General features: G+C 69.6%; 40 protein-coding genes and 5 pseudogenes (2 of these 45 running past the window's edge). 24 read left to right on the forward strand and 21 right to left on the reverse strand.

What is annotated here, in order from left to right:
• On the reverse strand, positions 1-20 hold the beginning of the coding sequence (locus tag ABZV42_RS03000) for a PQQ-binding-like beta-propeller repeat protein (protein ID WP_355982610.1). Its footprint begins 2,020 nt before the window's first position; the window shows 20 of its 2,040 coding nt (coding positions 1-20); the start codon lies at positions 18-20; the stop codon falls past the left edge of the window.
• 403 nt (positions 21-423) lie between these two features.
• Positions 424-2,391, reverse strand: coding sequence for a hypothetical protein (locus ABZV42_RS03005; RefSeq protein WP_355982608.1), 1,968 nt, complete (start codon positions 2,389-2,391; stop codon positions 424-426).
• Positions 2,392-2,888: 497 nt separating this feature from the next.
• Here ABZV42_RS03005 and ABZV42_RS03010 point away from each other — a divergent pair, with 497 nt between their 5' ends.
• From ABZV42_RS03010 to ABZV42_RS03025, 4 genes are all read left to right on the forward strand, one after another.
• Positions 2,889-5,000 (forward strand): hypothetical protein, encoded by a 2,112-nt coding sequence (locus ABZV42_RS03010; protein WP_355982606.1) that lies wholly within the window; start codon positions 2,889-2,891, stop codon positions 4,998-5,000.
• 256 nt (positions 5,001-5,256) lie between these two features.
• Positions 5,257-5,661: a hypothetical protein gene (locus tag ABZV42_RS03015; RefSeq protein WP_355982604.1), complete on the forward strand. Its 405-nt coding sequence runs from the start codon at positions 5,257-5,259 to the stop codon at positions 5,659-5,661.
• Positions 5,662-6,230: 569 nt separating this feature from the next.
• Positions 6,231-6,407, forward strand: a complete 177-nt coding sequence (locus ABZV42_RS03020) for a hydrophobic protein (RefSeq protein ID WP_355982602.1) — start codon at positions 6,231-6,233, stop codon at positions 6,405-6,407.
• A 224-nt stretch (positions 6,408-6,631) separates the two neighbouring features.
• Positions 6,632-6,985: a PRC-barrel domain-containing protein gene (locus ABZV42_RS03025; protein WP_355982600.1), complete on the forward strand. Its 354-nt coding sequence runs from the start codon at positions 6,632-6,634 to the stop codon at positions 6,983-6,985.
• Positions 6,986-7,287: 302 nt separating this feature from the next.
• Here the strand turns inward: ABZV42_RS03025 and ABZV42_RS03030 are convergent, their stop codons facing one another.
• The 6 genes from ABZV42_RS03030 to ABZV42_RS03055 form a co-directional block, all read right to left on the reverse strand.
• On the reverse strand, positions 7,288-8,166 hold the full coding sequence (locus ABZV42_RS03030; RefSeq protein WP_355982598.1) for a ribosome-inactivating family protein: 879 nt from the start codon (positions 8,164-8,166) through the stop codon (positions 7,288-7,290).
• Between the two features lie 60 nt (positions 8,167-8,226).
• The gene (locus ABZV42_RS03035; protein WP_355982596.1) at positions 8,227-9,141 is read right to left on the reverse strand and encodes an aegerolysin family protein; all 915 of its coding nucleotides are present in this window, start codon (positions 9,139-9,141) and stop codon (positions 8,227-8,229) included.
• A gap of 86 nt (positions 9,142-9,227) precedes the next feature.
• On the reverse strand, positions 9,228-9,452 hold the full coding sequence (locus ABZV42_RS03040) for a hypothetical protein (protein ID WP_355982594.1): 225 nt from the start codon (positions 9,450-9,452) through the stop codon (positions 9,228-9,230).
• A 122-nt stretch (positions 9,453-9,574) separates the two neighbouring features.
• A complete protein-coding gene (locus ABZV42_RS03045) occupies positions 9,575-12,559 on the reverse strand; it encodes a BTAD domain-containing putative transcriptional regulator (protein ID WP_356050715.1) in 2,985 nt (994 codons plus the stop codon).
• Between the two features lie 454 nt (positions 12,560-13,013).
• Complete coding sequence (locus tag ABZV42_RS03050; protein ID WP_356050716.1) at positions 13,014-13,157, reverse strand: hypothetical protein; 144 nt, start codon at positions 13,155-13,157, stop codon at positions 13,014-13,016.
• 37 nt (positions 13,158-13,194) lie between these two features.
• Entirely contained in the window at positions 13,195-14,409 is a 1,215-nt protein-coding gene (locus ABZV42_RS03055; RefSeq protein WP_356050717.1) for a transposase, read from the reverse strand.
• 53 nt (positions 14,410-14,462) lie between these two features.
• Between ABZV42_RS03055 and tnpA the strand changes: the two are divergent.
• The 3 genes and pseudogenes from tnpA to ABZV42_RS03070 form a co-directional block, all read left to right on the forward strand.
• Positions 14,463-14,886 (forward strand): annotated as a pseudogene (gene tnpA, locus ABZV42_RS03060) (IS200/IS605 family transposase).
• Between the two features lie 104 nt (positions 14,887-14,990).
• A complete protein-coding gene (locus ABZV42_RS03065; protein ID WP_356050718.1) occupies positions 14,991-15,974 on the forward strand; it encodes an NAD(P)-dependent alcohol dehydrogenase in 984 nt (327 codons plus the stop codon).
• A 274-nt stretch (positions 15,975-16,248) separates the two neighbouring features.
• Positions 16,249-16,457, forward strand: a pseudogene (locus ABZV42_RS03070) (hypothetical protein); the annotation flags it as partial.
• Here ABZV42_RS03070 and ABZV42_RS03075 read toward each other — a convergent pair.
• The 3 genes from ABZV42_RS03075 to ABZV42_RS03085 all read right to left on the reverse strand — a co-directional run bounded on the left by ABZV42_RS03075 (position 16,435) and on the right by ABZV42_RS03085 (position 20,433).
• Positions 16,435-17,844: a glutamate decarboxylase gene (locus ABZV42_RS03075; RefSeq protein ID WP_356050719.1), complete on the reverse strand. Its 1,410-nt coding sequence runs from the start codon at positions 17,842-17,844 to the stop codon at positions 16,435-16,437. The pseudogene ABZV42_RS03070 and the gene ABZV42_RS03075 sit on opposite strands and share 23 nt — an antisense overlap.
• Positions 17,845-18,440: 596 nt before the next feature.
• On the reverse strand, positions 18,441-19,370 hold the full coding sequence (locus tag ABZV42_RS03080) for an ADP-ribosylglycohydrolase family protein (protein WP_356050720.1): 930 nt from the start codon (positions 19,368-19,370) through the stop codon (positions 18,441-18,443).
• Positions 19,371-19,527: 157 nt separating this feature from the next.
• The gene (locus ABZV42_RS03085; RefSeq protein ID WP_356050721.1) at positions 19,528-20,433 is read right to left on the reverse strand and encodes a LysR family transcriptional regulator; all 906 of its coding nucleotides are present in this window, start codon (positions 20,431-20,433) and stop codon (positions 19,528-19,530) included.
• 137 nt (positions 20,434-20,570) lie between these two features.
• Between ABZV42_RS03085 and ABZV42_RS03090 the strand changes: the two genes are divergently transcribed.
• On the forward strand, positions 20,571-21,389 hold the full coding sequence (locus tag ABZV42_RS03090) for a 3'(2'),5'-bisphosphate nucleotidase CysQ (RefSeq protein WP_356050722.1): 819 nt from the start codon (positions 20,571-20,573) through the stop codon (positions 21,387-21,389).
• 42 nt (positions 21,390-21,431) lie between these two features.
• Positions 21,432-22,028 carry an NAD(P)-binding domain-containing protein gene (locus tag ABZV42_RS03095; RefSeq protein ID WP_356050723.1) on the forward strand — a complete coding sequence of 199 codons (597 nt, stop codon included), beginning with the start codon at positions 21,432-21,434 and terminating at the stop codon, positions 22,026-22,028.
• Positions 22,029-22,085: 57 nt separating this feature from the next.
• Here the strand turns inward: ABZV42_RS03095 and ABZV42_RS03100 are convergent, their stop codons facing one another.
• Positions 22,086-22,550, reverse strand: coding sequence for an NPCBM/NEW2 domain-containing protein (locus tag ABZV42_RS03100; protein ID WP_356050907.1), 465 nt, complete (start codon positions 22,548-22,550; stop codon positions 22,086-22,088).
• Positions 22,542-24,242, reverse strand: a pseudogene (locus ABZV42_RS03105) (NPCBM/NEW2 domain-containing protein); the annotation flags it as partial. The gene ABZV42_RS03100 and the pseudogene ABZV42_RS03105, both read right to left, overlap by 9 nt.
• 445 nt (positions 24,243-24,687) lie before the next feature.
• On the opposite strand from ABZV42_RS03105, the gene ABZV42_RS03110 reads away from it, so the two are divergent.
• Entirely contained in the window at positions 24,688-25,263 is a 576-nt protein-coding gene (locus ABZV42_RS03110) for a hypothetical protein (protein ID WP_356050724.1), read from the forward strand.
• Between the two features lie 108 nt (positions 25,264-25,371).
• Here the strand turns inward: ABZV42_RS03110 and ABZV42_RS03115 are convergent, their stop codons facing one another.
• Together ABZV42_RS03115 and ABZV42_RS03120 are read right to left on the reverse strand one after the other, a co-directional pair.
• Positions 25,372-26,865, reverse strand: coding sequence for a tannase/feruloyl esterase family alpha/beta hydrolase (locus tag ABZV42_RS03115; protein WP_356050725.1), 1,494 nt, complete (start codon positions 26,863-26,865; stop codon positions 25,372-25,374).
• Between the two features lie 289 nt (positions 26,866-27,154).
• A complete protein-coding gene (locus ABZV42_RS03120) occupies positions 27,155-28,546 on the reverse strand; it encodes an MFS transporter (protein WP_356050726.1) in 1,392 nt (463 codons plus the stop codon).
• 144 nt (positions 28,547-28,690) lie between these two features.
• On the opposite strand from ABZV42_RS03120, the gene ABZV42_RS03125 reads away from it, so the two are divergent.
• Positions 28,691-30,481 (forward strand): GAF domain-containing protein, encoded by a 1,791-nt coding sequence (locus ABZV42_RS03125; protein WP_356050727.1) that lies wholly within the window; start codon positions 28,691-28,693, stop codon positions 30,479-30,481.
• A 341-nt stretch (positions 30,482-30,822) separates the two neighbouring features.
• Here ABZV42_RS03125 and ABZV42_RS03130 read toward each other — a convergent pair whose 3' ends face one another.
• From ABZV42_RS03130 to ABZV42_RS03140, 3 genes are all read right to left on the reverse strand, one after another.
• On the reverse strand, positions 30,823-32,550 hold the full coding sequence (locus tag ABZV42_RS03130) for a long-chain fatty acid--CoA ligase (protein WP_356050728.1): 1,728 nt from the start codon (positions 32,548-32,550) through the stop codon (positions 30,823-30,825).
• Between the two features lie 216 nt (positions 32,551-32,766).
• Positions 32,767-34,149 carry an SMI1/KNR4 family protein gene (locus ABZV42_RS03135; RefSeq protein WP_356050729.1) on the reverse strand — a complete coding sequence of 461 codons (1,383 nt, stop codon included), beginning with the start codon at positions 34,147-34,149 and terminating at the stop codon, positions 32,767-32,769.
• Between the two features lie 143 nt (positions 34,150-34,292).
• Positions 34,293-35,108, reverse strand: coding sequence for an endo alpha-1,4 polygalactosaminidase (locus ABZV42_RS03140; RefSeq protein ID WP_356050730.1), 816 nt, complete (start codon positions 35,106-35,108; stop codon positions 34,293-34,295).
• Positions 35,109-35,441: 333 nt separating this feature from the next.
• Between ABZV42_RS03140 and ABZV42_RS03145 the strand changes: the two genes are divergently transcribed.
• The 5 genes and pseudogenes from ABZV42_RS03145 to ABZV42_RS03165 all read left to right on the forward strand — a co-directional run.
• Positions 35,442-36,146, forward strand: coding sequence for an SMI1/KNR4 family protein (locus ABZV42_RS03145; protein WP_356050731.1), 705 nt, complete (start codon positions 35,442-35,444; stop codon positions 36,144-36,146).
• Between the two features lie 2 nt (positions 36,147-36,148).
• A pseudogene (locus ABZV42_RS03150) lies at positions 36,149-36,292 on the forward strand (IS5/IS1182 family transposase); the annotation flags it as partial.
• 68 nt (positions 36,293-36,360) lie between these two features.
• Positions 36,361-36,603, forward strand: coding sequence for a DUF2283 domain-containing protein (locus tag ABZV42_RS03155; protein WP_356050732.1), 243 nt, complete (start codon positions 36,361-36,363; stop codon positions 36,601-36,603).
• Between the two features lie 929 nt (positions 36,604-37,532).
• A complete protein-coding gene (locus tag ABZV42_RS03160; protein WP_356050733.1) occupies positions 37,533-38,039 on the forward strand; it encodes a YcxB family protein in 507 nt (168 codons plus the stop codon).
• A 154-nt stretch (positions 38,040-38,193) separates the two neighbouring features.
• Positions 38,194-38,748 (forward strand): annotated as a pseudogene (locus ABZV42_RS03165) (transposase); the annotation flags it as partial.
• 205 nt (positions 38,749-38,953) lie between these two features.
• Here ABZV42_RS03165 and ABZV42_RS03170 read toward each other — a convergent pair.
• On the reverse strand, positions 38,954-40,771 hold the full coding sequence (locus ABZV42_RS03170) for a cellulase family glycosylhydrolase (protein WP_356050734.1): 1,818 nt from the start codon (positions 40,769-40,771) through the stop codon (positions 38,954-38,956).
• A gap of 979 nt (positions 40,772-41,750) precedes the next feature.
• On the opposite strand from ABZV42_RS03170, the gene ABZV42_RS03175 reads away from it, so the two are divergent.
• From ABZV42_RS03175 to ABZV42_RS03185, 3 genes are all read left to right on the forward strand, one after another.
• Positions 41,751-43,880 carry a glycoside hydrolase family 6 protein gene (locus ABZV42_RS03175; RefSeq protein WP_356050735.1) on the forward strand — a complete coding sequence of 710 codons (2,130 nt, stop codon included), beginning with the start codon at positions 41,751-41,753 and terminating at the stop codon, positions 43,878-43,880.
• Between the two features lie 107 nt (positions 43,881-43,987).
• Positions 43,988-44,590, forward strand: a complete 603-nt coding sequence (locus tag ABZV42_RS03180) for a PadR family transcriptional regulator (protein WP_356050736.1) — start codon at positions 43,988-43,990, stop codon at positions 44,588-44,590.
• Positions 44,591-44,656: 66 nt separating this feature from the next.
• The gene (locus tag ABZV42_RS03185) at positions 44,657-46,375 is read left to right on the forward strand and encodes an acyl-CoA dehydrogenase family protein (protein WP_356050737.1); all 1,719 of its coding nucleotides are present in this window, start codon (positions 44,657-44,659) and stop codon (positions 46,373-46,375) included.
• Positions 46,376-46,604: 229 nt separating this feature from the next.
• Here the strand turns inward: ABZV42_RS03185 and gcvH are convergent, their stop codons facing one another.
• Positions 46,605-46,988, reverse strand: a complete 384-nt coding sequence (gcvH, locus tag ABZV42_RS03190) for a glycine cleavage system protein GcvH (protein WP_356050738.1) — start codon at positions 46,986-46,988, stop codon at positions 46,605-46,607.
• 274 nt (positions 46,989-47,262) lie between these two features.
• On the opposite strand from gcvH, the gene ABZV42_RS03195 reads away from it, so the two are divergent.
• From ABZV42_RS03195 to ABZV42_RS03215, 5 genes are all read left to right on the forward strand, one after another.
• A complete protein-coding gene (locus ABZV42_RS03195) occupies positions 47,263-48,486 on the forward strand; it encodes a hypothetical protein (RefSeq protein ID WP_356050739.1) in 1,224 nt (407 codons plus the stop codon).
• Between the two features lie 264 nt (positions 48,487-48,750).
• Positions 48,751-49,227, forward strand: a complete 477-nt coding sequence (locus tag ABZV42_RS03200; protein ID WP_356050740.1) for an Asp23/Gls24 family envelope stress response protein — start codon at positions 48,751-48,753, stop codon at positions 49,225-49,227.
• 183 nt (positions 49,228-49,410) lie between these two features.
• Positions 49,411-49,728, forward strand: coding sequence for a DUF3040 domain-containing protein (locus ABZV42_RS03205; protein WP_355982546.1), 318 nt, complete (start codon positions 49,411-49,413; stop codon positions 49,726-49,728).
• Between the two features lie 134 nt (positions 49,729-49,862).
• Positions 49,863-51,941 carry a DUF4139 domain-containing protein gene (locus ABZV42_RS03210; RefSeq protein WP_356050741.1) on the forward strand — a complete coding sequence of 693 codons (2,079 nt, stop codon included), beginning with the start codon at positions 49,863-49,865 and terminating at the stop codon, positions 51,939-51,941.
• 6 nt (positions 51,942-51,947) lie between these two features.
• On the forward strand, positions 51,948-53,519 hold the full coding sequence (locus tag ABZV42_RS03215; protein ID WP_356050742.1) for a mucoidy inhibitor MuiA family protein: 1,572 nt from the start codon (positions 51,948-51,950) through the stop codon (positions 53,517-53,519).
• Between the two features lie 188 nt (positions 53,520-53,707).
• Here the strand turns inward: ABZV42_RS03215 and ABZV42_RS03220 are convergent, their stop codons facing one another.
• Positions 53,708-57,671, reverse strand: partial view of a discoidin domain-containing protein gene (locus ABZV42_RS03220; RefSeq protein WP_356050743.1) — the 3' portion only. The gene runs 311 nt beyond the window's last position; the window shows 3,964 of its 4,275 coding nt (coding positions 312-4,275); the start codon falls outside the window, past its right edge — the gene reads right to left on this strand; it ends in the stop codon at positions 53,708-53,710.

Consider the following 57,671-nt stretch of genomic DNA (forward strand, 5'->3'; position numbering starts at 1 on the left):
CTCACCTCGATATCGGTCATCGCTTCCCCTCCTTGCACAGCACCGTCCGCCTTCCGGCGTTCCCCTGACGCCGTGCGGGTGACCGCACGTGGAAGCCGACAATGCACCGGACTCTGACATGTCGCTTTTCAGGAGCGCAATCGTGAATTCACCTGACCCCAAACGCCGTTGGCCGCGCTCAGGCTCGTGGCTCTCGGGTCCCGGCAGCGGCCATGACCGGCGCGGACGGTGACTCCTGGCGCCGTGTCGTGGAACGGCGTCCTTGAGTTCGGAGCGGCTTGCCCACCGGCCGCCGGACGGACCGCGCGGGCGCGCGGCTGCGGGGTTCGGGCCACAGGTCGGCCTCTCGGGCACGTCGTGCGGGTTCTCGGCTCCTTCGCGTTGCTCCGCGCGACGAGTGGGACGGGGTTGTGCCGGACGCGTTCACTGTCCCGTGAGCGGGAGGCTGAGGACTCCGCGGTCATGTCCGACGATCAGTTCCGCGCCCGCGGTGGCCAGGCAGGTGAGCGACACGTCCAGGGCGATGTACCGCACCGCGCCGGTCTCCGGTTCCCACACTCGCAGCCGCTGACCGCGACGGGTGCCGGCGACCAGGACCGTGGGGCCCCCGTGCGGGGTGGCGGCGGTGATGAGCGGCGGGCCGGCGGTGCCGGCGGAGCTGGGCAGGCCATCGCCGACCGGGGCGCCGGTGGCCGGATCCCACAGCAGGACGACGCCGACGTCGTCCGCCGTGGCCAGCATGGTTCGCTCGGGTGCCAGGACGGCCTCCACGGCCGCCGCCCGGTGGCCGGTGTCGGCCAGCGCGCGTGCGTTCAGTTGCACGGCCGCGCCGCGCTCCCAGGGGTCGTCGACGGCTGGATCCCACACGTGAACGCGGCCCGCGGTGTCCGAGGCCGCGATCAGCGTATGGTCGGCGGAGATCGGGACGGCGGTGACCGACCGGATCGGACTCCCGTAGGGGTTGAGCCTCCCGACGCACTCACCACTGTCCGGTTCCCACATCCGGACGGCGCCCTTGGGGGTGGCGGTGACGAGCAGGGTGCGGCCTCCAGGGACGACGGCGGTGCACATCGCGGTCACCCCGCCGGGCCAGGCGCCGGAAGGTTCGCGAACCGGCTGCCCGGTGAGGGGGTTCCACACGGCGATCGTCCCGCTGTCGCCTCCACTTGCCAGCAGGACGCGGCCGTCGGGCAGGGGCAGGGTTGTCATCGAGCGGACGGCGTCGGGATGTGCTGGCAGCGGGTCGCGGACGAGTCGGCCGTGGGTCACGTCCCAAAGGCACACCACGCCCTTGTCCCCGCCGCCGGCCACGAGGGTCGGCAGACCGGGGCGGGAGACCACCGCCAAGGCGTCGACACCCTCGGACGAACCGGGCACGGAATCGGAGAACACCGCTATACGGCCCCAGGGTGTGCCGTCGGCCGCGACCACCGCGTTCTCTTCCCGCCGGAACCGGGTCGCCGCTGGGCCGGTTCGTCCGGCCGCCGTTGATTGCGCCTCGGCAGCCGACCCGTCGGAGTCCGTCCGCACCCGAGCTGGACGGTGTGGGGAGAGCGCACCGTCCGGGTGCTCCACCAGGCCGTCCGCGATCGTCCACGTCCGCTCGCAGTCCCAGCAGCGGAAGTGCCCGGTGAGCGACATCAGTCGGCGGGCCAGTTCCCCCGCGGCCCGCTGCGGGGTGCCCTTGACCGCGACCATCCCGGCGACCAGGCACAGGACGGCCTGTCCCGGTGTTTCGGGGGGCACCCCCCTCGCCGCGACGTCGCGCGCCACCCGCAGGAAGGGTTCCCAGCCGTCCCCCAGTGCCTCCTCCCGCAGTACCTCGGCGGCTTCGCCCCAGGGATGCCCTTCTTGCCGGACGTGGGCGGGGTCGGGCAGCGGTGGAGCCTCGAGGGGCGGACGCGCCGGGTCCGCGAAGAGGCCAGACATCTCCGTGTCGCTTCCGCACTCGGGACACGACAACAGGAGGCCGCTTTCCTGGAGATCCGGGAACTGCCACAGCGCCTCGCCCATGTGGTGGCCGGCCAAGGCCACGCAGGAGAGCGCGAGTTGGGCACAGACCTGGCCGGGAGTGCCAGCCGCGAGGAGGCTTCGGGTGGCCGCCCGCTCGGCCAGCCGCAGTGCGGCGCCGAAGCCCGCTTCGAGACCGGCCGGGACGGGGGGCCGGTAGTCGGCGGTCACCATGAATCCGAGGTCCACCCAGAAGTCCACGGTCCGTCCCGGAGGCAGGACCGCTGCCGCCTCGACGAGATGCGGCAGGGCCGCATAGGTCCCGTCGGCCACGACTCCGTCATCCATCAGACCGCCGGATAGGTCCTTCCAGGTCCGCCGCCACGCGTCGCCGCCCCCGGCGGCAGCCGCGGAGGCCAACTGCTCCAGGAGTACCTGCATCTCCTCGACCTTCACACCGTCAAAACCAGGCCAACGAGGGCTGTCCAAGGGCAGCTTCGGAATCATGGAACGAGTCTCGCAGGCGGCACTGACATCAGGACGCGGCCTTCACGCGGCCTGGTGTCCGGCAGCCTTTCGCTCAGCTCGTCATCCGATCGAGGCCCCTTGGCCCGAACCGAGTCCGCCGGCCCCGCGCGCGGCAGCCTTCGAAGCTCGTCGTGCACGGGTCGATCGGCCCTGGGCACCGGGCACCGGGCACCGGGCACCGGACACCGGGGAAACGGTGTGCCTGGGGTTCTGGTCGCATCGGCCGCGTCGGCGGGGGCGTGCGTGAAACCGCGTATGGTGCCGCGGGACGTTCCTTCGGCGTGTGTACGCGGACCTTCGGCGCCTGCGCTCGGACGGTTGACGAGGGTGACGTGGTTACCATGCCGGTCATGTCTGGTGAACCTCGAAACAGCGGTCCGGACCGTGAAGTTGCGGCGGCAGGTGTCCGGTTGACCGATCCTGGATGGCTGGTGCACGGGGACCCGGAGCTGATCCTCCCGGGCCTGGACGGCGCTGCCGGGCAGGAGGAGATGCTGGCGGCTGCTGTGTACCGGACGTCGGGGCATGTGCACCGCGACGCCGGTGCGGGCGTGCGGCGGCAGGCACTGGCGCTGGACGCCGCGCGGTACGGGAACCGAGAGCTGGCGAGAACCATCGCCCGGGTTGCGGTCCGCCAGGAGATGGATGACCCCTGGGTCGTGCAGTGGGCGACCGGCGGCGACCTGGACTCCCGGCTGCGGTACGCGTTGCCGGTGCCGGCCAGGGTGTGCGGGTTGGCGACCGTGGTCGTGGAGGGCCGTGGTCTGGCTGTCGCCGGTTGTGCGGACGGCGCGCTGCACGCGTGGGATCTGGCCACGGGCAGCCGAGTCGGCAAGGCCGTGTCCGCTCACGCCGGCGCCGTGGGTGCGCTGGCGACGGCTGTGCTGGACGGTCGTGCGGTTGCTGTCACCAGCAGCTCCGACCACACCGTTCGGGTATGGGACTTGGCGCGAGGAGAACTGGTCGGCACGTGCTCCGCCGGCGATGACTCCTGGGTGAAATCGCTGGCCGCGGGACTGGTCGAGGGCCGGCCGGTCGTCGTCGGCGCCTGCGTCGACGACGTGGTGAGAGTGTGGGACCTCGCCACCCTCTCCCAGCACAGCGAGCCGTTGACCATGCGCACCGGCTTTGTGTCCGCTCTGGCGACGGCGGTGCTCGACGGCCGTCCCGTCGCTGTCACCAGCCACTCCTCAGAACTCGCGGCGACGGACCTGATCACGGGGGAGGAAACCGTCCGAGTGTGGGACCTGATCACGGGACGGGAGTCCGGCGCCCCGGGCGACAGTCCCGACGAGCCTGCCGTGTTCGCGGACCAGGCGTACGAACGGACGGTGGAAGACGGCAGTGACAGCGACGGGGAGGCCGGGCACTGCGCCAGTCTGGACGTGAACGCCGCGGCGCACTTTCTGGTGACGGATCCGGCGTCCGAGTGCCCGATGGCCGTCAGCGCCAACGCCTACGAGGTGCACGTCTGGAACCTGGCCACCCGCGAGCAGGTCGGTGAACCCGTTGCTGCCATGTTCGTGGAAACGGCGGCCGTGACGGTGCTCCACGACCGCCCCGCCGTCCTCGCCGCATCCGCCGATGGGCCGGTCGAGGTGTGGGGCCTGCCCACCCTCCGGCAGTTGCGGCCTCCGCTGACGGGCCACGAGGGGGCTGTGCGTGGAGCGGCGACGGCGGTGGTGAACAGTCGCCACCTCGCGGTCACCGGTGGCGACGACAAATCGGTCCGGATCTGGGACCTCGACGGTGAAAGGGAGACGGGTAGCCGGCTCACTGGTCATGCCGGCTCCGTAACAGGGCTCACCACGGCCGTCGTGGACGGCAGTTGCGTCATCGTCACCGGCGGCTCGGACACGAGCGTGCGGATCTGGGACCTCGGCGGCAAGAGACAGCTCGGTGAGCCCCTACCCGGCCCTACCACTGCCGTGGATCTGTTGACGGCGGGGACGGTGGACGGACGGCCCACCCTCCTCACGCGCGGCAACCGGCACAAGACGGTGCGGATCTGGGACCTGACCACCCGGGAAGAGCTCCACGGACGGTCGACCAGCGAATACACCAGCCCCTTCATCGAGTTCTTCGCGGCAGTCGATGGCCGCTTCGTCGGTGTGACCGAGGAAGGCCGCGTCTGGGACCTGACCGCGAGCCGATGGATCGGAGTGCAGCCGCGGCGACGAGGCGCCCTGGCCCTGGAGACGCTCGAAGGCCGCAGCGTCATTCTCACCAGCCTCAAGGCGGAAGGAGTCCACCTCTGGGACCTGGCCACGGGCGAACTTCTGGCACCGCCTTTGACGGGGCACGCCAGTGCGGCGCGTGTGGGGGCGACCGGCACGCTGGACGGTCGCCCCGTCGTCGTCGCCGGCGGCGACCGAACCGTGTGGATGTGGGACGCAAGCACAGGGCAGCAGATCGGTTCGTACGCCTTTCCTTCCCGTATCAGGGGACTGACGGTGGCGCCCGACGGGCGGCTGGTGGTCGGTTTCGGCGCGGACATAGCGGTGCTGACCCATCGCGGCTGAGAAGCTGTTGTCTTTTCGATCTTGAGCGGTGTCCGTCGGAACGGGAGTTTCGATCGGATGATTGCGGCCGGTGCCGGGCATGGGAACAGGCCTCTTGGTGGCTCGGATGGTGCCTACGCCAACTCGGCTGCCAAAGAGGCCTGTTGTTGCCGTTGCACGCCACCGCGGGGACGGAGTCCACTTCGGTCAGTCTCTGGCTCACCGGTTCAAGAGCGCCGCCGACACCCCGACGCGTGAGCGGCGGTATCCGACGGACGTGACGGACGCGGAGTGGGCCCGGGTCCTGCCTCTGCTGCCGATCGGTCTCGACGGGCTGGCCGACACCGTCCTTGAGCCCGGAGAGGAGAGCCGACCCTCTCCCCCACCCTTCTCGGCCGTGCCCGCAGCTTGCGTCGGCGCCGCCCAGCCGTCGCGGGGCCGGTCAGGGTCTGAGGGCTTCGGCGAGAGTGGGATAGCAGGCGATGACCGTGTCGAGGCCGACGATTTCCATGACCCGCCGGACCGGCTCGGTCAGGGCCGCCATCCGGAGCAGGCCGTGGACCCCAGGCGGATCGGACAGTACGGTCTGGAGATCGTCACTGCCCTCACTCGGCACGTCATGACCAAGGCGACACCGGCCGGCAAACGCGACATCGCCACCGTCGCCCTCAACGAGGTATGACACCCTCGCGTTGGGCCCGGACCCACGGATGCGGCCGCCGCGCTTTGCATGGCGCGCCCAGCCGCCGTCTGCGAACGACCACGTCCTCGATGGCGTCGAGTAACACCATGTCGTGCGGTCGGTGCCGCCCTTCCTGATCGCCCGGCGCGGAGCTGGACCGGCAGCTCGCACGCGTGCACTGACCCGGTCTCGATCCCCATGGCCCTCCTGCTCACCGTCGTCCCGCGCACCTCTTTACGCCACCTGCCGGGGATCATGCGTAGGGGCAGCGTCAGACGTGACCACCCGGACCGGCTGTTCGAACCGGTGGCCTGACAGAGCGGTCGAATTCAGGACTGGCGACCCTACTCCAGCCGTGGTCCCGTTACCCCCTACTGGCCTTGTTCTTGGCGTGAGGCTCGTCCGCTGTCACGGCCACTCATGTCCCGCCGGGAAAGGCGGTCGCCCCGTATTCCATTTCCAAAGCGCGACGCTTTGGAATTGGCTTTGCGCGGCGTAACGCTCTTGAGGGAGTAGGTGAAATCCACAGGAGTGGAGGTCGATCCGCGGGGCACACGGTGGCCCGGAGGTTGATACCTATGGTTCTTCTTCTGGTTCTTCTGCTCGCCTTGATCCTCTTCGGTGCCGGTTTCGCGCTGAAGGCTCTGTGGTGGGCCGCCGTCATCGTGCTGATCGTGTGGGCCCTCGGCTTCGTCATCCGTCCCGGGACACGCAGCGGCAATCGAGGTCGTTGGTATCGCTGGTAGGCGCCCTGCGCTTTGTCGGCCCGAAGGGCACCGCGGCGCCGGGAACCCCCGGTACCCGGTACAGCACTTCCAGCCATCCGGACATTTGAACGGGTCAGAATGTGTCGGACTCCAATGCCTGGGAACCCGACTCCGCGAGGAAACGTCATCGAATTCGGTGACACCTCGACAGATACCGTAGTTCAGCTGCGGATTCAACGAATTTCGATGAGGGAGCCTTTCGTATGAGTGACAGCATCTGGGGCTACCAGCCGACCACCGGCTACATCGCGGGCACCGACCTGATCGGATACAAGGTCGAGGCCACCGACGGCAGCATCGGGAAGGTCGACAAGCACTCGGACGAGGTCGACTCCTCCTACCTCGTCGTCGACACCGGCGTATGGATCTTCGGGAAGCACGTCCTGCTTCCGGCCGGCACCGTGCAGTCGGTCGACCAGCAGGAGGAGAAGATCTACGTCTCCCTCACCAAGGACCAGATCAAGCACTCCCCCGAGTTCGTCCAGGACAAGCACCTCGGCGACGCCGATTATCACGAGCACGTCGGCGGCTACTACACCGGCTTGCGCACGATCTGACCTGACAGCACCGGCACGAGGGCGGGTGGCGAACAGACGTCCTCTGTTCGCCACCCGCCCTCGTGCTGCCTGCGGACGACTGGTCTGCCCGGCCGGCACTTGCTGGTCGGCCGGCTCCGGGCATCGGGGACCGGGGCGGATGAAGGCGGGCAGCGAAGACGACGTCCTCGTCGAGGTCCTCTACGAAGGCATCCACCAAGCGGGTGCACAACGCCTCCGGCTCCCCGGGTCCCTCTCCGACCAGCCGGCCGGGGGCGCGGGCGGCGCCGTGCGAGGCCGCCCGCGCCGGGGCCGGGACCTGCTTACGGGCGAGACGAGCTGGACAGCAGCATGACCAGGACGTTGCGGACGTTCTGGATGGTGCGGAAGCGGCGGTTGCCCAGGACCAGCTCGGCAGGGTTCTCGTGGTTCGCGAGCCGGCGGGTGAAGGCGGTCAGACTGCTCCAGTTGTTCTCCAGTATCAGGTCGTCGCCGGACTGGCTGGCGCCGCCTTCTCCCGGTATCGCGTTCAGGACGTCCTGGTACACGGGCTGGAAGCGGGCCCCCTCGGATGTCGCGGCGACGAGGGTGAGAGCGGCGGTGGCGACCTGCTGGTTGTTGACGTTCCCCGACTCGTTCGCGAAGTTGTACAGGTTCTCCAGCGACTCACTGAGAGCGCGACGGCTGAAGCTGATCTGGGCGCGCGTACGGGACGAGTTGGCTTCGAGGTGCCCGTGTTCCGTTCCGTACCTGCCGTTGAACGGCAGGGTGCGCGCGTTGCGGTCCATCTCATGACCCAGGTCGAAGTCGTTGAACTGCACCACGTCTCCCTGACCCACCGAGAAGCCGCGCAGGTAGAGGTTGTCGGTGGTGTAGTGGAGGCTGACCCGGCGATTTCCGGGAAGCAGCACGGTCATCGTCGCGATGTCGGCCTGATCGCTCGTCACCTGGAACGACGTGTCGGCCGCGTACGCGTGACCGGCGGACTGGCGCAGCCGGCTGATGGCCTGGCCGTAGGTGTTGCGGATCACCGAGGCATCGCTGCTCTGGAAGTCCCAGAAGACGGGGTTCAGGACGACCTGGGGTCGTACTGCCACGGCCGTCGCCGCCGTGTGCGGGTGGGCGTCGGCGGCCTGTGCGGCGGGGGCGGCGCCGGTGAGCAGGGCGGCGGCGAGCAGGAGGGCGGGTATTTCCTTGCGCATGGTGCTCCTTATGAGGGTCGGGTGTGCGCCGAGCCGGTCGTACGACGGTCAGCGGGCAGGTCAGGCGGTCCTGCGGACCGTGAAGGTGACCCGCGCGTTGTCGCCGCCGCCGCCCACCTGGTCGCACGCGAACCCGGCGGAGACGTTGCAGCTGTAGCTGTTGTGGCCGCTGAACGGGTTGTCCCAGCCGACCGAGACGGTGCCGCCGCCCGACATCGTGTAAGTGGCCTGGCCCTCCGTGCCGGTCATGAAGCCGTCGGACTCGCTCTGCCAGGTGCCGCTGTCGCTGGGGTTGATGAGCGACGGCGGCAGCGCGTTCTCGCTCCAGATGCCGTGTGACAGGCTCGCCCCGGTGCGCACGAACGAACGGCCCGAGTAGTTCGTGAGGTAGACCCTGGTGCTCCGCGCCGCACTGGCGGTGCGGACCACGCCGGCGGTGCGGGCCGTCAGCCGCGCCGGACCGCCGGTGAGCGTCATGTACACGGTGGCGTTGTCGCCGCCGCCGTCGCTGATCGCGCAGTTGTACCCGGCCGGGGCGTCGCACCCGTAACTGTTGTGGCCCGAGTAGGGGTTGTCCCAGTGGAGGTAGACCACCTGGTCGGTGCCCGCGATCTTGAAGTTGGTGTATCCCTCGGTGCCCGTGAGCATCCCGCAGGAGTGACTGCCCCAGCGGGGGCTGGTGTGCTTGGCCACGTAATCGGGCGGGAGGCTGTCGTTGTCCCAACAGCCGTGCGAGAGGTTGGAGTAGGTGCGGATCAGTTGCTGGTCGGTGTTGTTGCTGAAGGCCACGGCCACGCTGCGGGCGGAGGAGGCGCTCACGGAGGCGGACGCAGGGGCGCCGGTGGCGGGTGCCGCCTGCGCGGCCGGGGCGAGACCCGCGGCGGCACCGGCGAACGCGGCCACGGACATGGCCACGGCCCGCCAGCGGGCGGGGCGGCGTGCGGAGCGTGCGGAACGTATGGAACGTGCGGACATCGTGCACATGCCTTCCGGGAAAGGGAAAAGGGCGGAGGGGAGAGGGGGCCGGCCCGGCTGCAAGGCCGTTCCGGCCGGGCGACTGATCAGCTCACGTAGAACAGGTCGAACGCGCCGCCTCCGTTGTCCACACACTCGAAGCGGCTGAACAGCCCCATGCCGACGCTCAGCGAACCGGCCGTGCGGCACGCGACGTACGTGTCGTAGTGACCGCCCGGGATTCGGTAGTCGGCCGCCTGCGCCGACTGGGCGCCAGCGCCACCGAGCAGGAGTGCCGCCAGGACCAGGGATCCGGCAGCGGTCTTTCGCATGCGCATAGCAAGTCCACCGTTGTGTGTGTGCCGCGAGCGGCTGTTCGTCAGAGACGGGACGAGCCTGTCGCCACCCGCCCACGTTTCGCCCACGTCTCACCGACGTACCGCTGACGCCCCGCTCACGCCCGCCGTAGGCCCTCCTCGGCTCGCGCGGCCAACGCGGCGCGGCGCTCGGCGTACTCCTGCGCGCCCGTGATCCGCGAGAGCAGTTCCAGCGCGTGCCCGGCCGACTCGTGCAGGCCGTGCACCTCCGCCCGCCCGGCGGACTCCTCCAGTTCCGCCAGGGCCTCGGCGGTGCGGCCGAGCTGCCACAGGGCCTGCCCGCACTGGAGGCGCAGCAACACCCATCCGGCGACCTCCTCCTCCGCGCGGGTCAGCGTGAGCGCCTGCCGGACGCGGGCCAGCGCCTGTTCGGGCCGGCCGCCGTCGAGGGCCATCCGGGCGAGATGCTGAAGGGCCAGGCGCCGGCTGGGCAGATGGCCGCAGCGGACCGCCAGCGCCAGTCCGCGCAGACACTCGGCCTGGGCCCGCCGGACCTCACCGGCCCGGGCGTACGCCATGCCGAGGTTGATCCGGGCCGTGGCCTCGGAGACCGGGTCCACGGCCATCGGGGGGGCCGCCTCCAGGTGTCGCAGGGCCTCGGGCAACCGGTCCTGCTCGATCAGGAGCCAGCCGAGCAGCGCCCGGACCCGCGACTCGCCGTCGCCGCCGGCCGCGTACGGGTCACGCTGAGCGGAGTCGAGCGCGTCGGCCAGCAGGGGGCACCACTCGTCGCGCGGACGCAGGATCATCAGCGGCCACTGAAGGATGCCCAGCCGCCACGCCTGCGCGTGCAGTCCCCCGGCACGGGCGGCTGCGACCGTCCGGGCGAGCAGTTCCCGCTGCTCGGCATACCAGCGCAGAGCCTGGGGACGGGAGGTGAACTCCGGGCGGGTGAACGGCAGCCAGGTCTCCGGCGGCAGCGCGCAGCACACCTGCGACGAGGGCTCGGCGGCCTCGGTGGCGGCCAGGCAGGTGCGCAGCAGCAGGTCCACCAGCCGCCGCAGCGCGCCCTCCGCGCCCGGCCCGGCCACGGCGTCCTCCGACCGCGGGCCGGTGGTGCGGGCGTAGAGGCGGATCAGGTCGTGCAGGGACCAGTGACCGTCGCGTTCCTCCACCACGAGGTGGGCTCCGGCCAGGGTGTCGAGCGCGCCCAGGGCGGCATCCTCGGTGGTCCCGGCCAGGGCCGCCGCCGCGTGGACGTCGATGCGTCCGCCCGGGTGCGACGCCAGCGCGTACAGCATCCGGCGGTCCTGGGGCGCGACGTGCCGCAGCGAGGCGCCGAGGGCGGCGCGCGGTCCCCGGTCGTCCACGGACAGCAGGGCCAGTCTGCGGTTGCCGTCCAGGAGTTGTGCGGCCATCCCTTCGAGGGAAGTGTCCGGCTGGTAGGCCAGCCGGGCCGCCACCACCCGCAGGGCCAGCGGCAGTCCTCCGCACAGTCCGGCCAAGTGCCGTGCGGCGGCGGGCTCGGCGGCGACCCGTCGCGCTCCGAGTAAGGAGACCAGCAGCGCCGCGGAGTCACCGTCGTCCAGGATGTTGACCGGTACGGGCCGGGCCGCCTCGGAGACGATCAGACCCCCCAGCCGGTCCCGTGAGGTGACCAGGGTGACGCAGCGGGCTCCGCCGGGCAGCAGGGGGCGCACGTGCGCCGAGGAGCCCGCGTCGTCGAGCACCACCAGGACGCGCCGGTCCGCGGTCAGCTCCCGGTAGAGCGCACCCGCACCCTCCGCCGAGTCCGGGATGTCTTCCGGGGCCACTCCGAGCCGCCGCAGGAACCCGTGGAGCACGAGTTCCCCGTCCGCCGGGCCGGATGCCCCGAAGCCGCCCAGATCCGCGAAGAGCAGGCCGTCGGGGAACCGGCCGGCGTTGTGGTGGGCCCAGTGCACGGCCAGTGCAGTCTTGCCGACGCCCGCGGGGCCCGTGACCAGGCAGACGGGCGCGTCCTCCACGGTCAGCGCGTCCAGCCGGGCCAGCTGAGCCGCGCGCCCGGTGAAGCCTCCCGGGGAGCGCGGCAGTGAGCCCCGCCCGCCGAAGGCACCGGTACGCGGCGCCGCGGGCGCGCAGGACGGCGGCGCGGCCGGGGACGGCAGCCGGGTCGGAGTCACCGGCCCCGACGATGACGGCGAGTCGACCGACGACGGTGGCTCGGCCGGAGTCACCGGCCCGGATGGCGACGGCGAGTCGGCCGGCCACGGCGGCTCGGCCGGCGACGACAACGCGCCCGGGGAAGACTGCCCGGCCGGGGACGACTGTCCGGCCGGGCACGACGACGTATCCGGTGACGGCGGTCGGGCCGGGGACGGTCGTGTGTGGCGAGGTGCCAGCGGTTCGTCGCGCAGTACCTCTTCGAAGGCCTGGGTGAGCCGCGGCCCGGGACACACGCCCAGCTCGTCGGCGAGGAGCCGCCGCGTTTGGTGGAAGCGTTCCACGGCCTGCGCCCGCCGGCCCGAGCGGTGGAGTGCCAGGATCAGGGCGGCCGCCAGCGACTCACGCAGCGGATAGGCGCCGATCTCGGCGTCCAGCTCGGCGGCCGCTCGCTCGTGCTGCCCCAGCGTGCCGTAGGCGTCGGCCAGTTGCTCCACCGCGCCGACCCGCTCCTCCTCCAGGGCGCGGGCCGCGTCCAGCAGCAGGGGGCCGGCGGTGGTGCCGGTGAGGGCGGGGCCCTGCCACAGCGCCAATGCCCGGTGCAGCAGCAGCACCGCCTCGGCGGCGTCCGGCTGGGACCGGGCCTGCCGTACCAGTTCCTTGAACCGCGCACTGTCCACCCGGCCTGCTGGCGTGCGCAGTTCATAAGCACCTGTGTGGGTGACGAGGTCCACGCCGTGCCCGGCGCCGCCCGAGCCTTCGATGAGGCTGCGCAGGTGGGAGACGTGGCCCTGGACGACCGAGCGCGCCCGAACCGGCGGCTCCCCCTCCCACAGCGCCTTGCCCAGGGCTGACACGGGCACGGGCCGGTTCGGCCGCAGTAGCAGGGTGGCCAGCAGACTGCACCGCTTGGGCGGGCCGAGTGTGAGGTGGCCCGATTCCGTGACGATCCCCACCGTCCCCAACAGCCTGAACTCCATCGTGCCTCCTCCGCGCTTCGTTGTAATGCGAAGAGGGAAGCGGAACGACACTCGGTTGTCGGAGAACGGGAACGCGCCATTTCGGGACCGGAAACGGCAGATGAGGGCCATATGTGAGTGGGAGTTGGGTGGGCATGGACGACATCATCACGGCGACCGGGCGATGGCTCGCGCGGCCTGCCGGACCTGTACATGTCGGCGGCCTGCCCGCGTGAATCCAGCTCTCGCGGGACACGCGAGCGAGCCCGGACCTACCGGTTGTGACTGAGGCTTCAGTTGGCCACTTGAGCGCCGCAGTCGGCCGCCACATGATCGCGCTCAGGCTCGGGGCAGGCAGGCCATGTCCTGGCTCCGACGGGGGTGCTCATGGTGCGTCAACTCTCTTGGGCTACTCCGCCCCACTCGTTCGACAAGACAGTGCACCGGATCGTGCGGCGGGCACGCCGCCGGCTGGTCAGTCCGCCGCTTGCTGGAGGCCGTCGAGGATGAGGTCCAGGCCGAACTCGAACTCGTCGCCGTAGGCGTACCCGGGACGCATGACGTGGGCGGTCGCGATCTCGTTCAGGTACGGGTACTCGCCGTCGCCGAAACCGCTCATGGTGACTCCTCCCCGCCCTGAAGAACGGGGCTTGTCGCTATGCCGTGTTGGCGTGGCGATGGACCAGCCCGGCCCGTAAGACGTTGGTGGCTGCGACGGTGTCGGCGTGCGCGTGGTGGCCGCAGGCGACGCAGTGGAATTTTTCCTGGCTGGGCCGGTTCTGCTTCGCGATGTGCCCACAGTGGGGGCAGGTGCGGGAGGTGTTGCGGGGGTCCACGGCGATCACTTCCCGTCCGGCACTCTCAGCCTTGGCGTGCAGGATCGTCAAGAACACCCCCCATCCGGCATCGTTGATCGACTTGTTGAGCCCGGCCTTGGTGGCGGCCCCGTTGGGCAGGAAGCTGCCCGGCCGGCCGGGGTCGGGTTTCGGTGCGGGGGCCTTGCTCATGTTGCGGATCTTTAGGTCTTCGTGCGCGATGAAGTCGTATGTGCGCACCAGGTCGAGCGCGGTCTTGTGTGCGTGGTCCAGCCGTTGGCGGCGGACCTTGCCATGCTGCCGAGCGACCTTCTCCACCGCACGTTGGTGGTTGGCGGTGCGGTCCTTGGCCTTGCAGCGCGGGAACCGGGACAGGGCCTGCTGCGCGGCCTGGAGTTTGGCGGCGGCCCGGCGGCCGTGGCGCGGGTTGGGCACGAAGGCGCCGCCCGAGTCGGCGAGGAAGTTCGCGATGCCCAGGTCGATCCCGACCGTGCTGCCGGTCGATGCCAGTGGCTGTGGCTGTTCCTGTTCGACGGTGAGCACGACGAACCACCTGCGGCCCTCGCGCTTGACGGAGACGGTCTTGACCCTGCCTCTCACGGCGCGGTGCTGATTGGCCTTCACGTGCCCGATGCCCTGGAAGCGGACGCGGGTGACCGCCTCGTGCGGGGTGGAGTCCCAGCGGCAGCCGTCCCCGTCCTTCGGGAAATCCACCGTGTCGAACCGGTTCACCCCACGAAAGCGCGGGTAGCCCGGGGTGTCGCCGGACTTGATCCGTCGGAAGAACGCGGCGAACGCCCTGTCCAGACGGCGCAAAGTGGCCTGCTGTGAGGAGAACGACCAGCGGCCCTGACGCTCCGGGTCGAACGCCCGGACCTCCTTGAGCTGCGCGGACTGCATCCCGTACCTGACGCTGGTCTTCGAGACGTGCCGCCAGGCGTCGCGGCGCTCTTGCAGGGCCCCGTTGTAGAGGGAGCAGTGATCCCGCAGCATCTCCGTCAGCGCCTGGGCCTGACGGACGGTGGGCCGCAGGAGGAATTTGTACGCACGGATCATCCAGCCCACCCCCTCCAGCCGATTTCACTCGATCCTAACTACCCTTGGCCCATGTGATCACGCTGGGAACCAGATCCGGACAACAGGCGGGAAATCATGTTGTCCACCACGTCCACGCACACTTGGTGTTTGTCACGAAGTCCCGGCGAGAGGTCTTCAACGGCGAGATGCTGACGCGCTGCGAGGCGATCATGCGGGACGTGTGCGAGAGCTTCGGCGCGGAGCTGCGGGAGTTCAACGGTGAAGGCGATCACGTCCACCTGCTCGTGCACTACCCGCCGAAAATCGCCCTGTCCAAGCTCGTCAACTCTCTCAAGGGCGTCAGCTCCCGATATCTGCGCGCAGTACACCGGCCGAATCAACCAGATCGGGACCGGCTCGGTGTTCTGGTCCCCGTCGTATTTCGCGGGGTCCTGCGGCGGCGCACCGCCGAGCATCGTCAAGGACTACATCGAGAACCAGAAACGGCCGGCCTGACCCTCACCCCGAAGACGCAGAGAACTTCGGCGCTTCGCGCCTCCGGGCCGAGGATCGCATTCCCGCCCGGCCTGAAGGCCGCGATTCCCTGCGAAGAACAAAGGATGGCGGCTGTCGTGCAGGAGCACTACGGCGCCGAGCCGGAAGCCGTACTGCGCACGGCGCGGCTCCCCCGGCCCGGCATCGGGCCGGGCGAGGTACTGGTGCGGGTGCACGCCTCCAGCGTGGACCGGGGCACCTGGCACTTGATGGCCGGCCTGCCCTACGCGGTCCGGGCCGTGAGCGGGCTGCGCGGTCCGAAACTCCCCAACCCCGGCCGCAACATCGCCGGTGTCGTCGAGGCGGTCGGCCCCGACGTGACCGGGTTCGCGCCCGGAGACGCGGTCTACGGCACGGCAGCGGCCGCGTTCGCCGAATACGCCGCCGCCCGTCCCGACAGGATCGCCCCCAAGCCGGCCGGACTCACCTTCGAGGAGGCGGCGACGGTACCCGTCAGCGCGCTCACCGCACTCCAGGCGGTCCGCGACAAGGGCAAGGTCCAGGAGGGCCAGCAGGTCCTGATCACGGGAGCCGCCGGCGGCGTGGGCACCTACGCCGTCCAACTCGCCCACTCCTTCGGTGCCCACGTCACGGCCGTCGCGAGCATGCCCAAGCTCGACGCCGTACGAGCGCTGGGCGCCGACGACGTGATCGACTACACCCGCGAGGACTTCCTCGCCGGCCCGCGACGATACGACGCCATCATCGACATCGCAGGCAACCGAGGTCTACGGGATCTGCGCCGCGCCCTCACGCCCCGCGGCAGGCTGGTCATCACCGGTGGCGAGACGAACGGGCGCTGGCTCGGCGGCACCGACCGGCAGCTCCGCGCACAGATGCTGTCCCCGTTCACCCGCCGGCACCTGGGCACCTTCATCGCCTCCGAACACGCCGACGGACTGCGCGACCTCACCGGTCTCATCGAAGCGGGTGCGCTCAGCCCTGTCATGGACCGCATCTACCCGCTCGCCGAGACCGCTACAGCCGTCCGGCACCTTCTCGACGGCCGCGTCACGGGCAAGCTGGCACTCACCCTGCCCGCCGAGTGACACCGCAGGCCGACGCCGACACATGCCGTCGACCAGCAACTCCCGGACGCTGCCACGTCTGGCGACCGACTACGCCGCATAACCAACAGCGGCAAGGCGACCCCAAGCGGCCACTGGGCACAGAGCGGCCAGCCGAAGCGCTCAGGCACAGGATGACTGAGCGCCCGAAATGAGCGTGTCCGTTCCCTCGTCGTCTTTGAGCCCATCGGCGATGGTCTGGCGCGCCGTGCCTCATCGCTCCCGCCTTCGTCGAGTCGAGGCATGCGCGCAGATCCCCGCCCCAAAGCCCGACCGGGCAGGCGCGTTCCTGCCCAACGGGGCAGCGTCGGGACCGGACTGAACCGTTCGATCGCCGATGCCGGTTGGGGGGCGTTCCTGACGATCCTGCGTGCCAAGGCCGAGAGTGCCGGACGGGTTCGTCCGAGGTCGCCGGCGCCCGGTCGCTCTGCGGCGCGGTGCGTCAGTAGCCGGTGCCGCGCTTGACCTGGGTTCGTTCGGTCCCATGGGTCGCGCCCTTGGCGTCCAGCGTGCGGCACGCGTCGGCGATGTCCTGGCCCAGGCGGTCGATCTGCTCGCGGCTCATGGTCTCCTTGACCAGGGCGCGCATGATCTTCACTCGCTCCGCGTTGGGCGGGAGCGTGTAGGCCGGCACCATCCAGCCCCGCTCGGCCGAGAGCTGCCAGGCGATGTCGGACTCGTCGTAGGCGTGTTCGCCGGCGAGTCGGAAGGCGACCAGCGGCAGTTGCTCGAGGTCGCTCCCGATCACTTCGAAGCGGCCGCCGTCGCGCAGGTTGTCCGCCAGTGCGCGGGCGTTCTCCTGCATCATCTTCATGACGTAGGTGTAGCCCTGACGTCCGAGGCGTACGAAGTTGTAGTACTGCGCGAGCACCATCGACGCGCCGGTGGAGAAGTTCAGCGTGAACGTCGCATCCGTCTTGCCCAGGTAGTTCTCGTAGAAGACGAGGTCCTTGGCCAGGTCGGACTCCTCGCGGAAGATCAGCCAGCCGATGCCGGGGTAGACCAGGCCGTATTTGTGTCCCGAGACGTTGATGGACCGGACCTGCTCGAGCTGGAAGTCCCATTTCGAGTCCGGGTAGAGGAAGGGCCACACGAATGCGCCGCTGGCTCCGTCCACGTGGATCGGGATGTCGAGGTCCCGCTCCTTGCGGACGTCCCGCAGGAGTTTGTCGATCCCGACGACGTCGTCCTTGTGGCCGGTGAACGTGGTGCCGAGGACGGCGACGACGCCGATCGTGTTCTCGTCGAGGCGGGGTTCCACGTCCTCCGGGCCGATCGTGTACTTGCCCTCGGCGAGCGGTACGATCCGCGGCTCGACGTCGAAGTAGCGGCAGAACTTCTCCCACACGACGTGGACGTCTCCCCCGAAGATCAGGTTGGGCCGGTCGGTGGACAGGCCGGCCGCCTGGCGGCGCTCGCGCCACTTCCACTTCAGCGACAGCGCGCCGAGCATGATCGCCTCGGACGATCCTTGGGTCCGGCATCCGGCCGTCTTGCCCGGCGCGTGGAAGAGATCGGCGAGCATGCGCACACAACGCTGCTCGATCTCGGCGGAGATGGGGTACTCGGCATGGTCGATGAAATTGCGGTGGAGGTTCTCGGCGATCAGCCGTTGTGCCTCCGGCTCCATCCAGGTGGTGACGAACGTGGCGAGGTTGCGCTGCGGGTCGCCCTCCATGGCGAGGTCCACGTCCACGAGCCTCATCGCCTCCGTCGCTGACATGCCTTCCTCGGGGAAGGTCTCCGCGGGGGCGGGCTTGGTCAGGAATCGGTTACCGAAAAGGGCTGAATCGTCACTTTTAGTCACAGACTGATTCAAGCAGCGCCAGAGCCTGCTACGAGCGAGGGACACACCAAAAGGCAACGGCGACCCTCGCGGGTCAGTTCGGGGTGGGCCAGGTCCGGAGGAGTCTGCGGGCGGCTCCACTGTTTCAGAGCTGGTAGACGGCGACAGCGGCCGGGTGGACGTGGGAGGTTCTGAATCGGGATCGCGAACGTAGCCCGGCGGTCACGGCCGTAGCGGCGTAAGCCGTGTTACGCCCCCGAGGGCCGTACCGGCTTTGACCACATGGTGCGCCCGACTGGGTTGGCTCCCCGCCGCCGATCTAAGCCCAGGTGGCGGGCATGGACACCCCGGGCGAAGTGCCTTGTGTCGTACGCGAGGTACAACACCGCTCCCATGCCCGCAGCGTCGTGCGGGTGACCGTGCTCGTGGAGTACGGGGCGACCTCGGGCCGACGCCAGGACCGGCTTCGCGGGCCTACGACCGTGCGGGTTGGTTGACGATCGGAAGGGTGGTGGCGCAGGGCCACCGCGGACGACCGGGCAGTCGGCCGACAGAGGCCGCAGAGCGGGCGCGGTGTCTCGCCGATGCCCGGCCGGCATCGGTATCGACACTCCATTGCCCGGGCCGCGCCACCCCAACTCCCACCCCAAGTCCCCGTCAGTTCAGTCCGCCGGGAGTTGCTGTTCCGCCACGACCGGGGGCAGCGGCTCGCGGGCCGCGTGCCAAGCGGGCGGAAGGGCGGCGACACCCGTGCGGGCGGCGATCACCCCGCCTGCGATGGCGCAGGTGGTGTCGATGTCGCCGCGCCCGGCGACCGTGAACCACAGGCCCTCGTGCAGGTCGTCGAGGTGCCCTGCCGCGCACCACAGGGCGTACGGGACGGTGTCGGGCCCCGACATCCGGTAGCCGGAGCCCAGGATCTCGGCTGCGTGCCGGACCGAGGTGTGTTCGGGCATCCGGGCCGCGATGCGGATTCCCGACCGGACGTCGCTGTCGGGGAGTTGCTCGGCAACCGCCCACAGGAAGTCCGGCCGGGCCGGGGCGAGCCCGCCCCGGCTACGGGTGGCCAGCGCCGCGGCGAGGGCGACCGCCACGGCGCCCGCGACCGCCTCCGGGTGGTGGTGCGAGACGATGCTCTGGCGGGCGGCCTGCTCGGCGACCGCGTCGAGGTCGTCGGCGTGCCAGGCGCCGAGCGGGGCAGCGCGCATGGCCGCGCCGTTGCCCCAGGAGCCCTGGCCCCCGAACTGCCCGGCGACCACCTCCTGCCAGGGCTCGCCCGCGCCGATCCGGCGCAGCACGTCGTGCATGGACGCTCCGTAGCCGCGGTGCGTGTCCGCGGCGTAGGCCGCAGCGAGGCGCAGGGCGAGACGGTCCTGGTCGACGGTCCCGCCGCCCTCGGCGAGTTCACGCACCAGCACGAGCGCCTGGGCGGTGTCGTCGCTCCACTGCCACAGCGGTTCCGGGGGCAGCACCCGCGCCTCCAGGGCCGCCTGACCGTCCCGGCGCAGGATGCCGAACCAACGGTCACCGAAGGCATCGCCGAACGCGAGCCCGTACAACGAATCCAGCACGACAGAGGGCACGGTGATCATCAGGGCAGTATGGCAACGAGACGGCGCCACGGCGCTGCAATTAGGGGCAGTTGAAGGCGGGTGAGGCCGCGGGCGGTGGCGCGGGTCCGAGCAGCGGCCCCGCGCGGCGTCAGGGTCCTCGCGTGGACGTCTGGGTGAAGCGGCCGGTCGGCGCCGACTATGACGCTCCGCCAATGACCAGCGCGGTTCGCGCCAGGTCGCGCAGCCATGCATGGGCGTGGTCGGTGTCGTAACGCTGATGCCACGACAGGTATACCGGTGCCGCCGGCAGTTCGAGCGGGAGGGGGAGGACGACCAGGCCGAGGTCGGCGACCGTGGAGCGCGTGGTGGCTTCGGGGACGCTGATCAGGAGATCGGAGCCACGCGCGAATTCCAACGCGGCCGCTTCCGTGGGCGCGGTCGCCACCACACGGCGGGTGAGGCCCAGCCGCGCGAGGGCGTCGTCTATGGCATTGCTGAGGTTTCCGCGTCGCGAGACGGTGACGTGTTCAGCGGCGGCGTACTGCTCCGCCGTGAGGGGCCCGACGCGGGTGAGGGGGTGCTCCTGCCTCACGACGACGACGAGGAGGGTCTCGCCCACGCTCTCGGCACGGATGTCCGGTGCGCTCGGGCGGTTGGCGTTCGCCTCCAGGTCGACCTCGCCGCGCCGCAACTCGGGCGTGTCGATGCTCGATTCCGCGACGAAGCGCAAGCGCACGCCTGGTGCCTGTCCGCGAACGGCCGTGAGCAGTGCGGGGCCGCTCAAGGCGACCAGGGAATCGTGCCAGCGGAGGGTGAAAGTGCGCTCCAGCGTTGCCAGATCGAGTTCACGGCTCGGTGCCAGCACTCCCTGGACCTGGTGGAGCAGCTCGTGCACCTGTTCCCGGACGGCGATGGCATACGGCGTCGGGGTCATCGTGCGCCCCGTGCGCACCAGGATCTGATCCCCGGTCGTGTGCCGGATTCGGCCCAGACTTCGGCTCATCGCGGGTGCGGTCACATGCAGACGCGCGGCCGCCCCGGCCACGCTTCCCTCCTCCAGCAGTGCGTCGAGGGCGGTGAGCAGGTTCAAATCCAATTGCATGCGAGTAATCCTAGACGTGCTTGACATGCATTTGAAGTTAACGATGGGGCTCTATACCTTCGAGGCAAGAGCGCAGGACGGAACACACCGCCTGGCCCGACCAGCCTCATCACCCCTCCTCACACGGGAGTACCGCCATGTCCGAAACGCTTCAGACCACCGCCGACGCCACCTCCGACGCCGACCTGCTCGGTCAGACCGCCACCGTCGTGCGCGCGGCCGGATCGGCGCTGCGCGAGCGCTTCGGCGAGGTGGTCCGCTACGAGACCCGCGAAGAGCTGATGCGCGCCCTCGCCGTCAACGACGACACGGCCCTCGACATCCTGCGCCCCGGCCTCACGCGCCTGCGCCCGGACGCCGGCTGGGTGGAGGACGAGCTGGACGGCGGGGCGCTACCGGCCGGCGAATGGTGGGTCGTGGATCCGGCCGAAGGAAACGTCAACCACCTGCACGCCCTGCCGGAATGGGCGGTGACCGCCACCCTCGTGCGCGAGAACCAGCCGGTGCTCACCGTGGTGCACCTGCCGCTGACCGGCGAGACCTACACCGCGCTCACCGGCGCGGGCGCCCACCTCGACGGCCGGCCGCTGCGCGTCTCCGGGACCGCGGAACTCGGCCTGAGCCTCGTGGCCACCAGCCAGGCCCGGCCGGACGAGGACGAGAAGGTCGTGCGGCGCGTCGGCTCCTCGATCACCGCGATGCTCTTCGACGCGCTCGTCGTCCGCACCGCCGTGCCCGCGACCCTGCACCTGCTGAACGTCGCCGCGGGCCGGATCGACGCCTTCTGGCAGTACTCCGGCGCCCGCGCGGACCTGCTGCCCGGGGTGCTGCTCGTCACCGAGGCCGGCGGAGTGATCTCCGACGCCGAGGGCCGCCCCTGGACCCCGCTGAGCGAGAGCTTCCTGGCCGCCGCGCCCGGCGTCCACGCCGAGGCCGTCGCCACACTCTCGCGCTGACCACGCACCACAACCGGCACGAACGGAAGGACCAAATTCATCATGACCAAGATCGCAGTTCTCGGAAACGGCCGCGTCGGCGGCAGCCTGGCCACGGCTCTCACCCGGGCCAGGCATGAGGTGACCGTGGCGGACCGCACTCCGGGCGCCGCCGCCGGCGCCGCCCGGACAGCCCGGATCGTCATCAACGCCACCCCGGGCGCCGGCTCACTGGAACGGCTCCTCGCCCTGAGCGGGGAACTGCGCGGCAAGATCCTCGTCGACGTCTCCAACGCGACCGTCGACGGCCCCGACGGACTGCCCGCCGACCTGATCTACCCCGGCTCCAGCCTCGCTGAACAACTCCAGGAAGCACTCCCCGAAACACGCGTCGTCAAGACACTCAACACCATGCTCTTCCCGGTGATGACCGCACCGGCCACCCTCACCCAGGCGCCCGACGCCTTCCTCTCCGGCGAGGACCCGCAGGCCAAGCAGACCGTCCGCGAACTGCTCGTCGACCTCGGCTGGCGCGAGGAGTGGATCACTGATCTCGGTGGGATCCGGACCGCCCGCGCCACGGAGGCCGCGATTCTGTTCGTGCCGCACGTGATTCGGTCCAGCGGGTTCACACCCTTCGCGATCTCGATCGCCCGCTGATCCGAACACAATTCACCGCCCGGCAGTGGGGCCGGCCCCTCATCGCCGCCGGCCCCCTCAGGAGCAGGTGAGCCGGGGGCCCGCCCAGTCCGCGTGGTCGTAGTCGACACCGTTCCCGCCGTCGGTGACGACCAGCCTCAGCTCCTGGCCGCCGGTGAGATCGGCGGTCAACTGCTTGGCCGCGTCTGGCCCCTTGACGACTCCGCTGTCGGCGGCCAACGTGCCGTCCCGGTAGATCTGGAAGTCCACCGCGCCATTGCTGCCCGCTTCGTCGTCGACGCCGACCGCCGTGCTGAGCGAGGTGCAGGTGCCACCCAGGTAGTACGTCACCGAGCTCGCCGCGTGCACGCCGAGGCCTTGCGCGTACGTCACCCCATTGAGGGTGAGCGTCTTGCCGTCGCCCGCCCCTTGCTCGCCGTTGCTGCGGTCCTTCTCCACCGGGCCCCAGCCGTTCGAGGCCGATGTCCAGGTGAGGTCGCTCAGCTGGTGTGTGCCGGCCGAGGGGCCGTTGCCGCAGGTCAGTTGGGCGTTGGCCCAGTCGGCGTGGTCGTACTGGATACCGTCCCCGGCGTCGGTGACGACCAGTTCGAGTGTGGTGGCGCCGGTGACGTCGGCGCCGATGTGCACCGGTGGATCACTCGCCGTGCGCACACCGCTGTCCGCGACCTTCGCACCGTCCTTGAAGAGCTGGAAGACCACCGTCCCGGGTTTGCTCACCTCGTCGTCCACCCCGACATCGGCGCCGACCGTCTTGCACTTGCCGCCCAAGTGGTACGTGATCTCGCTCGACGCGTGGGTACCGAGCCCCTTCGCGTACGTCGTCCCGCCAACGGTCAGGGGCTTCCCGTCGCCGGCCGCCTGCTCGCCGTTGCTGCGGTCGCGCTCCACCGGTCCCCAGCCGTTGACCGCCGACGTCCACGGCAGATCACTGAGCTGGCTCACGCCGGTCGGCGGTGGCACCGGGCTGCCCGGAGTGACGCGGTACATCACCGTGCCATGCGCGGGAACCGAGGCGCTGATCGCACTCGTCGTCGAACTGGTCGCCTTGGACCAGAGGTCCTTGAGGGCGTACGAGGACGCTCCGCCGATCCCGATCTGGTCGACGGTGGTGGAGACCGTCTGCGCGCTCGCGTTCTCATTGGTGAGCGTCACCGAACGCCCGCCGTCGGCAAGGGGCTTGGACATCACGACGAGTCCGCCTGAGCCGGAGACGACAGTGGCCTGCTTACCGAGACTGTCCTGATCGACCGCGATGACATCGGTGTTCTTCAGGATCGCCAACGTCGCCGGGCTCGCGGTGCGCAGATCGCTGCCGATCAGCAGCGGCGCGGCCATCTCGGACCAGAGACTGAAGTGGGTGCGGTACTCGGCGTCGGTCATTCCGCCGTTGCCGACCTCCAGCATGTCCGGGTCGTTCCAGGCACCCGGCTTGGCGTACGAGGCCAGCGACTGGTTCTGGTGCGCGATGCCGATCATGCTGGACCAGGAGTCGCTGATGTCTCCTGTCGTACGCCAGGAGTTGCCGATGTCCGGCGCCCAGTTCCAGGGCTGGTTGGAGCCCCATTCGCAGATGCTGTAGAGGATCGGCCGGCCGGTGGCCTTCAACGCGTCACCCATCGCCTTGTAGCGGGTCTTCGCGTCGGCACCGGTGTTGTTGCAGTTGTCGTACTTGAGGTAGTCGACACCCCAGGACGCCCACAGGTTGGCGTCCTGCTGCTCGTGGCCGAGGCCGCCGGGGAACCCCTGGGTGTCACAGGTCTTCGTCCCCGCACTCGAATACAGGCCGAACTTCAGCCCCTTGGAGTGCACATAGTCCGCGACCGCCTTGATCCCGTTCGGGAACCGCGCCGGGTCCGGCACCAGGTTGCCCGAGGCGTCCCGGTTCGGCAGCGCCCAACAGTCGTCGATGTTGACGTATGTGTAGCCGGCGTCCTTCAGTCCCTGCGACACGAAGGTGTCGGCGATGCCTTTCACCATCGCCTCGTTGAACTCGGCCCTGCAGTGGGTGGAGTTCCAGTTGTTGAAGCCCATCTGGGGCGTACGGGCCAGACCGTTCTCGACGGCGGCGGCGGGGGGTGCGGCGGCGACCTGGAGGGCGACCGCGGCCAGGGCGGCGACCGTGCCGCCTCCGGCGATCAGCGCCAGCGAGGCGGAGGCTGCCGCCAGCCGGCGCCTGAAGGAGTGCCGTTCGAAAGGGTGCCGTTCGTGACGCATGTGCGGCTCCGAGGGGGGTGATTGACGCACAATTCAACGTGGCCGAACGAAATCAAACACATCTCAGCGCCGTGTCCCATACATGTCAATACACCGCGCACCCCTTGTGCTTCACAACGTAATCACTGCCTCTCGTAGGGCAGTTCGCCACCGCCCGGCCCAGCGCTCCCGCCAGTCCGCACGGACCGCGCCCTCGATTCCGTACACCGTCACGGTCAGCGACACCGGCCCCTCCGCGACCACGCAACGGCATTGCTCACCGCCGCCAGTCAATTCGCCCCAACAGACCGATGTGACCGGGCACACCCCCAAGTGGTGCGCCCTGCCCGGGATTTCCGGAACGCCGCCGCGATGCCGAACATCCTCAGGGGAGGAAATTCCTACCCACGCCGTACATGCGCGGTGTTCAACGAAGAGTCCTGAACATCCGACCCAGGAGTGCCAAATGAGGGCAGGGACCGCGCGCGGCCCGATGGCCGGAGCGTTGACGGCGGGGGTGCTGCTCGCGGTGCTGACCGGGTGCTCGTCCACGGGCGACTCGGCGGACGCCCACTACGCCGAGGACTACGCCGGGCATGAGCCGCTGCGCGTGCTCGGCTACCCCTCCACCGGCTCACTGGGCGTCACACAGCAGCTCGTCTGGCGGATCGCGGACGATTCCCCCGGCCGGCTCGCGGCTCTCGCCACCGGTGACGGTGACGGTGACGGTGACGGTGACGGTGACGGTGACAAGGATGCCGCGCGCCGCACGGCCGGCAACTGGATAGAGGCGTTCAAGAAGGGGGCCGGCGGGAAGGTCGCGGCGGACTTCTACGACGAGGGCTCCGAGCGTCAGACCGTCGTCCTGTACTTCCAGGACACCGGCCAGAGGAAGGAGATCAGCGTGCGTCTCGACGGGGACGCGGGTGCCGACGGCTGGCACGTCCTCATGGACGAACCGTCCATGAAGGAGGCCACGGCGGAGCCGACCTGGGCACCTCGCGCCCCTGGTGGTTCGGGGTCCGCCCGCACCACCCGCTGACCCGACCCGCACGCGTCACGGCGCCCTCGCATGTGAATCGCGCGGGGCCCCGTGGCGTGTGCGGCCGCTCGTCCGGCAACCGGGCACTTCGGTCCTTCGCGGGGCTCGTCAGTGTGTGCAGACGAAGCTGGACGCGCTGTCCGGGGCGCCGTCGCGGTACCGGGGCCAGTCCGGGTACGCGCACAGGGGACGTGTGCGGTCGTGGAGCGCGTCCGACACGATCGGGTTCCTGGGCGCCTGTCCTTGCTCGGCCCAGCGTTCGAGCGCGGAGAGCGAGTCCCAGGCGGCCGCGAAGGAAGGCGTGCCGAAGTTCGCGTGGTTGGCTCCGGGTACGACGTAGTACCGCATGAACGCGCGGGTCTGCCGTGGGCCCAGCGTGTCGTGCAGCCGCCGGTAGTAGTCGCTCGTCGAGGCGGCGGAGACCAGTTCGTCCGCGGCGCCGTGGAGCATGATCAGCTTGCCGCCGGCGCGGGCGAACGGGCCGAGGTCCACGTCGTTGCGATCCTCGATCGTGGACAAGTAGCTGATCCGGCTGAGCCACTTGCCGGGATTCCGGGGATCGACGTCGAGGGAGCTGTGGTGCGGGTCCCTGGTCAGGAAGTACTTGACCCACTGATCCCAGTACTGAAGCCCGTAACCGCTCGTCACCGGCATCGGATCGGCCGGCGCGGTCGTCCCGAATCCGAGGAACGGGGTCCTCATGTCCGCCCCCGACAGAAACGGGAACCCGGGGTACCCGGTCTCGCCACTGGCGATCCGGTACGGCCACCGGAACGGGGTGGACATGGCGACCACGGCACCGATCTGAGGATCCGACAAACAGCTCGGTCCGGCATCGGCACCTCCCGGGCAGCGAAGCGTGAGCGGATCGAAGTGACAGCCGGACGGGTTCGAGACGACTCCGTCCTCGACACCGTCAAGCCCGTCGCACGCGTTGATGACGCTGTCGTGGAGCAGCGTCTGCTTCGCCGGTCCGGGAAAGGCACCGGGGCGGGACAGGACCTGCGCCAGGTACCCCAGGTCCAGGCCCTCGCTGAGGTTGTTCCAGGCGGGAAAGGCGGAGATCACGCCGTCGAAGGCCTCGGGCCACCGTTGAGCGACGACGAGCGCCTCACGGCCTCCGGTCGATCCGCCCGAGAAGTAGACCTCGGCAGGGTCCGCCCCGTAGGCGTGCCGGACGATGAACAGGCTCGCGTCGCGCGTCTTCTTGAGCGCGTCACCGGCGGCGAAGTTGTTCAGGGCCTCGTCGTTGACACCGAACGACCCGTCGAGGGACGGTGGGGCCGCCGGGCTCTGCTGGTGACCGGAGTCGCTCGCGAAGGTCGCGTAGTGCCGGGCCAGGGGCACCGGCTGGTCCGTGGGACCGAACGGCACGTTCTCCGCCAGGTCGGGAACGGTGCCGTCGTAGCCTCCGCCACCGAACATCATCGCCTTGCGGTTCCAGTCGTACGGCAGGTCGACGCGCATCTTGACATGGGGCGCGGTCGGATCGACGGGGAAGATGTCGGCGTCGACCTGGCAATAGGTGACCGCTTCCCCGCCGACGAGGCCGGTCCTGACCGACACCGACTCGACGCGGCCGCCGGTTGTCGGCAGGCTCATGACCGATGCCGGAATCCGCATCCGGTCGAGCCCCGAACACCGCGGTACCGATGTCAGGTGGCCGGGCTCGGCCGGGGTGCTCGCGCCGGCGGGTCCGGCCCCAAGCACCCGGATCGCGCCTGCCAGCAGAACCATGGCCGCCGGTACGGTGAACCGGCGAATCCTCGCGCATCTTGCCGATGTTCCGCTCATACTGGCCCTTCCTCCGGATCTCGCAGGCGGGGAGCGGTGCTGCCTCCACGGCTCGCCGCCGTCGTCCTGGCCTCAGTGGTGGAACCCGTTCTCCGCTTCAGCGGTAGAGATGCGCACCCGGGACGGCGTTCGGATCGTCGCGGACCTCGGCGGGGTTCGTCTCGGGCAGGAACCACGCGGCGGCGGTGGTGACCAGCCCCAGGACCATGATGTAGGCGGCCACCGGCATGGTGCTCCCGGTCTTCGCGATGAGTGCCGTCATGAGGAACGGCGTGCTGCCGCTGACGGCGATCGCGGAGAGCTGGTAGGCCAGCGACGCGCCCGAGTAGCGGACGCCCGGCTCGAAGAGCTCGCCGAGGAAGCTCGCGATGGGCCCGTAGGTGAGGCACTGGAACACGAAGCCCACCGTCACCGCGACGAAGATCAGCGGCAGCGACGCGGTGTCGACGAGCCGGAAGTAGGGGAAGGCCCACACCGCGACTCCCAGACCACCGACCAGGATCAGCGGCCGCCGGCCCACCTTGTCCGACAGATGGCCGGACCAGGGGAGGATGACGAGCATCGCCACGGAACTGGTCAGCACGACCGCGAGCAGGGGGTCACGCTCGAGCCCCAGCGTGTGGGTGCCGTAGCTGAGGAGTCCGGAGATGCTCACGTAGAAAAGGCTGTTGGTGGCCGAGAGGAGCCCGCAGCCGAGCAGGATGGTTCCCCACTTGTCGCGTACGACCTGTGCCAGCGGCGCGCGGGGCACCGTGCTCTCCGGCTGAGACGCCTCCCGCTGGAGTTTCCGGAACTCCGGCGTGTCCTCCACCTTCGCCTGGATGTACAGAACCACCACGAACATCACGACGCTGACCAGGAAGGGGATGCGCCAGCCCCAGCTGAGGAAGGCGTCGTCCGGCATCAGACCACTGGCGGCCACGAAGATCAGGTTCGAGACGATCACGGCGACGGGGACACTGGTCTGGCCGAAGGTTCCGGCGAAGCCGCGTCGTTTGGGACCGGCGGACTCGGTGAGCAGGAGCATGATGCCACCCCACTGGCCGCCCGCCGCGAGCCCTTGCACGAAGCGCAGGACGACCAGCAGCGTCGGAGCCAGCGCGCCGGCGGTAGCCGCACTGGGAAGGCAGCCGATCAGGAACGTCGCGGCTCCCATGATCGCCAGGCAGGTGACGACCACCGGTTTGCGTCCGTGGATGTCACCGAAGTGTCCGGCCAGCGTCCCACCGATGGGACGCGCCACGAAGCCTGCCCAGAACGTGCTGAAGGCGAGGAGAGTCCCCATCAGGGCGGAGGAGTGTGGAAAGAACACATGGGGAAACACCAGCGCGGCCGCGGTGCCGTAGAGGAAGAAGTCGTACCACTCGAGCGAGCTGGCGATGAGCCCGGCGGCCAGCAGCCTGCGGGAGGCGCGGGGCCGGGGCATCGGCAGGTCGGCGCCGGGGCGGCTGCCGGACTGTCCTTCGGGTTGGGCGAGCGGAGTTGCCATAGGTGCCGCCTTCGTCCATAGCGCAGGCTGGTGATGGCGGTTACATTAAGGCGCCGTTGTTGTGGGGTTGAGGTGTGCATCACCCACACCTCCCGTCGATGTGGTGGGGCTTTCTCCCACCTGATGCCGAGGAGGGATGGCGCTGTGGTCAGCGACCTCGGAGGCGGGGCGCGGTTACGCTCGCTCGCCCGCCGCCGGCACGAACTGGCGTCGTTGTACGCGACCGCCAAGTCGCTCACGGCACTCGGCGAGCTCGACGAGGTGCTCCGGTCGATCGTCCGCCACGCCCATGATCTGATCCGCACGGACTTCGCCTATCTCTCGCTGGTCGGCCCGGACGGCAGACTGTCGGTCAGGGCATCGGAGGGAACGGTCTCGGCCCCCTTCCTCGCGGCGTGCATACCGGCCGATGTGGGACTCGGCGGCAGGATACTGACCTCCCGAAGTCCGCACTGGGTGCGCGACTACAGCGCCACGACCGTCATCGAGCACGATCCGGACTTCGACCGGCTGGTCACCGCCGAGGGGCTCGTCGCGCTGCTCGGCGTACCGCTGGTCATTCGGGGTGAGGCGGTGGGCGCCCTGTTCACCGCGGACCGCTGCGAACGGTCTTTCCAGGCCGACGAGATCGCGTTGCTGCGCGCCTTCGCCGATCATGCCGCGGTCGCCCTCGACAACGCCCGTCTCTACGAGGCGAGCCGGACCGCCCTGCACGAACTCCGGACCGCGTACCGGAAGATCGAGGAACACATGGCCGTCGTGGAGCGCGCGCAGGCCATGCACGAGGCCCTGACCGGTGTCGTGCTCTCGGGCGGGACACCGGACGACGTGACGCAGCTCCTCGCCGATCAACTCGGCGGCAGGGTCACACTCCTGGACAGCGGCGACGGCGCCCTCGTCCGCGGGGAATCGGTGTCGAGTCCGTGCGGGGCCGCGACGGAGTCCGGCCTGGCCGAGGCCGTCGAGAACGCCCGCCGCTCGGGCCGCTGCACGACCTCGGTCGACGACAGGGGAGTCGCCCGCAGCGTGGCCTCGATCCAGGCGGGCGACAGCCACCTCGGCGCCCTCGTGTGGAGCCGGAAGGCGGCCGCCGGCACCCCGGACGACATGGACTCGCGCACCCTCGAACGGGCCACGCACATCCTGGGGCTGCTCATCCTCAAGGAGCGCGCCGTCGAGGAGGCGAGCGAGCGGTCGAGCGGGGAGCTCCTGACCGAACTCATGGTCGGCGGCCCGGGGATCGGGCCTGCCCAGCGCGCCCGTACCCGGGCCCGCAACATCGACGTCGAACGCCTCGATCTGGTCCTCGTCGCGGACTCCCCCGCGCTGTCGCCGACCGCTCTCTCGCGCCATCTGCACGACATCGCCCGGGACTTGGGCGGGCTCGCCGGCGAACATCTGGGCAGGGCCACCATGGTCCTCCCGAGCGCCGACGACGACCACACCGTCGCGGAGGTCCACCGTCGGCTGCGTCGCACGCTGGGTGGCCCCGTCGCCGTCATCGCAGAACGTGTGGTCCGTCACGACTGGTCACGGGCCTTCTCCCTGGCCGACCGCTGCGGCACCGTCATGCGGGCGATCGGACACACCGACCTGGGCGCCACGACGGGTCGCTACGCCCTCTACGCGATGATCTTCGACACCGAACGCGTCTGTGAGCTCGACCGTTTCATCTCCGACTCCATAGGCCCGCTGCTCGACTACGACCGACGGCGTGGCACCGATCTCGTGGACACCCTCAGCGCCTACTACGTCCACCGGGCCAACGTCGCGGCGACCGCCCGGGCGTTGTTCGTGCACGTCAACACGCTGCTCAAGCGCCTGGACCGGGCCGACACCGTCCTCGGCCTCGACTGGCGCCGCGAGAACGACCTGGAACTTCAGCTGGGACTGCGGCTGCACCAGCTCAGAGTGATCACGAACGCCACGCCGTGAGGCTTCGCGCCGTCCGGCCTCGCGCCGTCCGTGCCGGGCTTCACGGTGCGGCTTGGCGCGTGAACTGGCCGTGGACGGGCGGCCGTACGGGCTGTTCGGGCACGGGCGCGGCATGGGCGCGGGCACGGCAGGGGCGCGGGGGTGGCGTTCTAGGCGGCGCGGCTGATCGCACGGCGTCAACTGCGCGCCCGGCCTCAACTGACCTTCACGCAGCGGGTGTTGTCCTCCACGTCGCCGCCGACTGAGTGGCCGGGGGCGGGCGCCGGATGACGGACGGTGGATGAAGGACGACGAACGGCGAACGGCAACCGGCGTTCGGCGTTCGGCGTTCGGCGTTCGACTCAGGGGGTACGCGCCGAGTCCCGCAGGGCGCTCTTCGACAGCTTGCCCGTGCCCGTCCTGGGCAGTGCGCTCATGAAGACGAACGCGTCGGGCAGCCACCACTTGGCGACCATCGGCGTGATGTGCCGCAGGAGTTGTCCGGCCGTGGTGGCACTGCCGTCGCGCAGGACGACGTAGGCGACGGGGCGCTCCGCCCATCGCGGGTCCGGGCGGGCGATCACGGCGACTTCTACGACGTCCGGGTGGGAGGCGATGACGGTCTCGAGCTCGATCGAGGAGATCCACTCGCCTCCGGACTTGATCAGGTCCTTCATCCGGTCGACAAGGCGCAGGTAGCCTTCGGCGTCGATGGTGGCCAGGTCGCCGGTGCGCAGCCAGCCGTCGCCGGTGAAGCCGTCCTCCCCTTCCGCCCGGAAGTAGCCACCCGCCACCCAGGGGCCCGCCACCTGAAGCTCGCCGACGGCGTGGCCGTCGCGCGGCAGCTCCCCGCCCGTCTCGACGTCGACGATCCGCACGTTCACCAGTGGCATGGGCTGGCCCTGGGCGGCCCGTACCGCCACCCGCTGCTCCTCGGTCGCTTCCCGGTGCCGGGTGCGGGTCCCGCCGATGGCCCCGACGGGGCTGACCTCGGTCATCCCCCAGGAATGGGTGATGGGTACGCCGATCGCGGCACGGTAGGTCTCGGAGAGCGCCGGGGGAACGGCCGAACCGCCGCCCAGCAGGCACCGCGTGGCGCTCAGATCGTAGGACCTCAAGTCGGGAACCAAGCTCGTCCACACTGTGGGAACGGCACCGGCGACCGTCACCCGTTCGGTCTCCATCAACCGCAGCAGGTGGGCCGGATCCGCCGAGCCGCCGGGAAGGACGAGGGAGGCGCCCGCCATCATCGCGCCGTAGGGAAGGCCCCAGGCGTTGGCGTGGAACAGGGGCACGATCGGCATCACGACGTCACTCTCGCTGAGGCCGATGAGGCCGGCCGCGAGTGTGCCCAGGCAGTGCAGGACCGTCGACCGGTGGCTGTAGAGAACGCCCTTGGGCGGTCCCGTCGTTCCGGAGGTGTAGCACAGGCCCGAGGCCAGGTTCTCGTCCTCGAGCGTGAACGTGTCCTCGAACGAGCCCGCGAACGGGTCGCCACTGGCGATGAGTTCCTCGTGGTCCAGGATGCGGGGGTCCGCCGGGATCGCCATGTCGCTGCCGTCGGGCAGTACCACCCAGTGCCGTACCCGTGGCAGCCGGTCGGCGCTCGGCCAGATCCGCGGGAGCAGCCCTCGATCGACGAACACCACGTCGTCCTCGGCGTGATCGACGATGTACTCGATGTGCTCCGCGGAGAGCCGGATGTTGATCGTGTGGAGCACCCGCTTGGTGGCCGGCACCGCGAGACAGAGCTCCAAGTGGCGCCGGTGGTTGCCGGCGAACGTCCCGACACGGGCGCCGGCCGGGACACCGAGGCGGTCCAGTGCGGTGGCGAGGCGCCGGGTGTGGTCGGCCACTTCGGCGTAGGTGAGCCGCTCGGTGCCGGCCGTGGTGACGTGCTTGTGCGCATGGAGTCGCTCGGCACGCTCCAGGATGTGCGCGATGGTGAGCGGCCGTGCCTGCATCAGCCCGTCCATGGCGCCCGGGGCCCCGGCCTCATCAGGTGTCCGTGGTTCCCGGCGGGGTGCGGGTTCCGGCCGATTGCCGCCGGCGGCTCCGGTGACGATCGCGACACGGGACTCATCGGACATGGGTCCTCTCTTTCGGTCGGCGGTCCGCCCCTGAAGACGGTCACGGGTCCGGACGTCGGTCTCCTTGCGGGGCAGCATCCGCTACGTACCGCACGTCACCGTAGGTCCGGTTCCGCCCCGGAGAGAGGTGGGAATCCCCCACTTGTCGAAGCGCTTCGGCGGCTGTTCCCCACACTCCGCGGCAGCGCAACCGGCTCCAACTTGTTCTCGAGGTGGCTACGGCAGGGGCCCGAGGTCACCGTCGACGACGGTCTCGGAGATCGGGGGGCGGTCCCAGAGGGCGAGGATCTCGTTCGCCATGGCGACGATCGCACGTGGGTCCCTGTCGCCGTACGCCCTGATGGCGGCGGCCGAGAGGCTGCGCGGGACAGCGCCGGCGTCGAGCAGCACGCGCCATTCCTCCGGCGCGAGTTCGAGGAACTCCAGCCCGGTCAGCTCGGCGATCTCCAGTGGGTCGGCGAGTGTGCCGGGGTAGCAGGAGAGGGTACGAAGGTGTGGCAGGCCGATGACGGGCGCCAGGCTGAGGGGTCCGCCGTCCAGCACGCCGAGGCTCAGCACCTGGAGTTCCGGGTGGGCCGCGGCCTCCACGCTCCCGATGCTCTGGTGGTTGACCCATGCCGCGTGGGGCGGCTCGTGGCGTGGGCGCCCGTGGTACCAGTCCCGTTCCGGATCCAGGACCAGCTCGGTGAGAGATTCGGCGAACAGTTCGGCCCCGACGCTCCGCTCGTGGTCGAGCACGATGATCTGGCCGGTGTGACCGCGCGGGCCCGGTGTCAGGTCGACGGCGACCCGGTCCCCGCCACCGGTGTCGCCGATGACGATCCATCCGGGCGAACCGACCACGTCCTGCACAGCGGCGTCCGGCCCGGTGACCGCTACCTGCGACGCCGCATGCTCCCATCGGAACGGACGGGACGAGCTCTCGGCGACACGGACGTCGTCCAGGGAGGTCACTTCGAAGCCGACCGCGTCGAAGACGCGCTCCGCCGCGCCGTGGTCGTCGGCCCAGTCCGCCCACCGCGCACGCGTCACCCGGTAGAGCGCCTTCATCTCCTCGGGCAGCGTCACTCCCAGACGAGACTCCGCGGCCGCGATCTCCGCCTCGGTGGCGCCGATCGCCTCGGGTATCCGCTCGCGCAACGTTCGTTCCAGCAGCTCCAGATCCACGGACGGAGCCGGCCGCGCCCCCGGCACGGCCTCGGGGAGACGGCGCCACGGCTCGGGCAGCGCACCCTCGATCAGGCGCAGCGCCCCCGGATGGGCGTCCCCGAGGCCGGGATCCACGGCAGGACCGCAATCGAACAGATGGAGCACGGCGTTCCCTCTCGGCGGGATCTCCACGGTGAAGGCGATGTCGGTGGCTCCTGCCGCGGTGAGCGCGTCCCGCACCCGCTCGATCGCGTCGAACTCCTCCTGCATGTCCGACACCAGCAGGGCGCGTCCGGGCTGCGGGCGCCGCGGCTGGAGGGGCACGCTCCACCCGCCCCGACCGACCCGCCCCGCCACGTGGCCGCCCGGCACCGCGAGGGTTTCCGTGTGCGCTGTCCGCAGGAGCCGCAGCAGGGGCTCCCAGGTGGCGAAGTCATGCAGCGAGGACAACGGGGGCCTCCGGCCGGTTCGGTGATCACGACGGTGGCGATTATGCCGCCCACCACCGACAACCTCGTCGGCCGAACAATGCCGGCCCGCAGCGGCGTGACCAGTCGCCGCAGGCCGGCACCCGAATCGAGTCGGCCCGCTGTCTAGCAGGTCTTGCGTACGTAGCCGCTGCTGCCCGCCGGTTTGACGTCCAGGTCGCGCTGGACGATGCTCAGCGTGCTGCCCCACCCGTTGCAGGCCTTCGACCTGCCAGAGTTGGTGTACTCGATCACGATCACGTTGTTTCCGAAGGCGCTGGTGTAGTCGCCGCACTCGTCGTACTGGCCGCACTCCTCGGCCACGGCGAAGTCCAGTCCGTTGGCGGTGTGGTTGCCTGCCAGCTCGGGAGTGTTCTTCTGGGCGATGGCCAGGCCGTCCGCGTGGGCGCGGGCGGAGAGCAGCTTGATGAACGCCTGCGCGTTGGCGGCCGTCAGGCGATTCCCGGAACGGGTGTAGCTGTCGTAGTTGTCGGGCTCGATCGCCTGGAAGCCCTTGGTCCTACAGCTGTCGATGAGGCTTCCGATCTTGCCGGCGATGCGCTGGCGCTTGCCGTCGGTGCCGACGTCGAGGAAGGCCTCGCCCCAGTCCTTGTCGTAGACGACCTTGCCGGACGAGTCGCGCAGCAGCAGGTCGGAGTCCCACTCGCTCTCGGCACCCGGCTGCGCCTGGAAGGCGTTGATGTAGCAGATGTTGTACAGGCCTGCCGCCGGGGAGGCGGCGTTGTCCCGGGTGACGACCTTGACCCCGGCCGGCGGGGTGTAGGCACCGCCGATCTGATAGTCGAAGCCGACGTGTGTGGGCGGCAGGGGCACGGACGCAGCCTGCGCGGAGGTCGCAGGGGCGACCAGAGCACCGACCAGCGCCGCCGCGCCGATGACGGTACCCATGAGCTTGCGGGAATTGGGACTGAAACGGCTCATGTGGATGAGCTCCCAGGGGGGAAGAGGGCACGTCCCCGCCTCGGACGCGTAAGAGACGTCCTGGCGACTCGGGCCGGGCTCGTGGCGCGAGGCCTGCATACCGGCTGGGCGTGTCTCTGAACCCGGAGCACGGCTCCGGTGTTGTCCGGGAGTAAAGCGACTGCCTTTGAAGATGTCAACGCCGGGACTCCTCACCGACGAACCGGTTTCGGCCGAAGGCCAGGGGCAGGAGTGCTGGTACTCCGTCGCAGATCGCGCTCTTCGTAACCGGGCTGCTCTGGGGCGCCGGGCCGAGCCGGCGCCGTAGTCCGTCGAACGGCTATCTTGCCGGGCATGAAGGCAGTGAACTGGGATGAGGTGCGGAATCGGACCGTCGCTCTGTACGCGCGGCCTGGCACGGGCCTCGGCAGACAAGATCTCCCGGAAGCCCTGAGCGAGGCGCAGGTGCGCCAGGCCGAGGAACATTTCGGTGTGGAGTTCCCCGAGGACTACCGCCAGTACCTGCTGCGTGTCAGCGCGGGTGGCCGGGTGCGGGAGTTGCGGTTCAACGGCTCGCGCTGGGACTGGGACGGCGCCCGGCACGAGGACCACGACAAGCTTCATGTCCCCTTTCCCGACCATGACAGCGCGCTGGCGGAGAGCGAGGAGGTGTGGGACAACCAGCCGAAGCGGGAGGACTACATCTCCGATGCGGCTCACCAAACCGCTCACGATGCTTGGCAGGAGACCGCGGACACGATCGAAGCCGCTCGAGTCACCGGAGTCGTCTTCCTCAACGACGACGGCTGCGGCTTCCACACGCTTCTCGTCGTCAGCGGGCCCATGCGCGGAACCATGTGGTTCGACGGGCGCGCGACGTGCGATCGCCTGAACCCGCTGCTCAACGATGACCGGCAAGCCGCGACTTTCGCCGAGTGGTACCTGGACTGGCTCACCCACGAGGAGTCGCTGACGACGCTCGAACAGCGTCGCGCCGCTCTCCAGAGCCGGCACGCAAGCGTGGGGAGGCCCATCTGGTTTCGCTGGTTCGACTCGTAGAGGCCAAGATGCGCGCCGTCGGCGAGCAGGCCGACGCCACCCTCGAGTCCTGGCGCCACCTACGCAAACTCTCTTGCGGCACCACCCACATCATCGACATCGTCAACGCGGTCCTGGTCTTGCGGCTCGCCGCGTCAACAACATGAGGTCGGCGAAGCGCCGGCGCGGACAAGGACAGTGCCGCCGTCAACGACAGCAAGGGAGCCGGTTCACCGTGACAGACGTCAGGGTCACCTACGACAAGACCGCGGATGCGGCGTACGTGTACTTCACCGATCCGCAGGTGGACGTGAACTCCGCGCACATGTATCCCTGCGATCCGGTGGACGCCGGCGTGATCAACCTCGACGTCGACGGGCAGGGCCGCCTCATCGGCATCGAGGTGTTGGCGGCCAGTTCGAAACTGCCCAAGTACCTGCTCCAGTCGGCGGAGCGGTTGGACATCGAAGACGCGTGAAGCGGTGGCACCCGGCAGCCGCCGCCCCACCGCGCTCCACCACAGCTTCGAAAGGGCTCATTCTCTGCTTCACCCAGAAGTCCGGCGTCTGCCAGCGAATGGGCCCCACTCCGCAGGGCATCCGCATCGCCTGCTTCGGCGGCACACTCATAGCCAGGACCAGCAGACCCATCGTTGCCCCGGTGGCTTTCCTCCAGGGCAACGATCCATAGGCCTGCATCACTGCGACGATCCGGGAATTCACCGTGCCTGTCACTCGGCACAGTCACGCGACACCCGCGCCCGCGCAGCCGACGGATCCGCCGGTGGAGCGTCATTACGGCGAAGAGCGGCAGAACCACCAGGCTTGCCTGTTGCCCGAGTTGGGAAGCGGTCCGGCCTAGCCAGAGTCTGCGGAGGTCGACGTCCCGCCTCAGGCTTGACGGCTCAGCCCGACGGACTTGGACACGACAGAGGAAACGAACGGCACGGGAATCCCTTGCGTTGCCGACAACGAGGTCCACCACCGGGCACACCACAGGTGCACGGACGGTCCGGGCACGGAAAGGCTCGCTGTGTCGCAACATCTGAGGCAGCACGCGATTGACAGGCCGGTCACGGCCTACAACGTCAACGCGCGCTCGGAGAACCGACCATGTCTCAGCTCCTCACAGGTGACTCGCCGCGCCCGAACCTAGGAGCGGGGGTCAGTAACGGGCAAGCGGCCGGTGACGGCAACACCAGCGGATACCAAGGCGTGTGGCGGACAATCACGGACAACGGTTGACAACCCTGTTGGAACTCTACTGACTGTCACCACTTCCCATGGAGTCGCCTGAAAGCAGAGGGTCGGCTACGTTGGCGATCGATTTTTTCGGGGGTGACGTCCAACCTTGATCGCATCCTGCACATGTTGGGAGGATGCCGCATCATCGCTACCCCGGAGGCCCATGGTGAACATCGATCTGTCCTACGTATTGCAACCAGACGAGCTCATGCATGCCCGCCTCAGGATGGCCCGGCGAAGACGCATCATCGTGTGGGCCGTCGCAATCGTGTTTCTCGTACTCGGCCTTGCCCTGGCGCTGGGGCGCGGTGGCCACGGCCCGGATTTCACTGGCTTCCTTTGCATAGGGGTCGGGGTGATGTACGTCCTGCTGCTGACACTCGGCACAAGGATGGGAATCAAGAAGCAAGCCGCTCGCCTGTGCAAGCCCACGCAAGTGCTTCTCACCGTGAATCGGTTCACGATCGAAACGGACCTTGAGCGTGGTGAATTCAAGTGGCCTGCCATCATCAAGATCCGCGAGACGAGCGAAGCCTTCCTACTTCACCCGTCAGCGCGACTCTTCATCGTGATCCCCAAGCGCGCGTTCGCCCCCGAGCAACTGACTGAGTTCTCGACATTCGTCGCTGGTCGGGGTGCGGCAACCCCCAATGGCGCTCCAGTTGTCTAGGAGCGCGTGTCTCAGTAACGGGCAACCCGAACACGGTTGTTGATCATTGGTGCGGGACGATCGCGGTATGCAAGGCGGGGATGGGCTGTTCGATGTCGAGCGCTTCGAGAAGAAGCGGCCGATGGGTCCTGCGACAGTGGTGGACAAGACGCATCGGGCGTTCGATCCGCATCACGTTCTGCTGCTGCCGCCGTCGCTGGACGACTGGCTGCCCCAGGACCACCTCGCCCGGTTCCTCGCCGACCTGGTTGACGACGTGGTGGACCTGGGGCCGGTCCTGGCCCACTACACCGATAAGCCCGGCTACCCGTCCTACGATCCGCCGCTGATGCTGCGTCTGCTGATCTACGGCTAATCCACCGGGGTGCGCTCCTCACGGGCCATCGAGCGTAAGTGCGCCGACAACATCGCGTTCCGGTTCCTGGCCGCTGGCCAGGCCCCGGACTTCCGCTCGATCTCGCGGTTCCGCCGCCGCCACCTGGGCGCCCTCGCGGACCTGTTCACCCAGTCGCTGCACCTCGCGCAGAAGCTCGCCATGGTCAAGACGGGCCGCGTCGCTCTGGACGGCACCAAGCTCGAAGCGAACGCCTCCAAGCACAAGGCGATGAGCTACGGCCTCCTGGTCGAAAAGGAGGAGCCGGTCGACGCCGAGATCGCCGCTCTGGAGGCCCGGGCCGCCTCCCCGCTCGCCGGCGCCGAGGCCACCGACCGTTACTGACCCACGCTCCTGGCCATCCACGGCCCGACGCGAAGGGCGGCCCGACGCGAAAGCCGGCAATGCCCACGAAAGACGGCCTCGCCCGCCTCTCGCGCAAGCCGAGCAGGCAGGACGGCGGAGGCCGTCCTGCCTGTCCCGGTGGTCCGGGCTGGGACGTGACGGTCCGATGCGAACCGGGCAGGTTCGACGAACGTCGTCAGCTCGCGGTGCAGTTGAGGACCGGTACTCCGGCACCGCCCGGCGCCGCGCCGAAGCCGAAGCCGGTCGACGCGCCGGCCGCGATGGCTCCGTTGTGGTCGGCGTTCCGCGCCGTCACCGTCTTGCCGACCTGGCTGTAGGTCGCGTTCCACATGCTGCTGACGGTCTGGCTGCCCGGCCAGTCCCATGTGACCTGCCACGACTTGGACGTCGTCGCGCCGGTGTTGGTCAACGTGATGTCGGCGTTGAAGCCGCTGCCCCAGTCGCTGCTCACCTTGTAGGTGGCCGTGCACCCGGTGGAGCCTCCGCCGCTCCCTGTGGTCGTCGCGCTGACCGAAGCGGAGGCGGCGGAGATGTTGCCGGCCGTGTCGCGGGCCCGCACGGTGTAGTCGTAGCGGGTTCCCGCCGTGAGACCGGTGTCGGTGAATGTCGTACCTGTGGCCTGCCCGATCATTCCCGTGCCGCGGTAGATGTCGTAGCCCGCGACTCCGCCGGCGTCGGTGGAGGCGTTCCATGACAGCGTGACACTGGAGGACGTCGTGCCGGTCACGCCCAGCCCGGTCGGTACCGAGGGCGGAGTCGTGTCACCCCCTCCCCCGGCTCCGCCGAAGCCCGGCGCCTTGATGGTGGCGAGATAGCCGTCCTTGACGGTGTCCACGGTCTGCCAGTCGTCCTTGAGGATGCCGCCGGTGTCACCGGAGTTCGGGTTCCACGACCAGAAGGTCCAGTTGAAGCTGTCGCCCCCGTAGGTCGCCGTGGGACGGAGGTAGTCGACGAGGGCGGCGAGCCACTTCTGGTCGACGGTCGCCTGAAGGGTCGTCCCGAATTCGCCGAGCCACACCGGGGCGATGTTCTGTTTGAAGATGTAGCCCCAGTTCTTGTCCCAGATGCCCGGCATGTTCGAGGGGAACGAGGGATCGCTGAACCACGGTTGCTGGGCGACGCTGGTGGCGTAGTCGTGGGCCGAGTAGACGACGCGGTTGGCGACGCTCAGGCGTACCGGCGCGGCGGCGACCCCGGCGAGGTTGCCGCCCCACCAGTAGCTCTGGCCGTTCACCGTCTGTACGCCCTCCACGAAGATCAGCAGGTTGGGATTGACGGACAGCACCGCGTTCCCGCCCCGCTCGGCCGCGAGCCTCCAGTCGATGCTCGTGTCGCCGCATCCCCAACAGGCCGGATCGTGCGGCTCGTTGTGCAGATCGATGCCGATCACCGCGGTGTTGCCGTTGTAACGCGTCGCCAGTGCCTTCAGGTCGGCGATCCATGTCGACTCGGGGACCGCGGACGTGTACCAGAGGGCCGACTGGGCCGAGGAGTCGGGACGGTGACGGTCGAGGACGACTTTGAGACCGACCGAGCCCGCGTAGTTGACGATCTTGTCCATCACCTGGAGCGAGTTGAGGCCCTGAAGGTCGGCGTTCATGCCGCCTGCGAACGTGATGCTGTTGGGCTGGGTGCCTTTGAAGATGTCGTCGCTGTACGGCAACCGGATCGTGTTGTAGCCAAGCGTCTTCATCTGGTCGATCATCGACTTGTAGTCGCGTGACCAGAGGCCGTGCGTCACGTAGTTGGCGGTCTCGAACCCGAACCAGTTGATGCCCGCCATGCGCACCGGCTGGCTCTGCGCGTCCAGGATCCGGCGGCCGTCGGTGTGCCAGTACCCGGCGCCAGGGGCCGCTGCCACGGCCGACGGGGAGCTGGTGGCGGTTGCCGCCTGCGCGGGCGCCGCTCCGGCGAGCGGCAGGAGAGCGGCGACGGCAGCGGTGAGGAGCGCGACGAGGGCATGCCTCAGACGGTGTGAGGGTGGGTGACGCATGGGGGATCCTCTCAGTCATGGGAGCGCTCCCATTTCTGGGCGCGGAGATCCCATCAACCAGGCGGTCGGGCGAATCGGCGGTCGACGTTCGGCCGGTCGGGCGCATGGGTGTCCGGCAAGGGTGTCCGGTGCGACGGCTCCCGCAGGCCGCCGGGAGTGCCCCGCTCCCGACAGCCCGGCTCGTCGAGGCCGGACTGCGCACATGGAAGCCACTATGCGTGTCCACGTCAATACCCCGCGCATCATCAGGACCCGTTCGAGGGACTGCCGGCCGAGACAGCCGCACCGTTTCGGCCAACCCGCCCTCGATCGGGGCGATCGCGGCACCAGGGGCGCGCCCGGTGATCCCCGGCCCTCCCTTCGGCCGCCGCGAGGGCCGCCGACACCGCCGGGCGCGGTCCGACCTGGTACGCAGCCGCTCTTCCCGAAGGCGGCCCGGATCAGGCCCGGTTGGTGAGTGAGCCCGTCAAAAACGCATTGATGTCACGGGTGTTGACATACATGGTCGCGGCGACGCACTTTGGGAGCGCTCCCACACCGCTTCGTGATTCTGTCCCCCACCGCACGCTCCCCCCTCGTCCCCCACGCACACTCCCCCGTTCGACCCCCGCTGCCCGCCCCCCTCATCCCCTTCGCGTCGCTTCGACGACCTGTCACCGTTGGTGTGTCACCGCCGACAGCACCGGGCTCACGTGCCCGGTGAGATCCGCCGAACAGGCGTGCTCGGCGGCCGTGCAGCTCCGCCCCGCACCATGCCCGTAGTCGCACCCTCGTCACGCCCACGGCTGCACCTTCGTCATGCGCGGGCGGCACCTTCGCCATGCCCACGGGCGGCACCCGCCCGAGGCCTCCAGTCCAGTGCGTCCGGTACATCCGGCGAGTTCTGCGTGCCCGGCGCCTTCGGGACCCGGGGCGGATTTCGCGCGCCGGTGGACCGCCGGCCCGACCTTCATCACCCACTGCCCCCAGGAGACAACCGATGCCTTCCCTTGGACCCGGCTTCCCCTCGCGCCGAAGCGGCCCCAGGCGAACGGCCGTTCTGGCCGTCGGCGCCCTCATCGGCGCCCTGTCGCTCGCCGCGGTTCCCTCCACCGCGACGGCCGCCGCCAAACTCGACAATCCCTATGTCGGGGCCAAGGCGTACGTGAACCCCGACTGGTCCGCCAAAGCCGCCGCCGAGCCCGGTGGTTCGGCCGTCTCGAACCAGCCGACCTTCGTCTGGCTCGACCGGATCGCCGCCATCCAGGGCACCGCCGACGCCCGCGGCCTCAAGGCACACCTCGACGCCGCCAAGGCCCAGGGCGCCAACCTCGTCCAGCTCGTCATCTACGACCTGCCGGGCCGGGACTGCGCGGCCCTCGCCTCCAACGGCGAACTCGGCCCGGACGAACTGGCCAAGTACCAGAGCGACTACATCGACCCGATCGCCACGATCCTCGCCGACCCGGCCTACGCGAGCCTGCGGATCGTCAACCTCATCGAGCCCGACTCGCTTCCCAACATCGTCACCAACGCCGGGGGCACGGCCGGTTCGACCACGCAGTGCGCCACGATGAAGGCGAACGGGAACTACGAGAAGGGCGTCGGCTACGCGCTGCACAAGCTCGGCGCCCTGCCCAACGCCTACAACTACATCGACGCCGGCCATCACGGCTGGCTCGGCTGGGACAGCAACCTCACCCCGGCGGCCCAGGAGTTCAAGACGGCCGCCACGAGCAACGGCGCCACCGTCAACGACGTGACCGGGTTCATCGTCAATACCGCCAACTACTCGGCCACGAAAGAGCCGTACGTCAAGGTGACGGACACCGTGAACGGCCAGACGGTGCGTCAGTCCAAGTGGATCGACTGGAACCAGTACAACGACGAGTCCTCGTACGCGCAGGGGCTGCGTACCGCGCTCGTCGGGCAGGGCTTCGACTCGGGCATCGGCATGCTGATCGACACCTCGCGCAACGGCTGGGGCGGTTCCGCGCGGCCGACGGGTCCCGGCCCGACGACGAGCGTCGACGCGTACGTGGACGGCGGCCGCATCGACCGGCGCATCCATGCCGGCAACTGGTGCAACCAGAGCGGCGCGGGCCTCGGCGAGCGCCCGGCCACCGCACCCGAAACCGGCGTCGACGCCTATGTGTGGGCCAAGCCCCCGGGCGAGTCGGACGGAGCGAGCCAGCTCGTCGACAACGACGAGGGCAAGGGATTCGACCGGATGTGCGATCCCACGTACACCGGAAACGGCCGGAACGGCAACAACCTCACCGGAGCCCTGCCCAACTCGCCACTCGCGGGTCACTGGTTCTCGGCCCAGTTCCGCCAGCTGCTCGCCAATGCGAACCCGCCGGTGAGCGGTTCGGGTGGCGGTGGTGGCGACACCACGGCACCGACCGTTCCCGGCGGCTTGGCGGTCGGCTCCACGACGAGCAGCAGCGTCGCGCTGAGCTGGAGCGCGTCCACGGACAACACCGCGGTCACCGGTTACGACGTCTACCGTGACGGCACCAAGGTCGGCAGCGCCACCACCACGTCGTACACCGACAGCGGACTCTCCGCCTCCACCACCTACAAGTACACGGTGAGCGCCAAGGACGCGGCCGGCAACGCCTCGGCCCAGTCCACGGCCGTGTCCGCCACCACCAAGGCATCGGGCGGGGGCGGCACGTCCGGCCTCAAGGCGCAGTACAAGAACAACGACTCCTCCGCCGGTGACAACCAGGTCAAGCCCGGCCTCCAGCTGGTCAACAGCGGCTCCACCGCCGTCGACCTGTCCAAGGTGACCGTCCGCTACTGGTTCACCGGAGAATCCTCCTCCGCCGGGTACCAGACCTTCTGCGACTGGGCACAGCTCGGCTGCTCCACCGTGAAGCTCTCGACCGGCGCCCTTTCCGCGGCCCGCACCGGCGCGGACCACTATCTGGAGGTGGGCTTCAGCGCCGGATCCCTGGCTCCCGGAGCCGCAAGCGGTGATCTCCAACTGCGCATGGCCAAATCGGACTGGTCGAACTTCGACGAGTCCGACGACTACAGCCGCGGCACCAACACCTCCTACGCCGACTCGGTGAAGGTGACCGTGTACGTGGCAGGCGCCCTCGTCTGGGGCACCGAGCCGTAAACAGTGCGGTGAGTGGACCGCACGCCGCGCAGCCGCCCGGGTGAGCCGTGTCTCACCCGGGCGGCTACGCTTGTCTATGCAACGAGTTGCATAGAAAGCTGTGCGGTATGGCGCTCGAACACGCGATCCTCGTCTCCCTGCTGGAAAAGCCGGGGTCCGGCTATGAGCTGGCCCGGCGGTTCGAGCGGTCCATCGGCTACTTCTGGACCGCCACGCACCAGCAGATCTACCGCGTTCTCAAGCGCATGGAGGGCGAGGGGCTTCTCGCCGTCCTCGACGTGCCGCAGCAGGGACGGCCGGACAAGAGGGAGTACTCCGTCGCCGACGCCGGCCGCGCGGCCCTCTCCGGCTGGCTGCACGAGCCGATCGAACCGGAGAGCATCCGCCACGATCTCGCGGTGAAGATCCGCGGCGCCGCCTTCGACGACCCGGCGGCCCTCGTCGCCGAGGTCGAGCGACACCATCGGGTCCACAGTGAGCGGCTCGCCCGCTATCTCGCCGGAGAACGGCGCGACTTCACCGGGCCCGACGCCCCGGCACCGCTCGACGCGGGTCAGGAGTTGCAGCACGTCGTACTGCGCGGCGGCATCGCGTACGAGCACATGACGATCGCCTGGCTCGACGACGTCCTCGCCACCCTCCACGCCCTCGGCACGATTGCCCACGCCACGGACGGTCCGCCGGACAGCCCTTCGGGACCGTCAGCGTGAGTCACCCCTCTCTTACACCGTCCCCGTACGGCAACCCTCGACCCCGTCCTCGGAAGGCGAACCTCCATGACCACCCCCCTGCTGTTCAATCCGCACACCTACGACCCGACGCACTTCGACCCCGAGACGCGCAGGCTGCTGCGCGCCACCGTCGACTGGTTCGAGGAGCGCGGCAAGCGCCGTCTGATCGAGGACTACCGCACCCGCGCCTGGCTCGGTGACTTCCTCGCCTTCGCCGCCAAGGAGCGCCTGTTCGCCACCTTCCTCACGCCCGCCTCCGCCGCCTCGGACGAGGACCAGCGCTGGGACACCGCCCGGATCGCCGCCCTCAACGAGATCCTCGGGTTCTACGGTCTCGACTACTGGTACGCCTGGCAGGTGACCATCCTCGGTCTCGGCCCGGTCTGGCAGAGCGAGAACGCAGCCGCCCGCACGCGTGCCGCGGATCTCCTGAACGAGGGCGAGGTCTTCGCCTTCGGCCTGTCCGAGAAGGCGCACGGCGCCGACATCTACTCCACCGACATGCTGCTCGAGCCCGAAGGTGACGGCGGCTTCCGGGCCACTGGCTCCAAGTACTACATCGGCAACGGCAACGCCGCCGGCCTGGTGTCCGTGTTCGGCCGCCGCACCGACGTCGACGGCCCGGACGGATACGTCTTCTTCGCGGCCGACAGCCGCCACCCGTCGTACCACCTGGTGAAGAACGTCGTCGACTCCTCCAAGTTCGTCAGCGAGTTCCGCCTGGAGGACTACCCGGTCACCCCCGAGGACGTCCTGCACACCGGCCGCGCCGCCTTCGACGCGGCCCTCAACACGGTCAACGTCGGCAAGTTCAACCTCTGCACGGCCTCTATCGGCATCTGCGAGCACGCGATGTACGAGGCCGTCACCCACGCGAGCAGCCGCATCCTCTACGGGCGTCCCGTCACCGCCTTCCCGCATGTGCGCCGCGAGTTGGCCGAAGCCTACGTCCGCCTCGTCGGCATGAAGCTGTTCAGCGACCGCGCCGTCGACTACTTCCGTTCGGCCGGTCCCGAGGACCGCCGCTACCTTCTCTTCAACCCGATGACGAAGATGAAGGTGACCACCGAGGGCGAGAAGGTCATCGACCTGATGTGGGACGTGATCGCCGCCAAGGGCTTCGAGAAGGACAACTACTTCTCGCAGGCCGCCGTCGAGATCAGGGGCCTGCCCAAGCTCGAGGGCACGGTGCACGTCAACCTCGCGCTGATCCTCAAGTTCATGCGCAACCACCTCCTGGACCCGGTCGAGCACCCCGCCGTACCGACCCGCCTCGACGCGGCCGACGACGACTTCCTCTTCCGGCAGGGACCGGCCCGCGGTCTGGGTTCCGTACGCTTCCACGACTGGCGCGCCGCCTACGACGCGTACGCCGAGGTCCCGAACGTCGCCAGGTTCCGGGAACAGGCCGACGCCCTGTGCGAGTTCGTCACCACCACGGCCCCCGACGAGGGGCAGAGCCGCGACCTCGACTTCCTCCTTGCCGTGGGCCAGCTGTTCGCCCTGGTGGTGCACGGACAGCTGATCCTGGAGCAGGCGCGTCTGACGGACCTGGACGAGTCCGTGCTCGACGAGCTGTTCTCCGTGCTCGTCCGTGACTTCTCCGGGCACTGCGTCGAACTGCACGGCAAGGACTCCGCCACCTCGGAGCAGCAGGGCTGGGCCCTCGGAGCGATCCGGCGTCCGGTCGTGGACGAGGCGCGCTCGGCACAGATCTGGCAGCGCGTCGAGGCACTGTCCGGGGCCTACGAGATGTCGCTGTAGCAACACGGCGACGAGGTCGTGCGCGGCCTCACCCGCCGACGCGCCCGCTGCTCCCGGACCCTCGCGCCACGGGGTGGACGGGGATCAGTGGGCGCGGCGGGAACGCGTCGTCCACCACAGGGGCGGCGGCGTCCTCAGTCTCCTCGTCGACGTGGGCGTCGGAGACTGAGCAGCCGCCGCCTCACCGATCAGGGGCCGGGGCTCCGGTGCCGCACCTCGGAGCGGTGGGTCACTCACCGAGCGAGGCCTTGTAAGCAGAAGCGTCGAGAAGGCGGTCCAGCTCGGCCCGGTCGGACGGCTTGAGCTTGAAGATCCAGCTGTCGTACGGATCGTCGTTGAGCAACTCCGGGCTGTCGGTCAGTTCCTCGTTGACCGCGATCACCTCGCCGCCGACCGGCGCGTAGATGTCAGTCGCGGCCTTGACCGACTCGACGACACCGGCATCCTCGCCTGCCGCGAGGACCCTGCCGACCTTGGCCAGCTCCACGAACACGACATCGCCGAGCGCCTTCTGCGCGTGGTCACTGATGCCCACCGTGATCGTGCCGTCCTTTTCCTTGCGCGCCCACTCGTGCGACTCGGCGTACCGCAGCTCGGTCGGAATGTTCGGCATACGTGCTCCCCTGAAGCTCTGGATGATCAACACGGCCATCCATGCCCAGGGAGAAGGGCGCGGGACGCGATTTCCCCCGTGCGGCCCACAAAGTGCCGACGATTCCGCTGCCTCTGGCATATGCACGAACGAGTGAAACCGTCCCCGTTCCAGGGTGAGGTCCATCATGCCTGGTGATCATCAGGGTGTCCCCATATCGCCGGCGGTCCGACAGCACCCGCTTGCGTGCTGTCGGTGCCCTGGCATGCCCTCCACGCACATGAGGAGCAACCCCGTGTCCCCACAGTCCGACGAGAAGGCCGAACAGCAGGTCGGCGAGTTCACCATCGGCGATCCGATCGCCGCGGCACCGAAGAGCACCGTAGAGGTCCCGGAGCCCGACGAGCAGTGGCAGCTGCCGAGGGGGTTCGCCCACGTCTACTACGGCGGGAGAAGCAAGGGCATCACACGACCGGTCATCATGGCCGACGGCTTCAACCTCGGCCGCAGCGACCTGAACTGGCTGTACCAGGGCCTGAACGGAGCCGATGACGGCTATCCGCTGATCACCGAGCTTCGCCGACGCGGGAGGGACGTGATCCTGCTCGGCTTCGAGGAGCGCACGGCCTCGATCCTGGACAACGCCGAGGCGGCGATCGCCGTGATCATGCGGACGATCGCCGAGCAGCTTGGCGGCGCACCGCTGACAGTGGGTGGGTTCAGCATGGGTGGCATGATCACCCGCTATGCGCTCGCCAAGCTCGAAATGCAGCGTATGGACCACCGCACCCGGCTGTACTTCTCGTACGACAGCCCGCACCGCGGCGGTGTCGTCCCCGTCGGGCTCCAGGCGTTCTCGCACTTCATCCCGGTCGCCAACGACTTCGCCAGGCAGATGGACAGTCCCGCCGCCCGGCAGATGCTCTGGCGTCACTACGACCCCAAGACCGGCGAGATCGGCGTCGCCCCCGAACGGAAGGCGTTCCTGGAGCAGTTGGAACGGGTCGGCTCGTGGCCGCGCATCCCCCGCATCCTGGCCGTCGCGAACGGCCGCGGTGACGGCGAGGGCCTGGACATCAAGGCGGGCGACACCGCTCTCAGCGTCAAGGGGATCTACCCCGGCACCACCTTCTCCGCCCAGGCCCAGGGCCGCGACGTCATCGTGGCCGAGCTGAAGCGGCGCTTCCCCAAGGCCGAGAAGACCGTCACCACCAGTGGCTTCCCCGAGACCGACGGGGCGCCCGGCGGCACCCTGCGGTCGTACGGGATCCTCGCCGACATGCTCAAGAAGTTCGGCGCCCAGGTCGACCTCAAGCACGAGCACGTCTGCTTCGTCCCGTCGGTGAGCGCGGTCGCCATCCGCGACATCGACCAGCAGAAGGATCTGTACGTCAACATCGACGAGCTCAGCCCCGACGAGAGCGACGCCGACGACTTCCTCTGTTCCTCCAAGAACACGGGCCACACCGCCGTCACCGAGGAACTGTGCACCTGGCTGCTCGACCGGCTGCCCGACTGACCCTGATCACCCCGGGCCGGCCCCGGAAGCGGCGTTGACACGCGAGGGCGACCGGTTCAGGAGCGTCCCCGGTGGTTGCCGTACCGCAGCGCGGTACGGCAACCACGCGTTTGCTGCGCGCCGCAGGCCGGATGCATGAATCTTGCACTAATCATCCCGTATCGCACCAATTGGTCCGTTCGTGTGACGATGGCTGGGTAGGCGCGGCCTCTGTCTCCTCGGGCGCCGCGCGAGGTGTCCGCACGGCAGACCGAGGAGGTCCTGATGACGGATGTGACCACCCGCTCCGCGACCACCACGAACGAGACAGGCGCCGGCGCGCGGGGGCGGCGCACAGACACCGCTGATCCGGGCGGCAAGGGACGGACCACCATCGCCGACGGTGTGGTGGCAAAGATCGCGGGGGCGGCCGCTCGCGAAGTTGCCGGAATCCACGGCCTCGGCAGCGGAATGACGCGGGCCCTCGGATCCGTCCGCGACCGGGTCCCCGCCGGGCGTCCCGGTCTGACCCGCGGGGTGAGCGTCGAGGTCGGCGAACGGCAGACCGCGGTGGATCTCGACGTCGTCGTCGAGTACGGGTATCCCATCACGGACGTGGCCGCGGACCTGCGTACCTCCGTGATCACCGCCGTGGAACGCATGACCGGTCTGGAGGTCGTCGAGGTGAACGTCGCTTTCGGCGACGTCCACCTGCCCGACGAAGAGGAAGAGGAACCGCAGGACGGGCCTCGCGTGGCGTGACCCCCCGCTCTTACGACACGACTCCGCCGTGGACCGGCGCTCCGGACACGGCGGACGCGACGGACGCCGGAACCGGCGCAGTGGGCGCGGGCGGCACCACGCGGCCGGCCTCGGCCGAGGCCGCCGCGCGTGGAGGCTGGCGCCTGCCGGCTGCCGTGGCAGAACCTGAGGAGGTGCGTCGCCGTGGACGACAGGGACCGCACGAACGGTGTACGTCTCTCGGCCCGCGAACGCGCCGCGCTCGCGGAGATCGAGGAAGGGCTGCGGCACGACCACGACCCCGCTCCGGCGCCACGCCGCTCCTCGCACCGGCGACGACTGCCCATCACGGTCGTGCTGATGCTGCTGGGTTCGGTGGCGCTCGCGGTGGTCGGCATCAGTACGTCGGACGCAGCCGTCCTCTGGTGCTTCGCGGTTCTGTGGCCGCTCACCGTCGTACAGGCATGCCGACTTGTGCGCCGCTGGATCAGAACCACCGGCCCCTTCACCCCGTGGTTCTGACGGACCGGCGGGCCGGTGGCCGCGCCCGCTGTCGGCGACGCCGGCGCCCGAACCGGCCGCAGCGGAATTCCCCGGGCCGGGTGTGCCCCGGGGCGTAGGCTTCGCCAGGCACGGACACGACGGGGGCGGAGTGCATGAAGTCTGAGGGAACACGGCGTTGGGCGTCCGATCTCGACGCGGTGGTGGTGTACGCGCAAGGTGCGCTCTGTAGCCGGGTGGCCCGGGGAACCGTGCCGCCGGACGGCACGGTGCGGGTCGCGGGACTGCCCCGCACGATGGATCCGGACTCGCTGCGAGCGAAGGTCCTCGGCACCGGCGGTGCCCGTGTCACCGGGGTACGGGTGGAGGTGGAGGCCCAACCGTCCGGCACGGACTCGGCCGACGCCCTGCGGCGCGAGATGGAGCGGCTGCGCGACATCTCCGCAGCCGCCCGGGCCCGCCGGGACCGGCACGAAGGTCTGATCACCGAGGTGGCGGCACTGCGTCCGGTTCCACCGGCCCGCCGCCGGGAGGACCCGCACCGCACCACACCCGTCGACGCGTGGCTGCGACTCGCCGATTTCGTCGACCACCGGCTCACGCACCTGCATCGGCGTCTGGGCGAGCTGGAGGAGGAACTGCGGCTCGCCGACCACGAGTTCGAGGTCGCCCTGGACCGCTGGAGCCGCGCTTCCACCGACGTGCAGTCGGCGCACGTCCACACCTCGGTCTGCGCCGTCCTGACCCTCGACGGATCCGGGGACGTGGAACTGGAGCTGGAGTACGGGGTACCCGGTGCCGTCTGGGTGCCCACCTACCGTCTGGCCCACCGCCAGGACGAGGACACCGGCAGCCTCGTTCTGCGTGCCTCGGTCGCCCAGCGCACCGGGGAGGACTGGACCGGGGTGCGCGTGGCCCTGGCCACCGCGGACCTGCGGCGCCGCACGGATCTGCCGCGGCTGCGGTCGATGCGGGTCGGGCGGCGGCAGGCCGTCCCCGCGCCCTCCGGGTGGCGGGAGCCGCCGGCGGGGCTCGCCGATCTGTTCGCGGGGTACGACGCGGCGGGCCCCCGCCCCGAACCGACAGGCGGACCCGTGGCCTCCGCGGGCGGATTCGCGCCCGGTGCCGTTCCACCGCCGCCGCCGGCACCACAGATGTACGGCATGCCGGTCGCCGCCGCGCCCATGGCGTCGGCCGGGGGGCCCGGTGCCGCGCCGGAGGCCTTCGGCGGCGCCATGCCCGACGCGGCGCGGACCGTGGGATCGAGACCGGGTGGTGGCGCCGGGCCCACGGCCCGTTCCAGGCGCGCGGCCGCTCCCGCCTCGCTGGCACCCGCCGCACCCGGCCGCGCAGCCCCGCCGCCCCCGCCGCCCGGCGCCGCGCCGGTGACGGCCGGTCCGCCGCGGCCCAGCGACGCGGAGCTCGACTACGCCGCTCTTCTCCTGCGCGGGCCCGACGTACCCGCGGACGGCCGGGGCAGGCTGTTCCCCCATGCTCCCTTCGACGCCGTGGCGGTCGAGTACCGCCGGCGCGCCGAGGCGGTGGTCGCGCTGCCCCTGCCCGGACACGCCGTACGGCCCCGCGAGTCGGCGGGTTCCTTCGATCACCGTTTCGACGCCGCCGCCCGGGCCGACATCCCCTCCGACGGCACCTGGCACACGGTCACCGTCACCGAGATCCCGGTCGGGCTGCGCACCGAGTATCTGTGCGTACCGGCCGTGGAACAGACGACGTACGCCACTCTGGTGCTCTCCAACGCCACCGACCAGGCACTGCTCGCCGGTCCGGTGGAGGTCACCGTCGACGACGAGTTCCTGCTGACCGCCGCGCTCCCGACGCTCGCCCCGGGCGATGTCCGCCGGATGGGGCTCGGGCCGGCCGAGGGCATCCAGGTCACCCGGCGGACGAATCTGCGCGAGTCGACATCGGGGCTGCGCGGCAACACCACCGTGCTCGACCATCGGGTGCACGTCGAACTGGCCAACCGGCTCGCCAGGCCCGTCACCATCGAGGTCCACGAACAAGTACCGGTCACCTCCCACGCGGACGTCCGGATCGAGGAGCGGGCCGACTGGGTGACACCCGAGCAGGGCACGGGACCCGACAGTCCCGCCCCCGGCACCCGCGTATGGCGGGTGGACCTGCCCGCCGGAGGCGGTGCCGCGCTCGACGGCGGCTACGAGATCCGAGTCCCGGCCGCCAAGGCCATCGTCGGCGGCAACCGCAGGAGCTGACCCACCATGTCCACGCAACCCCAGCCGATCCCCCAGCCGATCCCACTGCCCGTCACCGCCGTCGTCTGCCTCGAGGACCGCGCCCAGATCGAGCGCACCACCGACCTCGAACTGAGCGCCGGTGTCCAGCAGTTGCGCCTCGGACCGATCAGCGCGCTCGCGGTCGACCGCACCCTGCACGCCGAACTGACCGGCGATCACCGGGCGAGCGTCCTCGACGTGCGGATCGTCCGCGCCTGGACGCCGCACGGCCCGCAGCCCACCTCCGACGACTCCGCCCTGCGGCTGCGCGCGCACACGCTCGAAGAAGAACAACTCGCCCTCGGCAGGCGGCGCGACCGGCTGAACGCCCGCCTCGACGCGCTCGGCCGCCTGGCCGCCGATCTGCTGCGGGACATCGCCGAAGGGAGCGGCTTCGGAGAGACCGTCGAGAGCCGCTGGACCCGTGAACTGGACCGGATCGACGGCGAGCGCGACACGTACGGCGAGGAACTGCGTTCCATGGAGGCCGAGTCGGCGAACCTCTCCAGCGAGATCGCGGACACCTACAGGGCACTCGACCTCGCGGAGGAGCAGCCCGCCGAACTGCTCGGCCATGTCGAGCTGACCGTACAGGCCGCGGAGGCCGGAACCGCCCGGCTGCGCCTGACCCACCTCACGCCGTGTGCGCTGTGGCGCCCCGCCTACCGGGCCGTACTCGACGGGGACTCGCTGTCCCTGGAGACCGACGCGATGGTCTGGCAGCGCACCGGCGAGGACTGGACGGATGTACGCCTGACGTTGTCCACCGCCCGCTCGGCCCGGGCCGGCGAACCACCGCGGCTCACCGAGGACCGCCTCACCCTCACGGACCGCACCGCCGCCGAACGCCGCACGGTGGACGTCGAGTTCAGGGAGGAGGAGATCGCGGAACTCGGCCCGGCTCCGGTGGTCGGCCTTCCGGGAGTGGACGACGGCGGTGAGGCCCGCGTGCTGCACTCCCCCGTGCCCGTCTCCCTCCCCACGGACGGCCGCGCGCACCGGGTCCCGCTCTCCGCCGTCACCTGCGCCGCGAGAAGCGAATACGCCTCCTCGCCCGAACTGTCCCCGCTGGTCACCCGGGTCGTAGGGTTCGACAACGCGTCCGGACACGCACTGCTGGCCGGGCCCGTGGACCTCGTCCGCGACAGCGGGTTCACCGGCCGCGGGACGCTGCCCTTCACCGCTCCCGGCGCCCCGGTCGAGCTCGCCTTCGGCAGCCATGACGACTACCGGGTGGTCCGGCAGAGCGAAGAGAGCCGTGACACCACCTCGTTGACCCAGCGCACCGTCATCACCCGTACGGTCCGGCTCCATCTCTCCCGCTTCTCGGCCCCCGGCGAAGAGGGCGGACAAGTCGTGTCGCTCCGCGAGCGGATCCCGGTCTCCGAGGTCTCGGCGGTGGAGGTGCGGCTGCGCAAGGAAGCGTGCGCGCCGGAGCCCGACGAGGTCGACGCCGACGGCATCGCCCGCTGGGACGTACGCCTGGCACCGGGCGGGCACCGCACGGTGACCCTGGTCTACGAAGTCTCCGCGAGCGGAAAGGTGACCGGTCTCTGAGCGACCGCGTCCGCCGCGGCCGAGGGAGACCTCAGACTCCCTTCTTTTCTCCCCTGGCTCGTAAGGCATTTGGCTCTTTTGGCCGGAGCGACAGCACGGGGCCGCCCCCATGGATCATGGAGGCGGCCCCTTGCCGTTCGACACGTTCGGCGCGGGTCGGATCCGTGCCGTGCGGTGCCGTCCGGCGTCTACTCGACGTTGATCTTGAAGGTGCTGGTCGTGTTGCGGATGTCCTGGGCGTTGCCGCTCATCCGCAGGTTGCGGAAGGTGACGTCACCGACGGCGGGGCCCTGGCCGGGTTCCGGCAGCTCGTTGGCCCAGATGCCGAAGCCGGACTTGGCGTCGAGCGCGTCTCCGCTCTTCTTGGAGTTGGTGATGGAGATGTCGGTGAAGATCGTGTCCTTCACCGGGAACTGGGGCTGTCCGCCTACGTAGTTGGTCTGGAACATGACGCCTCCGTAGGTGGAGTCGTCGATGTCGACGTCGTTCACGCGGATGCCCTGGAAGACCTTCGAGGCGGAGAACGCCCAGATGGCGGGGAAGACCTGCGAGCCCCAGAAGTGGCCGCCCGTCCTGTCCAGGGACACGTTCTCGATCGTCGTGGGATCGGTCCCGAAGCCGTTCATCGGGTAGCCGAAGTCCAGCGAGGAGATCGTGATGCCGGAGTAGACGAGCGTGTCGGCGACGCGAATGTTGCGGAAGGTGTTGTTGTAGCCGCCGTAGACGGCGATGCCGGCCGCCCTCCAGGTGAGTGTCGAGGTCAGGTTCTCGTAGAGGTTGTTCTTCTCGTCGGCTCCGCCGGCGTCGATCGCCGAGAAGAGGGCGAAGCTGTCGTCGCCCGTGGCGCGTGCGTCGTTGTTGACGACGTGGTTGTCCGTGGAGCCGTTCGTCATGTTGATGCCGTCGGCGAAGGTGTCACGGATGCGGGCGTTCTTGATGGTCATGCTGTCGGTGTTGGCACCCCAGTAGAGGCACACCATGTGCTCGGCCCAGACGTCGTCGATGGTGATGTTGGAGACGTTGGCGAAGTCGAAGACCTTGCCCGGACCGTCGATCCGGGAGGTGTAGTTGCCGAAGTAGGCGAAGCCGGCGAACGTCGAGCCGTTGGCGGTGGAGTCGGCGCGGAAGCCCACGTCGGTGTTCTCCTGCGAGGCGGGTGCGTGGAAGCGGGTGAACCACGGACCGGCTCCGACGATCTTGACGGCCTTGCCGTAGACCTGGAACTTGCTGGACGTCTCGTAGTCGCCCGCGGGCAGGTAGACGCCGACCAGCTTGCCGGTCGTGTCCATCCGGACCTTGTCGAGCGCGTTCTGCACGTCCTGATGGGTGAAGCCGGCCGGGACGGCGTAGGCGGCCGGGTCGGGGTTCGGGTTCGCCGTCGCCTGCTCGGTGTTGACGAAGTCGATGGCGTAGGTGGAGGAGTTGGCCGCGTCCTTCTGGAGCCGGATCCTGGAACCCGCCGGAACCGTCCTGCCGAGCTGGACGTTGGCCTCGTCGTAGATGTGGCGCGGGGCTCCGGAGCCGGGCGAGTTGCCGGGGGCGGTCTCGTTGCCGTAGAGCCAGGCGTACTTCGAGGTGAGGTCGATCGCCTTGAGGAACTGGCCGTCCACGTAGACGTCGAGCGTCGAGTCGGTGCCGTCCGGGATCGAGAAACGGGTCACCAGGGTGTTGGTGGCGGCGCGGGTGGTCCATTCGACGTACTGGCCGGTCGCGCCCAGGGTCACGGCCTTGCGGCCGCTCGCCTCGCCGGCGATGTCGCCGATGGTCCGGTTCGGTCCGACGACCTTGGCCCCGCCGCCGAGCGTGCCGTCCTCGGCCTCGTACATGTCGTACGGCATGTCGGCGCCGCGGCCGACGAACAGGGCCTGTGTGGTGGTGTTGTTGGTCCGCTTGACGGGGAGTTCGTTGCTGTCGTCGGCGATGACCGTCTTGACGGTGTACTTGCCGTTGACGGCCGTCCAGGAGCCGAGAGCGACCGGTGCGGTGGTCTGGCCCGCGGCGATGGCGCCGTCGTAGGAACCGCTGAGCGTCTTGACCGTGACGCCCTTGGTGTCCTGGACGGTGAGGGTGACACCGTGGGAGCCGGAGGCGGAGGCCAGTGTGCCCTGGTTCTTGATCGCGACGGTGAACTTGACCTCGTCGCCCGCCGAGGCGCTGGTGGGACTCCAGGCCACCGGTGCGGCCAGGAGGTCGGAGCTGGAGACGGGCTTGACGACGAGGGCGTCTGAGCGGGTGAAGGTGTTGTTCCCCTCGTTCTGCTCGATCACCTTGTTCGACGGGTCCACCACGGCACCGACCGGGTAACTGCCCGCGTCCCGGGCCCCGATGCTCGCGGTGACCGTCTTCGTCTCACCGGCCGCGAGCGCCGGTACGTCGGCCGTGGCGGCCTTGGTGCCCGCGAGGGTGAAGTCGAGATCCGTGGCCTTGGATGCCTTGGTCCCGATGTTGGTGACGGTCGCCGTCAGGCTGAAGGCGTCCGACTCGACCGGGGCGGCGGGGGTGTTGGTGATGCCGGTGACCGTGAGATCGGGGTTGGCGGCGGGGGTGCCGATCACCTGGAACTCGGCCACCTGGCCGCCAGGGGCACCCGAGTTGGACGTGAACTTGAGCTGGATGTCGGCTGCGGAGCCGGAGACCGGGATGGTCACGGTGTTGCCGCCGGCGGGATTGAACGTGTAGTCCTTCGCCGCGACGAGACTGGTGAAGGCCGTCGCGTCCTGGTCGCGGCCGAGCACCTGGATGTTCTGGGTCCTGGTCGACCAGGCGGCGTCCGGGTTGAGCTTGACGACGACCTGGCCGAGGTCGGCGTTCGCACCCAGCTTGGTGGTGAGAGTGGCCGGGTAGGCACCGCCCCCGCTCTCCCAATAGGTGCCGATCTGACCGTCGTTGGCGTTGGCCGCGACGTAGGTGAAGGTGGAGGAGGACGCCTCGATGGGCTTGCCCTGGGCGAGGTCGGTTCCCGAACCGGTCGAGCCGGTGCGGGTGACGCTGTTGCTCGCCACCGACACGTTCCCGGCGGCGTCCTTCGCCTTCACGTAGTAGGTGACGGTGGCCGTCGCCGACGGGGTGTCGGTGTACGTCGTGACGTCACCCGCGACGGACTTGACGAGCTGACCGCCGGCGTAGACGTCGTAGCCGGTGACCTTGACGTTGTCGCTGGACGCCTGCCAGGTGAGCTTCACGTCGCTGCCGGACTGTGTGTAGGCGAGGTTGCCGGGCGCGGTCGGGGCCTGGGTGTCACCGCCCGACCCCTGACGGGTGACGCTGTTGCTGTTGGAGGAGACGTTGCCCGCGGCGTCCTTGGCCCGCACGAAGTACGTGATGTCGGTGCCGGCGGGCTGTGTGTCGGTGTACGTCAGCACGTTCCCGGCGACGCTCGCCCGCAGTTGGCCGTTGGCGTAGATGTCGTACCCGGTGACGGCCGTGTCGTCGCTCGCCGCGTTCCAGGTCAGTTTGATCTGCCCGGTGGCCGGTTCGGTGCAGGCCAGATTCGCCGGCGCCGTGGGGGCCTGGGTGTCACCCGTGGCCGGTCCGTAGACCTCGAGCTCGGAGACCTGTCCCGCGGGCCAGCCGGTGTTGGCGGTGATCAGCGCACGCACGTACCGCGTCGTGGTGGCGTCGAAGCTGATGGTCGCCGACTGGTTGTCGCCGCTGTCGAAGGTGTAGGCCTGTGAGGCCGTCAGGTCGGTGAAGTTCTGGTTGTCGGTGGAGCCCTGGAGCTTCAGGGTCTGGCTGCGGCTCGGCCACCCACTGGGCAGTCGCAGCGTCACCTGATTCACCTTGACCGATGATCCGAGGTCGACCTTGAGCCACTGCGGGAAGGCGTTGTTCGTGCTTTCCCAGTACGTGGCCTGATTGCCGTCACCCGCGTTGGCCGCGCCGTAGACGTCGGCGTGCCCGCTCTCGCTGAAGGGCTTCCCCTGGGCGAGGTTGGGGGTCGAGGCGGCGGCCGTGAGGACCTGCATCTCGGCGAGCTGGGCCGTTCCGGTCACCGAGTTGCCGCTGAAGTCGGCCCGTACGTACCGGGCGAGGGTCGCGGGGAAAGAGACCTTCACCGTGTTGCCGTCGCCGGGGCCGAAGACGTACTGCGCCGACGACTTGAGTGTGGCGAAGCTCTTTCCGTCGGCACTGCCCTGAAGGGCCAGCGTCTGT

This window comes from Streptomyces sp. NPDC005281, from assembly GCF_040607495.1.
GTDB lineage: Bacteria > Actinomycetota > Actinomycetes > Streptomycetales > Streptomycetaceae > Streptomyces.

Bases quoted from the DNA above. Each gene is read 5' to 3' on its own strand.
- ABZV42_RS03005 (WP_355982608.1), bottom strand. From the start codon at position 2,391: ATGCAGGTACTCCTGGAGCAGTTGGCCTCCGCGGCTGCCGCCGGGGGC.
- ABZV42_RS03025 (WP_355982600.1), top strand. From the start codon at position 6,632: ATGAGTGACAGCATCTGGGGCTACCAGCCGACCACCGGCTACATCGCG.
- ABZV42_RS03030 (WP_355982598.1), bottom strand. From the start codon at position 8,166: ATGCGCAAGGAAATACCCGCCCTCCTGCTCGCCGCCGCCCTGCTCACC.
- ABZV42_RS03035 (WP_355982596.1), bottom strand. From the start codon at position 9,141: ATGTCCGCACGTTCCATACGTTCCGCACGCTCCGCACGCCGCCCCGCC.
- ABZV42_RS03040 (WP_355982594.1), bottom strand. From the start codon at position 9,452: ATGCGAAAGACCGCTGCCGGATCCCTGGTCCTGGCGGCACTCCTGCTC.
- ABZV42_RS03045 (WP_356050715.1), bottom strand. From the start codon at position 12,559: ATGGAGTTCAGGCTGTTGGGGACGGTGGGGATCGTCACGGAATCGGGC.
- ABZV42_RS03050 (WP_356050716.1), bottom strand. From the start codon at position 13,157: ATGAGCGGTTTCGGCGACGGCGAGTACCCGTACCTGAACGAGATCGCG.
- ABZV42_RS03055 (WP_356050717.1), bottom strand. From the start codon at position 14,409: ATGATCCGTGCGTACAAATTCCTCCTGCGGCCCACCGTCCGTCAGGCC.
- ABZV42_RS03065 (WP_356050718.1), top strand. From the start codon at position 14,991: ATGGCGGCTGTCGTGCAGGAGCACTACGGCGCCGAGCCGGAAGCCGTA.
- ABZV42_RS03080 (WP_356050720.1), bottom strand. From the start codon at position 19,370: ATGATCACCGTGCCCTCTGTCGTGCTGGATTCGTTGTACGGGCTCGCG.
- ABZV42_RS03085 (WP_356050721.1), bottom strand. From the start codon at position 20,433: ATGCAATTGGATTTGAACCTGCTCACCGCCCTCGACGCACTGCTGGAG.
- ABZV42_RS03090 (WP_356050722.1), top strand. From the start codon at position 20,571: ATGTCCGAAACGCTTCAGACCACCGCCGACGCCACCTCCGACGCCGAC.
- ABZV42_RS03095 (WP_356050723.1), top strand. From the start codon at position 21,432: ATGACCAAGATCGCAGTTCTCGGAAACGGCCGCGTCGGCGGCAGCCTG.
- ABZV42_RS03110 (WP_356050724.1), top strand. From the start codon at position 24,688: ATGAGGGCAGGGACCGCGCGCGGCCCGATGGCCGGAGCGTTGACGGCG.
- ABZV42_RS03115 (WP_356050725.1), bottom strand. From the start codon at position 26,865: ATGAGCCTGCCGACAACCGGCGGCCGCGTCGAGTCGGTGTCGGTCAGG.
- ABZV42_RS03120 (WP_356050726.1), bottom strand. From the start codon at position 28,546: ATGGCAACTCCGCTCGCCCAACCCGAAGGACAGTCCGGCAGCCGCCCC.
- ABZV42_RS03130 (WP_356050728.1), bottom strand. From the start codon at position 32,550: ATGTCCGATGAGTCCCGTGTCGCGATCGTCACCGGAGCCGCCGGCGGC.
- ABZV42_RS03140 (WP_356050730.1), bottom strand. From the start codon at position 35,108: ATGAGCCGTTTCAGTCCCAATTCCCGCAAGCTCATGGGTACCGTCATC.
- ABZV42_RS03145 (WP_356050731.1), top strand. From the start codon at position 35,442: ATGAAGGCAGTGAACTGGGATGAGGTGCGGAATCGGACCGTCGCTCTG.
- ABZV42_RS03160 (WP_356050733.1), top strand. From the start codon at position 37,533: ATGGTGAACATCGATCTGTCCTACGTATTGCAACCAGACGAGCTCATG.
- ABZV42_RS03170 (WP_356050734.1), bottom strand. From the start codon at position 40,771: ATGCGTCACCCACCCTCACACCGTCTGAGGCATGCCCTCGTCGCGCTC.
- ABZV42_RS03175 (WP_356050735.1), top strand. From the start codon at position 41,751: ATGCCTTCCCTTGGACCCGGCTTCCCCTCGCGCCGAAGCGGCCCCAGG.
- ABZV42_RS03180 (WP_356050736.1), top strand. From the start codon at position 43,988: ATGGCGCTCGAACACGCGATCCTCGTCTCCCTGCTGGAAAAGCCGGGG.
- ABZV42_RS03185 (WP_356050737.1), top strand. From the start codon at position 44,657: ATGACCACCCCCCTGCTGTTCAATCCGCACACCTACGACCCGACGCAC.
- gcvH (WP_356050738.1), bottom strand. From the start codon at position 46,988: ATGCCGAACATTCCGACCGAGCTGCGGTACGCCGAGTCGCACGAGTGG.
- ABZV42_RS03200 (WP_356050740.1), top strand. From the start codon at position 48,751: ATGACGGATGTGACCACCCGCTCCGCGACCACCACGAACGAGACAGGC.
- ABZV42_RS03210 (WP_356050741.1), top strand. From the start codon at position 49,863: ATGAAGTCTGAGGGAACACGGCGTTGGGCGTCCGATCTCGACGCGGTG.
- ABZV42_RS03215 (WP_356050742.1), top strand. From the start codon at position 51,948: ATGTCCACGCAACCCCAGCCGATCCCCCAGCCGATCCCACTGCCCGTC.